General features: G+C 69.9%; 52 protein-coding genes (1 of these 52 cut by a window edge). 33 read left to right on the plus strand and 19 right to left on the minus strand.

Translation table 11 applies throughout. The features are described from left to right. The first annotated feature begins 830 nt into the window (after positions 1–830). The gene (locus tag ACH4SP_RS36590; RefSeq protein ID WP_398421722.1) at positions 831–1,817 is read left to right on the plus strand and encodes a ParB/RepB/Spo0J family partition protein; all 987 of its coding nucleotides are present in this window, start codon (positions 831–833) and stop codon (positions 1,815–1,817) included. A 1-nt stretch (position 1,818) separates the two neighbouring features. Here ACH4SP_RS36590 and ACH4SP_RS36595 read toward each other — a convergent pair whose 3' ends face one another. Continuing rightward, positions 1,819–2,673, minus strand: coding sequence for a MurR/RpiR family transcriptional regulator (locus tag ACH4SP_RS36595; protein WP_398421724.1), 855 nt, complete (start codon positions 2,671–2,673; stop codon positions 1,819–1,821). Positions 2,674–2,775: 102 nt separating this feature from the next. Between ACH4SP_RS36595 and thrC the strand changes: the two genes are divergently transcribed. The 21 genes from thrC (at position 2,776) to ACH4SP_RS36700 (ending at position 22,747) form a co-directional block, all read left to right on the plus strand. After that, on the plus strand, positions 2,776–3,864 hold the full coding sequence (thrC, locus tag ACH4SP_RS36600; protein WP_398422119.1) for a threonine synthase: 1,089 nt from the start codon (positions 2,776–2,778) through the stop codon (positions 3,862–3,864). A gap of 369 nt (positions 3,865–4,233) precedes the next feature. Further along, positions 4,234–5,487, plus strand: a complete 1,254-nt coding sequence (locus tag ACH4SP_RS36605) for an aspartate kinase (protein ID WP_398421725.1) — start codon at positions 4,234–4,236, stop codon at positions 5,485–5,487. Positions 5,488–5,489: 2 nt separating this feature from the next. Next, complete coding sequence (locus tag ACH4SP_RS36610; RefSeq protein ID WP_398421727.1) at positions 5,490–6,809, plus strand: APC family permease; 1,320 nt, start codon at positions 5,490–5,492, stop codon at positions 6,807–6,809. After that, complete coding sequence (locus ACH4SP_RS36615) at positions 6,806–8,122, plus strand: homoserine dehydrogenase (protein ID WP_398421729.1); 1,317 nt, start codon at positions 6,806–6,808, stop codon at positions 8,120–8,122. The genes ACH4SP_RS36610 and ACH4SP_RS36615 overlap by 4 nt, the downstream gene beginning before the upstream one ends. A gap of 83 nt (positions 8,123–8,205) precedes the next feature. Beyond that, entirely contained in the window at positions 8,206–8,661 is a 456-nt protein-coding gene (locus ACH4SP_RS36620) for a hypothetical protein (protein ID WP_398421730.1), read from the plus strand. A 250-nt stretch (positions 8,662–8,911) separates the two neighbouring features. Then, positions 8,912–9,379, plus strand: a complete 468-nt coding sequence (locus ACH4SP_RS36625) for a hypothetical protein (RefSeq protein ID WP_398421732.1) — start codon at positions 8,912–8,914, stop codon at positions 9,377–9,379. Positions 9,380–9,381: 2 nt separating this feature from the next. After that, a complete protein-coding gene (locus ACH4SP_RS36630; protein ID WP_398422121.1) occupies positions 9,382–9,939 on the plus strand; it encodes a thiamine pyrophosphate-dependent enzyme in 558 nt (185 codons plus the stop codon). An 11-nt stretch (positions 9,940–9,950) separates the two neighbouring features. Next, positions 9,951–10,958, plus strand: coding sequence for a hypothetical protein (locus tag ACH4SP_RS36635; protein ID WP_398421734.1), 1,008 nt, complete (start codon positions 9,951–9,953; stop codon positions 10,956–10,958). Further along, a complete protein-coding gene (locus tag ACH4SP_RS36640; protein WP_398421735.1) occupies positions 10,955–11,881 on the plus strand; it encodes an isocitrate lyase/phosphoenolpyruvate mutase family protein in 927 nt (308 codons plus the stop codon). Before ACH4SP_RS36635 ends, ACH4SP_RS36640 begins: the two co-directional genes overlap by 4 nt. Continuing rightward, on the plus strand, positions 11,878–13,002 hold the full coding sequence (locus tag ACH4SP_RS36645) for a hypothetical protein (RefSeq protein ID WP_398421736.1): 1,125 nt from the start codon (positions 11,878–11,880) through the stop codon (positions 13,000–13,002). The genes ACH4SP_RS36640 and ACH4SP_RS36645 overlap by 4 nt, the downstream gene beginning before the upstream one ends. After that, complete coding sequence (locus ACH4SP_RS36650) at positions 12,999–13,427, plus strand: YjbQ family protein (protein WP_398421738.1); 429 nt, start codon at positions 12,999–13,001, stop codon at positions 13,425–13,427. The genes ACH4SP_RS36645 and ACH4SP_RS36650 overlap by 4 nt, the downstream gene beginning before the upstream one ends. Continuing rightward, positions 13,424–14,566: a pyridoxal-phosphate-dependent aminotransferase family protein gene (locus ACH4SP_RS36655; RefSeq protein ID WP_398421739.1), complete on the plus strand. Its 1,143-nt coding sequence runs from the start codon at positions 13,424–13,426 to the stop codon at positions 14,564–14,566. Before ACH4SP_RS36650 ends, ACH4SP_RS36655 begins: the two co-directional genes overlap by 4 nt. Continuing rightward, positions 14,566–14,856 (plus strand): glutaredoxin domain-containing protein, encoded by a 291-nt coding sequence (locus ACH4SP_RS36660; protein WP_398421742.1) that lies wholly within the window; start codon positions 14,566–14,568, stop codon positions 14,854–14,856. The genes ACH4SP_RS36655 and ACH4SP_RS36660 overlap by 1 nt, the downstream gene beginning before the upstream one ends. Then, entirely contained in the window at positions 14,853–16,082 is a 1,230-nt protein-coding gene (locus ACH4SP_RS36665; protein WP_398421743.1) for an ATP-grasp domain-containing protein, read from the plus strand. Before ACH4SP_RS36660 ends, ACH4SP_RS36665 begins: the two co-directional genes overlap by 4 nt. 4 nt (positions 16,083–16,086) lie before the next feature. After that, positions 16,087–16,740 carry a metallophosphoesterase family protein gene (locus tag ACH4SP_RS36670; RefSeq protein ID WP_398421745.1) on the plus strand — a complete coding sequence of 218 codons (654 nt, stop codon included), beginning with the start codon at positions 16,087–16,089 and terminating at the stop codon, positions 16,738–16,740. Further along, on the plus strand, positions 16,737–17,885 hold the full coding sequence (locus tag ACH4SP_RS36675; RefSeq protein ID WP_398421747.1) for an acetyl-CoA carboxylase biotin carboxylase subunit family protein: 1,149 nt from the start codon (positions 16,737–16,739) through the stop codon (positions 17,883–17,885). Before ACH4SP_RS36670 ends, ACH4SP_RS36675 begins: the two co-directional genes overlap by 4 nt. Continuing rightward, a complete protein-coding gene (locus ACH4SP_RS36680; RefSeq protein ID WP_398421749.1) occupies positions 17,882–19,132 on the plus strand; it encodes an MFS transporter in 1,251 nt (416 codons plus the stop codon). Before ACH4SP_RS36675 ends, ACH4SP_RS36680 begins: the two co-directional genes overlap by 4 nt. 115 nt (positions 19,133–19,247) lie before the next feature. Next, a complete protein-coding gene (locus ACH4SP_RS36685) occupies positions 19,248–19,694 on the plus strand; it encodes a helix-turn-helix domain-containing protein (protein ID WP_398421750.1) in 447 nt (148 codons plus the stop codon). Between the two features lie 216 nt (positions 19,695–19,910). Beyond that, complete coding sequence (locus ACH4SP_RS36690) at positions 19,911–20,459, plus strand: toxin (RefSeq protein ID WP_398421751.1); 549 nt, start codon at positions 19,911–19,913, stop codon at positions 20,457–20,459. Positions 20,460–20,525: 66 nt separating this feature from the next. After that, positions 20,526–21,749 (plus strand): MAB_1171c family putative transporter, encoded by a 1,224-nt coding sequence (locus ACH4SP_RS36695; RefSeq protein WP_398421753.1) that lies wholly within the window; start codon positions 20,526–20,528, stop codon positions 21,747–21,749. Beyond that, on the plus strand, positions 21,746–22,747 hold the full coding sequence (locus tag ACH4SP_RS36700) for an aldo/keto reductase (RefSeq protein ID WP_398421755.1): 1,002 nt from the start codon (positions 21,746–21,748) through the stop codon (positions 22,745–22,747). The genes ACH4SP_RS36695 and ACH4SP_RS36700 overlap by 4 nt, the downstream gene beginning before the upstream one ends. Before the next feature lie 39 nt (positions 22,748–22,786). Here the strand turns inward: ACH4SP_RS36700 and ACH4SP_RS36705 are convergent, their stop codons facing one another. The 3 genes from ACH4SP_RS36705 to ACH4SP_RS36715 form a co-directional block, all read right to left on the minus strand. Next, positions 22,787–23,608 carry an IS5 family transposase gene (locus ACH4SP_RS36705; protein WP_398422123.1) on the minus strand — a complete coding sequence of 274 codons (822 nt, stop codon included), beginning with the start codon at positions 23,606–23,608 and terminating at the stop codon, positions 22,787–22,789. Positions 23,609–23,973: 365 nt separating this feature from the next. After that, positions 23,974–25,380 carry an NAD(P)/FAD-dependent oxidoreductase gene (locus ACH4SP_RS36710; RefSeq protein ID WP_398421757.1) on the minus strand — a complete coding sequence of 469 codons (1,407 nt, stop codon included), beginning with the start codon at positions 25,378–25,380 and terminating at the stop codon, positions 23,974–23,976. Between the two features lie 295 nt (positions 25,381–25,675). Next, on the minus strand, positions 25,676–26,038 hold the full coding sequence (locus ACH4SP_RS36715; protein WP_398421759.1) for a DUF6463 family protein: 363 nt from the start codon (positions 26,036–26,038) through the stop codon (positions 25,676–25,678). Positions 26,039–27,064: 1,026 nt separating this feature from the next. Here ACH4SP_RS36715 and ACH4SP_RS36720 point away from each other — a divergent pair. The 4 genes from ACH4SP_RS36720 (at position 27,065) to ACH4SP_RS36735 (ending at position 29,837) form a co-directional block, all read left to right on the plus strand. Further along, positions 27,065–27,481 (plus strand): hypothetical protein, encoded by a 417-nt coding sequence (locus ACH4SP_RS36720; RefSeq protein ID WP_398421761.1) that lies wholly within the window; start codon positions 27,065–27,067, stop codon positions 27,479–27,481. A gap of 102 nt (positions 27,482–27,583) precedes the next feature. Beyond that, positions 27,584–28,846: an MFS transporter gene (locus tag ACH4SP_RS36725; protein ID WP_398421763.1), complete on the plus strand. Its 1,263-nt coding sequence runs from the start codon at positions 27,584–27,586 to the stop codon at positions 28,844–28,846. 190 nt (positions 28,847–29,036) lie between these two features. After that, complete coding sequence (locus ACH4SP_RS36730) at positions 29,037–29,447, plus strand: RidA family protein (RefSeq protein WP_398421765.1); 411 nt, start codon at positions 29,037–29,039, stop codon at positions 29,445–29,447. A 150-nt stretch (positions 29,448–29,597) separates the two neighbouring features. Beyond that, positions 29,598–29,837, plus strand: coding sequence for a hypothetical protein (locus ACH4SP_RS36735; RefSeq protein ID WP_398421767.1), 240 nt, complete (start codon positions 29,598–29,600; stop codon positions 29,835–29,837). Between the two features lie 173 nt (positions 29,838–30,010). On the opposite strand, the gene hemC is transcribed toward ACH4SP_RS36735, so the two are convergent. After that, positions 30,011–30,958 carry a hydroxymethylbilane synthase gene (gene hemC / locus ACH4SP_RS36740; RefSeq protein ID WP_398421769.1) on the minus strand — a complete coding sequence of 316 codons (948 nt, stop codon included), beginning with the start codon at positions 30,956–30,958 and terminating at the stop codon, positions 30,011–30,013. Between the two features lie 205 nt (positions 30,959–31,163). Continuing rightward, positions 31,164–31,517: a hypothetical protein gene (locus ACH4SP_RS36745; protein WP_398421771.1), complete on the minus strand. Its 354-nt coding sequence runs from the start codon at positions 31,515–31,517 to the stop codon at positions 31,164–31,166. A gap of 333 nt (positions 31,518–31,850) precedes the next feature. On the opposite strand from ACH4SP_RS36745, the gene ACH4SP_RS36750 reads away from it, so the two are divergent. Further along, positions 31,851–35,648, plus strand: a complete 3,798-nt coding sequence (locus ACH4SP_RS36750) for a hypothetical protein (RefSeq protein ID WP_398421773.1) — start codon at positions 31,851–31,853, stop codon at positions 35,646–35,648. Positions 35,649–35,709: 61 nt separating this feature from the next. On the opposite strand, the gene ACH4SP_RS36755 is transcribed toward ACH4SP_RS36750, so the two are convergent. Then, positions 35,710–36,747, minus strand: a complete 1,038-nt coding sequence (locus ACH4SP_RS36755) for a LysR family transcriptional regulator (protein WP_398421775.1) — start codon at positions 36,745–36,747, stop codon at positions 35,710–35,712. Between the two features lie 149 nt (positions 36,748–36,896). Between ACH4SP_RS36755 and ACH4SP_RS36760 the strand changes: the two genes are divergently transcribed. Next, on the plus strand, positions 36,897–37,559 hold the full coding sequence (locus tag ACH4SP_RS36760; RefSeq protein ID WP_398421777.1) for a ScbR family autoregulator-binding transcription factor: 663 nt from the start codon (positions 36,897–36,899) through the stop codon (positions 37,557–37,559). Positions 37,560–37,637: 78 nt separating this feature from the next. Here the strand turns inward: ACH4SP_RS36760 and ACH4SP_RS36765 are convergent, their stop codons facing one another. Further along, entirely contained in the window at positions 37,638–39,071 is a 1,434-nt protein-coding gene (locus tag ACH4SP_RS36765) for an MFS transporter (RefSeq protein WP_398421779.1), read from the minus strand. Here ACH4SP_RS36765 and ACH4SP_RS36770 point away from each other — a divergent pair. Then, positions 39,057–39,437 (plus strand): ArsR/SmtB family transcription factor, encoded by a 381-nt coding sequence (locus ACH4SP_RS36770; protein WP_398421781.1) that lies wholly within the window; start codon positions 39,057–39,059, stop codon positions 39,435–39,437. The genes ACH4SP_RS36765 and ACH4SP_RS36770 overlap by 15 nt on opposite strands. An 18-nt stretch (positions 39,438–39,455) precedes the next feature. Here the strand turns inward: ACH4SP_RS36770 and ACH4SP_RS36775 are convergent, their stop codons facing one another. From ACH4SP_RS36775 to ACH4SP_RS36785, 3 genes are all read right to left on the minus strand, one after another. Further along, a complete protein-coding gene (locus ACH4SP_RS36775) occupies positions 39,456–40,727 on the minus strand; it encodes a cytochrome P450 (protein WP_398422125.1) in 1,272 nt (423 codons plus the stop codon). A gap of 213 nt (positions 40,728–40,940) precedes the next feature. Next, on the minus strand, positions 40,941–42,017 hold the full coding sequence (locus tag ACH4SP_RS36780; RefSeq protein WP_398421783.1) for a HEAT repeat domain-containing protein: 1,077 nt from the start codon (positions 42,015–42,017) through the stop codon (positions 40,941–40,943). Then, complete coding sequence (locus ACH4SP_RS36785) at positions 42,011–42,739, minus strand: HEAT repeat domain-containing protein (RefSeq protein ID WP_398422126.1); 729 nt, start codon at positions 42,737–42,739, stop codon at positions 42,011–42,013. Before ACH4SP_RS36785 ends, ACH4SP_RS36780 begins: the two co-directional genes overlap by 7 nt. A gap of 87 nt (positions 42,740–42,826) precedes the next feature. Here ACH4SP_RS36785 and dpgD point away from each other — a divergent pair, with 87 nt between their 5' ends. Next, the gene (dpgD, locus tag ACH4SP_RS36790) at positions 42,827–43,630 is read left to right on the plus strand and encodes an enoyl-CoA-hydratase DpgD (RefSeq protein ID WP_398421785.1); all 804 of its coding nucleotides are present in this window, start codon (positions 42,827–42,829) and stop codon (positions 43,628–43,630) included. Between the two features lie 260 nt (positions 43,631–43,890). On the opposite strand, the gene ACH4SP_RS36795 is transcribed toward dpgD, so the two are convergent. From ACH4SP_RS36795 to ACH4SP_RS36830, 8 genes are all read right to left on the minus strand, one after another. Beyond that, a complete protein-coding gene (locus ACH4SP_RS36795) occupies positions 43,891–45,039 on the minus strand; it encodes a glycine amidinotransferase (RefSeq protein ID WP_398421787.1) in 1,149 nt (382 codons plus the stop codon). Between the two features lie 110 nt (positions 45,040–45,149). After that, the gene (locus ACH4SP_RS36800) at positions 45,150–45,347 is read right to left on the minus strand and encodes a ferredoxin (protein ID WP_398422128.1); all 198 of its coding nucleotides are present in this window, start codon (positions 45,345–45,347) and stop codon (positions 45,150–45,152) included. 49 nt (positions 45,348–45,396) lie between these two features. Then, complete coding sequence (locus tag ACH4SP_RS36805) at positions 45,397–46,596, minus strand: cytochrome P450 (RefSeq protein ID WP_398421789.1); 1,200 nt, start codon at positions 46,594–46,596, stop codon at positions 45,397–45,399. Beyond that, positions 46,593–47,882 carry a PLP-dependent aminotransferase family protein gene (locus tag ACH4SP_RS36810; protein ID WP_398421791.1) on the minus strand — a complete coding sequence of 430 codons (1,290 nt, stop codon included), beginning with the start codon at positions 47,880–47,882 and terminating at the stop codon, positions 46,593–46,595. Before ACH4SP_RS36810 ends, ACH4SP_RS36805 begins: the two co-directional genes overlap by 4 nt. A 24-nt stretch (positions 47,883–47,906) precedes the next feature. Next, entirely contained in the window at positions 47,907–49,346 is a 1,440-nt protein-coding gene (dpgC, locus tag ACH4SP_RS36815; protein WP_398421793.1) for a (3,5-dihydroxyphenyl)acetyl-CoA 1,2-dioxygenase DpgC, read from the minus strand. Then, on the minus strand, positions 49,343–50,155 hold the full coding sequence (gene dpgB / locus ACH4SP_RS36820) for an enoyl-CoA-hydratase DpgB (RefSeq protein WP_398421795.1): 813 nt from the start codon (positions 50,153–50,155) through the stop codon (positions 49,343–49,345). Before dpgB ends, dpgC begins: the two co-directional genes overlap by 4 nt. Positions 50,156–50,172: 17 nt before the next feature. Next, the gene (dpgA, locus tag ACH4SP_RS36825) at positions 50,173–51,234 is read right to left on the minus strand and encodes a 3,5-dihydroxyphenylacetyl-CoA synthase DpgA (protein ID WP_398422130.1); all 1,062 of its coding nucleotides are present in this window, start codon (positions 51,232–51,234) and stop codon (positions 50,173–50,175) included. A 133-nt stretch (positions 51,235–51,367) separates the two neighbouring features. Further along, on the minus strand, positions 51,368–52,528 hold the full coding sequence (locus ACH4SP_RS36830; protein WP_398421797.1) for a glycine amidinotransferase: 1,161 nt from the start codon (positions 52,526–52,528) through the stop codon (positions 51,368–51,370). A 253-nt stretch (positions 52,529–52,781) separates the two neighbouring features. On the opposite strand from ACH4SP_RS36830, the gene ACH4SP_RS36835 reads away from it, so the two are divergent. The 3 genes from ACH4SP_RS36835 to ACH4SP_RS36845 form a co-directional block, all read left to right on the plus strand. Next, positions 52,782–53,822: a methyltransferase gene (locus ACH4SP_RS36835; RefSeq protein ID WP_398421799.1), complete on the plus strand. Its 1,041-nt coding sequence runs from the start codon at positions 52,782–52,784 to the stop codon at positions 53,820–53,822. A 78-nt stretch (positions 53,823–53,900) separates the two neighbouring features. Beyond that, entirely contained in the window at positions 53,901–54,116 is a 216-nt protein-coding gene (locus ACH4SP_RS36840; protein ID WP_398421801.1) for an MbtH family protein, read from the plus strand. Between the two features lie 164 nt (positions 54,117–54,280). Next, a protein-coding gene (locus tag ACH4SP_RS36845) for an amino acid adenylation domain-containing protein (protein ID WP_398421803.1) crosses the window boundary here: on the plus strand, positions 54,281–57,064 show its start. Its footprint extends 3,009 nt past the window's final position; 2,784 of the gene's 5,793 nt are visible here — the first part of the coding sequence; it begins with the start codon at positions 54,281–54,283; its stop codon lies beyond the right edge, outside the window.

Here is a 57,064-nt window from a genome sequence, read left to right on the forward strand (position 1 = left end):
GGGCGGCCTTTGGGCCGTGGCGGTAACCGGCCCGCTCCCCCACGGTCAGATCCCGGCGGATCGCGCGCAGGAACATCGCCAGCGACAACACCAGGTCCAGCAAGGGGACGGCGGCACACACGATCACCGGATTCTACGAAACTCGGGGCAGCTCAGTTCTGGCGTTTGGTCCGCACCCTGACGTGACGGGCAACTGCGGTACTCATTACGCCAGTTGACAGCGTGTACGTGCCAGAAGTAGCGTCTTGAATCCTTGGTCATCAACTGGTGTAAGACCACTTCCCTTCAGAACCCCTTGTGAGTCGATGCTTGCGGTACGTGCGCCCCGCGCCACCCCTGAGTCAAGAGCGATGACCCAGAGGCGAGTTGGCCGCAGTTCCCCTTGCCGCGCCGAGTACTGACTGCGGGGGCAGCCAGAAGTCATGGCGGAGGGAGCGCAGGGACGAGTCGAAATTCCGAAGGGGGCAGATACGTGATCGGCACCAGCCAAGCGATCTCTGCGGCAGGCAACGAGGGGCCGGCGATGAATCGCGTTACCCGTTCATGCCGCACAGTCGAGTGGGTGAGCCAACTGTGATGGGCCCGGCATTGTCCGCCAGCGCGATGGAAGGTCAACGAACCGGGCAGCGCATCCCGTGTCTCGTCGTTCCCTGCGTCTTCATGTTCGAGCGGGGATCCCGCACTCACCACGGCCGGACGGCTGGGGCGGGCGGCTCGGGGCCACGCGATGCTGGTGGTTGGCGATGAGGGGTGAGTCGGTGGATCTGTACACCGTTTCTGCAGCCGATACTTCGGAGAAGCCACCCAGAGGTGTGGGCCGAATTCACCCCATGAGCGACAAGCCGGACCTGTCAACACCGCAGATGCTTCCTCTTGACGCACTTCTGCCGTCGGACTCGCCCAGGGTGGAGGGGGAGGACGAGAAGCATGTGAAGGCGCTTGCTCAATCGGACGTCGTACTGCCACCCGTTATCGTGCACCGGTCAACAATGCGTATCGTTGATGGCATGCACCGCCTACGGGCTGCTGCACTGAGAGGTGAGAACCTCATTGCGGTTCAGTTCTTCGGAGGCGACGAGGCAGAGGCGTTCGTCTTGGCAGTGGAGCTCAATGCCGAACATGGACTGCCGCTCAGCCAAGCCGACCGGTCCTCCGCAGCGAAACGGATTATCTCAATTCGCCCACAGTGGTCGGATCGGCGCATCGGCGCCGTCACCGGTCTCGCAGCGAGCAGCGTCGCAGCCTTGCGAGCTCATTCGACTGATCAGATCGAGCAGTCGAAAAGGCGGGTGGGTCGGGACGGCCGCTCGCGGCCCCTCAATCCGGCCGAAGGGCGTAAACGTGCCAGCAGGCTTCTCGCAGTCAAGCCCAGCAGCACCCTCAAGGAAGTCGCTGAAGGGTCCGGACTCAGCATTGCGACGGCGAAGGACGTACGAGATCGCGTGCGTGCGGGGAAGGATCCGCTACCACCCAGGTTGCGCAACACCGAAGCCAAACGCGAACGAGCCAGCACCGAGCAGGCTTCCTCCGAGGGGCAGAGACATGCCCCTCCTCCGCAGCAGTCGTCGGCTGGTCTCGACTCGGCTCTGCAGAGGATGCTGAGAGACCCTGCGATGCGCACGGAAGCAGGCCGCGACGTGCTGCGGCTGTTGAGGTCTCACGTCATCGGAGATGAGAGCAAGTGGCGCCGGATGGCTGCTGGTGTGCCGGAGTACCGTGCTGCCGCAGTGGCCCAGGCCGCGCGGGTCTGTGCCGAGCGGTGGCTGCGCCTTGCGAAGGAGCTCGAAGCCGGTAACCGGCATATGCCGCAGCAGTGAGTCACTCTGGCCGCTGGAGTTCCTCGGTCAATGCGTCGAGTTCCGCCAACCGTTCCGTGGAGCCCGCGAGGTGGGGGACCGTGGCGACCAGAATGAGCTCGGTGACTGCCACGACATGGGTGAGTGGGGCGATCGGGCCGGTGGCTTCCCGGGGGAGCCGAAGGAGCACTTCGGCGTCCCCGGCCAGCGGTGATTCCCAGGCGTCGGTGATCAGTACGAGACGGGTCCCCCGCGTACGGGCGGCCCGGACGAAGCGCGCCACGCCGGGGGCATAGCGGCGGAAGTCGTAGGCGATGATCAGGTCGTGTCGGCCGAGGTCGACCAGGGACCTGGCCCGCGCGGCCGTCGCCTGCGGAACCTGGTGGACGTTCGGACGCAGACCGGAGAGCTGGCGGACGAGGTAGTCGGCGGCGAGTTCGTTGAGCGGGCCGCCGATGGCCCAGACGCTGCCCGCCTTTGCGAGCAGCGCGCCGATGCGCCCGAGGAGCGTTTCGCTCGCGGCGTCGATGGTGCTGCTGAGTCCGGCAAGCAGTTGCTCGGCGGCCTGGTTCGGTTCGGTGGGCGTGGTGCTGACGAACTGCCGCAGCCGGGACTGGTCCTGCTCCTTGACCTGGGTGCGTACGGCGTCCTGGAAGTCGGAGAAGCCGCTCCAGCCGAGCCGGGTGATGAGCCGGGAGGCGGTGGGCGGGCTGACCTTGGCGCGGTCCGCGAGGGACCGCAAGGAGCCCAGCGCCGCGAACGGGTAGTCGTCGAGCAGCACCCGCACGATCGCCTGCTCGCCGCGCGGCAGTTCGGGATAGATCTCGCTGAGCCGCGTCGTCACCAGGTCCGGGCGGCGGGTCGGGTCGTACGCCATGGTCTTGATCGTACGTCGCCGCGCACACGCCACATCATGAAACGATTGTTATGCCACAGCTTCAAGATCCGATGTACAGTAACGATTGTGACTCTCGATTCTGTGGACACGTTCGAGGCCGGACGGGGAGTACTACCCGCTTGGCAGGGTCTGATCAATGCCTACCGGGCATGGATGCCGGCAGTGACCGACCGCACGCCTGTCGTGACCCTGCACGAGGGCAACACCCCCTTGATCCGGGCGGACCATCTCTCCGATCTCACCGGCTGCGACGTGTGGCTGAAGGTCGAAGGAGCCAATCCCACCGGCTCGTTCAAGGACCGCGGCATGACGGTGGCTGTCAGCAAGGCGGTCGAGTCGGGTGCCGGCATGATCGTGTGCGCGTCGACCGGCAACACCAGTGCCTCCGCTGCCGCGTACGCCGCGCGGGCGGGGATCAAGGCCGTCGTACTGATCCCCAAGGGCGCCGTCGCGGTGGGCAAACTCGCGCAAGCGAGGAGGTACGGCGCCGAGACCGTCGAGGTGGCGGGGACGTTCGACGACTGTCTGCGGATCGCCCGCGAACTGGCCGCCGAGCATCCGGTGGCCTTGGTCAACTCGGTGAACGACCACCGCCTCGCGGGCCAGCAAACGGTGGCCTTCGAGATCGTGGACGTGCTGGGTGATGCCCCCGATCTGCACTGCCTGCCGGTCGGCAACGCGGGGAACATCACGGCGCTCTGGCGGGGATATTCGGCGTACGAGAAGGCGGCGCGCGCATCGCACCGACCTCGGATCTGGGGCTTCCAGGCTTCAGGCGCGGCCCCTCTGGTCCTCGGCCGCCCGGTCGAGACCCCCGAGACCGTGGCCAGTGCCATCCGCATCGGCAACCCGGCCTCCCGGGACGGTGCGCTGGCCGCCCGCGACGAGTCCGGCGGCCTGATCTCAGCCGTCAGCGACGAGCAGATCCTCACGGCTTACCGCCTGGTCGCCCGCCACGAGGGCATCTTCGTGGAACCCGCGTCGGCAACCGGCATCGCGGGCCTCCTTGCCGAACAATCGGCAGGCCGGGTGGCCCCCGACCAGCGCATCGTCATCACCGTCACCGGCAACGGCCTCAAGGACCCGGACGCGTCGATGTCGGGGAAGTACGACTCGGTGGAGACGACCACGGCCACGTCGGACGTGGCTCGGGCCCTCAAGCTGGCCTGAGTCGGCACGCCCGGGCAGGGCGACCGTGCCGACCCCCCGATCAGAGGGAGCCTGCCGCGCTCCTGCTTGCCGCCGCCCATTGTCGCGGCGCGCTTTCCTGTTTCATTTTCACCTCCCGTTTTGTTAGACAAAGGCAATGAACGCACATGGACTATCAAGCGGTTTCCCCTGTTGACGATTTTGTCGGCCGCTCGGTAAAGTTCCAAAACAGCACGGTCCTTATGTTCTGCACCTGACCAGAAGGTCCCTGAAATTCGCTGCTACGCCACGCACCGCAAAACCCCCTGCCTTTTCTCCGCTTTACGCATCCCATATGCGTAAAGCGGCCCTGGGGTCTCCGCATGCCCTTTGATTGAACGGAGTCAGTGAGTGCTGATCGTTCAGAAATACGGTGGTTCCTCCCTGCAGGACTCCGGCCGCATAAGACAGGTCGCCGACCGCATCCTGCAAGCACACAGAAGTGGCCATGAAGTAGCCGTCGTCTGCTCCGCCATGGGGGACACCAGCGATGACCTGATCGACCTGGCGGAGGAGGTCAGCGCCGAACTGCCGCCACGGGAAATGGACATGCTGCTCACCTCCGGCGAGCGCATCTCCAACGCCTTGATGGCCATGGCCATCCGTGAACTGGGGGGCGCGGCGCTGTCCCTCTCCGGGGAACAGGCCGGGATATTCACCGACGCTTCCCACGGCCGTGCCCGAATCGTGAAAGTGACGCCGAGCCGGGTCCGTCAAGTACTTGACCAAGGGATGATTGCGGTAGTCGCTGGATTCCAGGGAATCAGCGAGGAGACCGGTGACACGACAACCCTCGGTCGCGGTGGCTCCGATGTGACAGCTGTCGCCCTTGCCGCAGCCCTGAAGGCCGATGTCTGCGAGATATACACGGATGTCGACGGCGTATTCTCCGCCGACCCTCGAATCGTTGAAAGAGCGCGGCTCCTTGAAAGTGTGAGCTACGCGGAAATGCTGGAAATGTCGGCCGCCGGTGCGAAGGTCCTGATGTCTCGCTGCGTGGAGTACGCCCGTCGTCATGGCGTGGACGTTCGTGTGCGCTCTTCGTTCTCCGACCACCAGGGAACGCTCGTCTCAGATTCTGCGAAGGATGCTGCTGTGGAAGGAACTAGCGTCACGGGCGTGGCCGGCACCCGGTCGGTCGCCAAGATCACTGTGGAGAGCATTCCCGATGATCCGTCATTCCTGGTGGACATCTTCGACATGCTGGCGCACTCCGGCACAGCCATCGACATGCTGCAGAACATCGGATCCCCGGCGCGGCCCGAGTTCACCTTCACCGTCGCAGAGGAAGACGGCCGGCGGACCCTGGAGCTCCTGGAGGAGAACCGCACCCGCATCGGATACGGCGCAGTGCAGTGCGACGGCGGTGTCGGTCAGGTCTCCCTCGTCGGCGCCGGCATCCGCAGCGAACCCGGCGTCGTCGCGACCCTGTGCAGGACTCTGGACGGCATCGGCATCGGCGTTCAGCTGATCTCGGTCTCCGAGATCCGGGTCTCCGCGTTGTGCCGTGCCGATCAACTCGACGCGGCCGTACTGGCGTTACACCGGATCTTCGGTCTCGACAGTGCTGCCGCGGCGGTCGTCTACGCGGGGACGGGCCGCTGACCATGGCATCTGGCGGCACGCGACCCGACACGCTCATCCGCGCCAGCCCCTCGCCTGCACCACCCCGGCCGGGCATCGGCATCGGCGAGGGAACGGCCCTGTACGTCGGAGCGGTACTCGGCGGCGGGCTGTTGGCCCTTCCAGCGCTCGCGGCGCACGTCGCGGGGCCCGCTTCACTGATCGCGTGGGCAGTGATCGTCCTGCTGTGCGTCCCGGTGGCAGGCGCCTTCACCGCACTCGGTACGCGATACCCCGACGGAGGTGGCATCGCCACCTTCGTCACCAAGGCGTTCAGCAGGCGAGCGGCGACACCGGTCGGCTGGAGCTTCTACTTCACGGTGCCCGTGGCCAACTGCTGCGCCTCCATCATCGGCGGCGAGTACGTTGCGGGCGCCCTCGGCGGCGGCCGCGTCACGGCGATGGGGTCGGCTGCCGTGATCCTCGCGATGGCCTACGCCGGCAACTGGTTCGGACTGCGGATGTCCGGGCGGATGCAGCTGGCGATGGTCGGACTGCTCATGCTGGTCCTGCTGACGGCGGTCTTCACCGCACTGCCGCAGACCCACAGCGCGAACCTGGAGCCGTTCGCACCGCACGGCTGGCTGGCGGTGGGCAGCGCGGTGACCCTGTTGTTCTACTCGTTCGCAGGATGGGAGGCCGTCACCCACCTGTCCGGCGAGTTCTCCGATCCCAGGCGTCAACTGCCCAGGATCACCGTGCTGTCGGTCGTCGTGGTGGCGGTGGTGTACCTGGGGCTCGCCTTCGCCTGCATCGGCGTGCTGGGGCCCGCCATGAACGATTCGGCCGTGCCCCTGACGATGCTCATGGAGCGCGGGATCGGAGGCGCGGCGCAGTCCGTCACCGTCGCGGTGGCGATCCTCCTCTCCTTCGGCACGGTGAACGCCTTCGCGGCGAGCGGCGCCCGGCTCGGTGCCGCGCTGGGGCGTGACGGGAGCCTTCCCAGCTGGTTCGCCAAGGGCAGTGCCGGCGGCGAGGTACCCCGGCGCAGTCTCGCTGTGCTGGCCGTCATCGCCGCGCTGGTCATGCTGGTGCTCTCGGTCGTCCCGGTCGGCGTCGATTCCTTGATGAAGGCGGCGTCCGTCCTCTTCGTCACCGTCTACGTGGCGGGTCTCGCCGCAGCGGTGCGGCTGTTGCGCCGGATGTCCGCGGCCTGGTGCGGCGCCGTGATCGGGCTGATCGCGTTGGTCGGCTCCCTCTTCTTCTTCCGCCAATTCCTCCTCCTGCCGGTGCTGTTGGTCGTACTCGCCGAGGCGTTTCGGCTCTTTCAACGCCGTCGTGCCGTCGAAAGGACAACGTCATGAACGCCCGCCCCCTGAAAGTGGCCGTGCTCGGTTGCGGAGTCGTCGGCACGGAAGTCGTGAGACGGCTGCACGAATCCCGCTCGGCGCTGGCCGCCCGCGTCGGCGTGCCCGTCGAGATCGCCGGAGTGGCTGTACGGGACCGCAAGCGGCCCAGAGACATCGGTATCGCCCAGGAGCTGCTGACCGACGATCCGCTGGAGTTGGTCAAGCGTGATGACGTCGATCTCGTGGTCGAACTGCTCGGCGGCATCGAGCCGGCCCACTCGCTGCTGGTCGCCTCGATGGAACACGGCAAGTCCGTGGTGAGCGCCAACAAGACGCTCATCGCCGAACACGGGGCACAGCTCCACGAGACCGCCGCACAGCACGGCGTCAGCCTGCTCTACGAGGCGGCAGTGGCGGCGGCGATACCGCTGTTGGGGCCGCTGCGCGACTCGCTCGGCGGCGACGACGTCACCCGGGTCGTCGGCATCGTCAACGGAACCACCAACTACATCCTGGACCGCATGACCGAGACGGGGGGAGAGTTCGACGCCGCGTTGCGCGAGGCCGTCGAACGCGGCTACGCCGAGGCGGACCCCACCGCCGACGTCGAGGGAACCGACGCGGTGGCCAAGACAGTGATCCTGGCCTCGCTCGCCTTCCATACACGGCTGTCTCCGACGGACGTGTACCGCGAAGGCATCACCGGTGTGACGGCGCAGGACGTGGCAGACGCCCGCTCCCGCGGCTGCGTAGTCAAACTGCTCACCGTGCTGGAGCGGCCGGCCGGGCAGGGCGAGGTCCTGGCCCGGGTCCACCCCACGATGGTGCCGCTCACGCACCCCCTCGCCCAAGTGAAAGGTGCGGACAATGCCGTCGTCGTCGAGGCGGCCGGCGCGGGCGAACTGCTGTTCCGCGGCGCCGGTGCCGGAGGAGTCCCCACCGCCAGTTCGGTGGTCGGCGACGTGGTGACGGCGGCACGCAGAAGACTGCTCGGGCGCCCGGTGGGCGCCATGGCGCCCACCGTCGCGGGCCAGGTTCGTCCCATGCGCGAACTGCGCAGTCGGTACCACCTCGGCGTTCGTGTCACCGATGCCGCCGCGGCGCTGGACGACATCGCCACCGTGCTGCGCGTGAACGACGTCCGCGTCGACTCGCTGCATCGCAACCGGTCCGTGGGGCCCAACACGTGGGTCCTGGCCACCGAGGCCGTCCTGGAGTCGGATCTGTGCGCGGCCGTAGAGGCTCTTTCCGCTGTTCCGTCTGTGGCCGAGGTACCGAGGTTCATCCGCATGCTCGACCCGGTCGGCCAAGAGGCACTTGCCCGCTAGAACTGGTGAGGACTTCATGAGCGATCGCTGGAGCTCCGAGCCTCACGGGGGATCGATTGAGTAATCAGAAAAGTCATTCACGAGTGTCGGTCAGCCGTGCGGTGGTGGATTCTTTCGCGCTCTACCGAATCGTCGATGCGCACACTCCAGCCGCTGCCGATATTCGGGAAGCAACCTTCGAAGGACGACTCAAATTATTGGCTCCGGCGATGGTCATCGCCGTCACGGGAGCCATGCGTACATGCTGGGACGACGAATGCACGGAACGGCATGGCCTGCTCGGCAGAAAGCTTTCCGCATTCTGCGAGCGGAGCGGTATCGAGTCAGGGTGTCCGGAGCCGGATCTGGTGATCGAGGCCGGACGTCTCTATGCGGCGTCGACAGCCATGCGCATCGAAGGTCCCGAGGTCCTGGCGGCGTGTCATGCCAGCCGAATGGCATCGGAACACCACTGCGAGCTGCTCACCGCAAGCCGTGCGGCCTACTGCTACCGGGCCGCCGACTCGGCCGGGATCCGGGTTTCCATGCGCCCGATCTGAGCGACGTAAAGCCATAACGGCAGCCACCGAGCAGGCAATCACTCGATTGCCTGCTCGGCATGTCGTAAACAATTCAGGGATTCCATCTTCTGTTCAACTGGATACTCCCTTGTGGTAATGCTGGGTTCAGGTCATGCTGGAGATGCCCAAGAGGAAACAATCGATCTGCGGGCCGATCCTCGGAAGTAGATTCAAGACGGGGGTTTCATCTATGAATGAAACGTCGCAAGACAATTCTGCAGAAATCCTGATGAGATCGTTCCAGGAGCATGGATTCACGCATTTCACGGGTGTCCCGTGCTCCTTACTGAAGGGGCTGTTCAAGCTGCTCGAAGCTCCACGCTTCGCAGGGTGCTATCTGCCGGCCCCACGAGAGGACAGCGCGGTCGGCGTCGCCTCTGGGCTGACGCTGGCCGGTGCCAAGACGCTGGTCCTCATGCAGAACTCCGGCCTGGGCTACTCGCTCAACGTCATCACCTCGTTCACGCTCATCTACGACATGCACCTGCCCCTGGTGGTGAGCTGGCGAGGGCACGGCGGCAACGACGCGGTCGAACACGACGTCATCGGCCGGGAGTTGACGAACCTCCTCGATGTGTTCGACCTGCCGTGGACCGTCCTCGACCCCCAGGCGCCGAAGGACTCCGCCGACGCGTTCCTCAAGCAGTACGACGGTGGCCGGCGCACCGCGGTCCTCATCGTCAAGGAAGGCGTGTGACCATGCTCGACATCCGCGACGCGATCAAGGCCGTACGGGCCCGCGAACCGTCCGCGCTGTACGTGACGACGTGCGGATTCATCACCCGCGACACGTACAACATCGACGACCGGGAGAACAACTTCTACCTCGTGGGGTCCATGGGCATGGCCGGCCCGATCGGCCTCGGCGTCGCCCTGGCGAACGTCGGCCGACGGGTCGTGGTGCTCGACGGCGACGGTTCCTTTGCCATGAACCCCGGCTGCCTGCCCATGATCGCCGAGCACCGTCCCGATCTGGTGCACGTCGTCCTGGACAACGGGGCCCACGAGAGCACCGGCGGACAGCGGACGGCAGCGCTCGGCGATCCGGTGGGCCTGGCCCTCGCCGCCGGGTACGCCGCCGCGCACTCGGTGGACGGCGTCGAAGACATCGCGTCCCTCGACCTCACCGGCACCCCCACGCTCGTGCACATCCGGTGTCGTCCACGCACCCACCCCGCAGGACCCCGCGTGGCCCTGACCCCACAGGAGCTCGTCTCCCGCTTCCGAGCGGGTCTCGGCGTCCTGGCGCACGCCTGACGGAGGACAACGTGAAACCTGTACTACTCGACTGCACCCTGCGTGACGGGGGCAATCAGAACGACTGGCAGTTCACCCCCACCGATGTACAGACCATCGTCAGCACGCTCGACGTGGCACGCGTCGACGTCATCGAGGTGGGCTACCGCGGCGGCTCGGGCAGCCGGAACAGCGCAACCGCCGGGCCCACCGCGCGCTGCACCCCGGAGTTCCTCGCTGCCCTGCCGCCCACCAGCCACGCAGAGCTGGCCGTCATGGTCGTTCCCACGGTCTGCCCCCTCGACGCCATGGACGACCTGCCCGACAGCCCGGTCTCGATGGTCCGTGTCGCCGCGTACCCGTGGAACATCGACGGTGTGCCCGCGTACGTCCGGCGCGCACGGGAACTGGGGCTGCGTACCACGGTCAACCTCATGGCCGTGAGCTACGCCGACCTCGCGGAACTGTCCGGCGTCGCGGCGACGGTCGGCTCGGAGCTGCCCGACGTGATGTACGTGGCCGACTCCTTCGGCTCGCTGACCCCGGACGGCGTCCGGCAGCGCATTGAGCTCCTGGCCGGCCGGCTGGACTGCCCGATCGGCATCCACGCGCACAACAACCTCGGCCTCGCCGCCGCCAACGCGCTCGCCGCCATGGATTCCGGGGCCACCTGGCTGGACGCGTCGCTGTGTGCCATGGCCCGCGGCGCGGGCAACCTCGCCACGGAACAGGCGGCCGCCTTCCTGACGGCGTGGCCCGCCTACGAGACGCACACCGATCTGCCCGCGGTCTGCGACGCCGCCGAGTACGTGGCCGAGCAGGTGCTGCCCCGTCCGATGACCGTGCGTCGCGCCGAGATCGCGGCGGGCATCAACGACCACCACTTCTACTACCAAGACCGTCTCGAGAAGGCCGCGGCCCGGTTCGGCCTCGACCCGTGGGACGTGGGCAGCCTCATCGGCGCCCGCCGTCCGCGCAAGGTGCTCGACGACGTGATCGAGAACGTATGCCGAAAGATGACCGGAGGACTCCCCGCATGACCGTCAACGCCGTCACCCCACCCGCCACGCAGGCCGACGCCGCCCGGGCGCTGCGCGACGCCCTCGAATCCCCGCAGTTGGCCCGCGTCATGGGCGCCCACAACCCGCTGAGCGCCCGTCTCGCCGAGGAGGCCGGGTTCGACGTCATCTGGTCCAGCGGCCTGGAGATCTCCGCCGCAGCGGGCTTACCCGACGCCAACATCCTCGCGATGCCCCAGTGCCTGGACGCGGCGACCGCTCTGGCGGACGCCGTGGCGGCGCCGGTGCTCGCGGACTGCGACTCGGGATTCGGCAACGTCAACAACGTCATCCACATGGTGCGCAGCTACGAGGCGCGCGGGATCGCCGGAGTCTGCATCGAGGACAAGCAGTTCCCCAAGCTCAACAGCTTCATCGAGGGAAACCAGGACCTCGCGCCGTTGGACGACTTCGCGGGCAAGATCAGAGCCGCTTCGGAGGTGCGCGAGAACCTCGTTGTCGTCGCCCGTCTCGAAGCCCTGATATCCGGCAAGGGGATGGACGAGGCGCTGCGCCGGGCTGAGGTCTACGAACGCGCGGGCGCCGACGCGCTGTTGATCCACTCCAAGCGGTCCGAGCCGAACGAGGTCTTCGACTTCCGCGAGGCGTACCGCGGCGACCTCCCGGTGATCGTCGTACCGACCACGTACAACCAGGTCACCGTCGGCGAACTCGAAGAGCGCGGCTTCGCCATGGCCATCTACGCCAACCAGGCGCTGCGCAGCTCGCTGCGGGCCATGCGGGAGACCCTGATCAAGATCATGCAGGACGGGACCACGCGGAACGTGGAGGGCGACCTGGCCTCACTCAAGGAGATCTTCGACCTGCAGCAGGTACCGCAGATGCTGGAACGGCAGGCGCGGTACGAGGAGTTGGGCCGTGAGCTGGCCGAGGTCGGCCGATGACCGCGGAAAGCACCCCTGTCGCACGGAGCCTGTGGAGTCTCGACTACGAGGGCACCCGTCTGGAGGTGGAGGTGGAGGCCGGTGCCCACATCGGTGAGGCGCTGGATTTCCTCTCGACCCATCTGGCCGTCGAGCCGTCCCGTGGCGGCGAGCGGCAGAGCCCACCGCTTGCGACGGTACGCATCGCCGCCGAGGTGATGGGTCATCACATACCGCCAAGTGGCGTTCCGTCGGAGGACATCCACGTCCGCAAGAGCGCCAGCGAGTTCTTCACCGTCCCCGCACGCCGCGCCCGGGCATCCGGCCGCGAGTACCTGGAGTGCACCAAGACCGGTACCCGATTCGTCTTTGACCGTGCCGCGCGCACCGTCGACGTGGTGGTCGGCCCGGCCGGTGCCATGGACCTCGTGGAGCTGGTCCGCGACCTCGTGCTCAAGGACCGGGAGAACTCCGGGGCCGCAGTCCTGCACGCCACGGCCGCCTACCGGGACGGAACAGTGGTCCTGGTCACCGGGGCCAAGGGCGCGGGCAAGAGCACGATCCTCCTGGAACTGGTGGAGAGGTTCGGCTACCGGGTCATGAGCGGCGACAAGACCGTGCTGCACGAGCAGCCGGACGGCTCCGTGCTCGCCTCGGGCTGGCCCGACTACCCCCACCTCGGGTACGGCACCATCGCCAAGTACCCCGGTCTCAAGGAGATCGCGGGCATCCCGGACGGTTACGAGCCCACCGCCGACCACGCGTTCTCGCCACTGGGAAAGTTCGCGGTGGACCCCATCGGGTTCCGAGGCCGCTTCCCGAGCGCGCCCCGCGGAGCGCGCGTGCCCGTCGCCGCGATCGTCCACCCGACGATCGGTCCCGGCGACCGTACGGTCCTCGAGGGATGCCCGGCAGATCCGCGGGTACTCGCGCCCCTGCTCGACGCCAACGTGGAGTCGGCGTTCGACGGCGCCCACTCCGGATGGCACCACTATCTGACAGACGCCCGCGCCGCCCAGGCCGACCGGCGCAGCCGGATCACCGCCGCGCTGGCGAAGGTCCCAACGTGGCAGCTGACCGGCCCCGGCGACCTGACCGGCGGCGACTTCCCGCCGTCCCGGGTGGAGGTGACCGTCACGTGATCGAGCTGACGATCGCCAGCACCGGCTTGAACTCCCACTATGACCTCACCGACCGGCTGACCGAGCTGCTGCGCGAGGCGGACACGGGCGACGGCCTGGCCGGAGTCTTCGCCCACGGAAGCACGGTCGGGCTGACCGTCATGCGCTACGAACCCGGTGCCGTGCAGGACCTCCTGCGGGCCTTGGAGCGGCTGGCGCCGGACGACGGCAACCGCTATCTGCACGAGCTGACCACGGGCGATCCCAACGGCTTCTCGCACCTGAAGTCGTCCCTGCTCGGGACGAGCGTGCTCGTGCCCTTCCTCGACGGCGGACTCGGTATGTCTCCCGCCCACCGTGTCGTACTCGTCGACTTCGATCTGAAGCCGGCCACCCGAAGGATCCTGATCGACCCGCCGCGTCCGGCCAAGGAGGGAAACCGGTGAAACTGCGTCTCGCCACCCCGGGACCGACCGAGGTGCCCCAGCGACTTCTGCTGGCCGGTGCCCGGGAGATCATCCATCACCGTTCGGCGGAGATGGAGAACCTGATCCACGAGATCAACGAGGGGCTGCCGCCGCTCTTCGGCACCACCCACCCCGTCTACACCATCGCCACGTCCGGCACGGGCGCCATGGAAGCGGCCGTCGCCAACTGCTTCTCCGAAGAGGACGAGGTCCTCGTCGTGTCGAACGGCTACTTCGGGGAGCGCTTCCAGGCGATCTGCCGCAACTACGGGCTCACCGTGCACGTGGTGGAGAGCGACTGGGGCACCAGCGCCGACCCCCGGCAGGTCGCCGAGGCGTACACCCAACACCCCGACATCCGGGGAGTGTTCGTCGTCTACAGCGAGACCTCCACCGGCGCCCTCAACGACGTCCAAGCCATCGCGCAGATCTTCAAGGACACCGATGTCCTCGTCGTGGTCGATGCCATCAGCGGGCTCCTGGTGCACCCGCTGCCGATGGACGCGTGGGGCCTCGATGTGGTGCTCGCAGCCTCGCACAAGGGGTTCATGCTCCCGCCGGGTCTCGCCTTCATCGCGGTGTCGGACAAGGCTTGGCGGGCCGTGGACAGCTCCTCGGGTCCCACCTATTACTGGTCGTTCGAGCGGCTGCGCCACTTCTACCCCATGTCGTCCTCGTCCCCCGCCGTCTCCCTCCTCCTCGGCCTGCACGAGTCCTTGAAGATGCTGAACGAGGAGGGGCTGCCGGCCTTCCGGCAGCGGCACGCCGCTCTGGGCCGCGCGTCCGGACGGGCCCTGAATGAACTGGGGTTCACCACGTTCATCAAGGAACCGCACCGCCGCAGCCACGTGATCACCTCGGCGCTCGCCCCCGATGGCGTCGACACCTCTCAGCTCCTCAAGACCCTGTCGACCCGGCACGGGCTGACCATGACGGGCGGACAGGCCCACCTCAAGGGCAAGTTGATCCGGGTGGGACACGTGGGCGTGAGCGACGCCCTCGACCTGTGCGCGGTCTTCGGAGCCCTGGAGATGTCCCTGCTCTCCCTCGGCCACCGCTTCACCCCCGGCGCCGGCGTCGGGGAAATCGTCCGTGTCTTCCACGAAGAGGAGAAGTGATGCTCGTCCTGTTCCAGCGGGAAACCTGCCCCGACTGCAAGCCCGTGCGGGAGCTGCTGACCAAGCTGCAGATCTCGTACGTCAACATCAACGTGCCCAAGCCGCGTGAAGAGCGGCACGAACTGATCCGGGTGACCGGCAGCAAGTTCATCCCCGCCCTGGTCGACGGGGCGACCGTGATCCCGGGCAAGCTGCGGGACAACGCGGACGTCGTCGCCCATCTCAAGGAGCGGTTCGGCGAACCGCGCACGGACGCCACCGGGGAGCAACAGCCGGAGTCCGCAGCATGAGCAACAGCTCCGGACCGGTCGTCGCTGTCGTCGCAGGTACTCCTCAACTGACCGGAGCAGCACGCTCGTTGGGAGTGCGGACGGTCTTCGTCCATGCTCCGGACGGCCCCCGGCCCAAGGCGGCAGCGGCCGCCGATCACGTGGTGGCCGTGGACCTGGAGGACACCGGCGCGGTCCATGACGCGTTGGCGCCCTTCCACGCGCGGCACCCGCTGGCCCGCGTTCTGTCGCTGACCGAGCAGGGGCTGCTGCCCGCCGCCGCGGCGGCGCAGGCGCTCGGCGTACCCGGCAACTCTCTGCACACCGTGCGTCTGCTCCAGGACAAGCGGCGGATGCGGGAGCTGCTGGACGCCCAGGGCCTCAGCCCGGTCCGGAGCCGTTCTCTCACCTCACCCGCCGACCTCGCCGCCTTCTGCCGCGAGGTCGGCGGTTCGGTGATCCTCAAACCGGCGGCGGGAACCGCCAGCAGGGCCGTGACCCGCGTGGACGGTCCCGGGGAGGCGGACGCCGCCTGGGGCCGGTTCGTCCGCGCCGGCGGCACCGATGCTCTGACAGAGGAGTTCCTCGACGGTCCGGAGATCAGTGTGGAGGGCTTCACCCACCAGGGCCGACACTCCATTGTCGCGCTCACCGACAAGCAGGTGCTGCCCTCGCTCGTGGAGACCGGGCACACCATGCCCAGCACCCTGCCGCCCTCAGAGCTGCACGAGGCGGCAGAGCTGACCGTTGCGTTCCTCGACGCTGTCGGCCTGCGCGAAGGGCCCTCCCACACGGAGGTGAAGTTGACCGGGCGCGGCCCCCGAATCGTCGAGTCCCACAACCGCATCGGCGGAGACAAGATCCGCGAACTGGTGCACCGCACCTACGGCATCGACCTCGTCGCCCTCACCGTAGGCTGCCCCCTCGGGCTGCTTCCCGCACCGGCCGACCGGCCGCTCGCGGCCGGCGGCGCGGCCATCCGCTTCCTCACCCCCGCGCCCGGAAGGGTCCGGCACATCCGCACGCCGGACACCGACGGGCGGACGGCGGTGATCGAGCTCGACGTCGGTGTCGGCGACGTGATCGCCCCGGTGCGCCAGTCCCCAGACCGCGCGGGATACGTCCTGGCGAACGGCACGGACGCCGCCGACGCCGCGCGGCGTTGCGAACATCTCGCGCGACAGGTCCTGATCGACGTGGACACCGGCACGACCGGACTTCCGCCGACCCGACAGGTGAAGGGCTGAGTCGATGCGTTACGCCGTCGTCACCGACATCCACGGCGACGTCCTTGGGCTGCGCGCGGTGCTGGCCCGCGTGCGAGAGCAGCAGGTGCACCAAGTCGTCTGCCTGGGCGACGTCTTCGAGTGCCACGTCTCCAAGCGGAACATCGCAAACCATACGTACACGCGGATCGATGAGGTCTTCGACCAGAACCCCGAGCTAGTCACCCTGCTGAACGGCGCCCGGATCGTACGGGGCAATCAGGAAGAGCGCATCAAGGCCCTCGTGCCCGACAGCAGTGTGCCCGCGTGGGCGCGTGCCGTGCTGGACGCACCGCTCACGTTCGACTCGGACTTCGCCACGTACTGCCACGGCCATGCGCTGGAGTCCTGGCGGGAAGCCGAACCGGGGCTGTGGTGCCCCTTGGACGCCGAGTTCACCGGCCGCGCGCTCTTCCACGGCCACCACCACCGCAATGCCCTGCACCGTCTGCCCGACGGGCCCCGTACCTGGGCGGAGGTGGAGAGCGTCGCGCTGCGCTTCGGTGAAGCCGTGCACCTCGCCCCGGACAGCCAGTACCTGGTCAACGTCGGCCCGGCACGGGGCCCCCACCCGGCCTGGGCAGTGGTCGACGAAGCCGAGGCGACCGTGACCCCCTACCGAATCGAGACACCTGTATGACCCGGCAGGTCCTGCTGCTCAACTCCGACAAGCCCGATGTCCTGCGCACCCTGGCGCACCGCACCGACCTCCGAATCCGGGTGATCACTCGCAAGGCGTACGCCGGCCTCTACGCGGCACAGGAGACCGCCTTCGTCGACAGCTTCGAGGACCTCTCGCAGGTCGAGCGCGCCGCCTACGACCTGGTCCGCAGCGGGCCGTTCGGCCACGTCGTCGCCGCCACGGAGAAGAGCATCGTCGCTGCCGGGCTGGTCCGGTCCCTGCTGGGCCTGCCCGGGCCGACCTTCGACCAGTCGCTGTGGGCAGCGCACAAACATGCCATGAAGAGCAGGCTGCGGTCCGCGGGACTGCCGGTCGCCGATTTCGGCCAGGCCGCGACCGTCGACGCGATCCCGCAGGTCGCAAACCGGCTCGGCTGGCCGGTCGTGGTCAAACCGGTGTTCGGCTCCGGTTCGAGGTGCACCCACCGGCTGGACTCCCAGGAGGAGTTCGACGCCCGGCTGCGCGCGGGCGGCCTCCAGGACCTCGCCGCACGCCGCGTACCCGTCCAGGTCGAGCGCATGGTGCACTTCCGCAACGAGTACCACTGCGACGGAGTCGTACGGGGCGGCCGGGTGCGGGTGGCGGCGGTCTCCCGCTACGGCACCCCACCGCTGCACACGCCTTCGGCGTACAACAGCAGTCACCTCGTCGATCAGGACAGTCCCTTCGCCAAGGACGTCCTCGCCGTGCATGCCCGGACAGTCGAGGCACTGGAACTGTCCGACGGCGTCACACACTTGGAGGTCTTCGAGACCGACGCGGGGCCGGTGGTGGGCGAGGTCGCCGTCCGGCCGGGAGGCCTGGGCATCGCACGTACGTGGTGGCACGCGTTCGGCATCGATCTGTGGGAGGAGTTCACGCGAGCCGCCCTGGACGAACCCTCGCAGCTCTCGCTCCGGCCTCAGCAGCGGGCGGTCGGCCGCATCCAACTTCCGGACCACGACGGCCTGCTGGACCGTGTCCTTTCCCTGCACGGCGTCATCGAGGCCCTGCCCCCCGCACGGAGCGGGACCGGCCACATCGAGGTGCACTACGCAGCGGCCGACGCCGCGGCGGCGGCGCAGCTCAACCACCGGCTGTTCAGTCTCGGGGAGTCGTCGTGAGCCGCTCGCCCGTCGGAAGGCTGCTGCCGGATCCGGGCGCTCCGCGGCGCCTGGCGGCCTCATGGCTGATCAAGACGGTCGGCAGCGGCCTCTATCTGCCGACCAGCACGCTGTACTTCACCCGGGTCGTGGGCCTCTCGACCGGTCGGGTCGCCTTCGGCCTCACCCTCGCGGGGCTGGTCTCGCTGGCCGGAGCGGTTCCCCTCGGCGCCCTGGCGGACCGCTACGGCCCCCGCCGCACCTACACCGCGCTGCTCGTCGTCCAGTTCGCGACCCTGGCGGCACTGGCGCTGGTCCGCTCCTACGCGCTGTTCCTGGCGCTCATCACCGTCTTCACCCTGGCCGAGCAAGGCAGCAGCGCGGCTCGCGGAGCGTTGATCGCCGCAGTGGGTGAGGGAGCCGAGCGCGTACGGCTGCGGGCGTACCTGCGGGTCGTGACCAATGTGGGTGTGGCCGTCGGCGCGGGCCTTGCCGCCGTTGCCATCGGCCTGGGCACCGCCACCGCGTACACGGTCCTGCTGCTGGGGACGGCGCTGACGTTTCCAGCCGCCGCGCTGCCGTTGCGCGGGCTCGCGGCGGGCACCGTCGCGGTCCCCTCGAAGTCGCCTTCCGGGACGGCGCACTGGAGGGTGTTCCGCGATGTCCGATATCTCTGGGTCACGGTCATCTGCGGTGTGCTCAGCCTGCAGGCGCCGGTGCTGTCCTTCGTCGTACCGCTCTGGGTCGTCGACCGCACACAAGCGCCGGCGCTGGCCGTCTCCGCCATCGTCGTGGTCAACGCCGTCATGGTCGTACTGCTGCAGATACGTGCGAGCCGCGGGGCGGAAGACCACGAGCGGGCGGCCCGGCTGTGCCGCCGTGCCGGGCTGGCCCTGCTGGCCGCCTGCGCCGTGGTCGTCTTCACGCACCAGACCCCGCCGTGGTCGGCGATGACGCTGCTCATCGTTTTCGCGATCCTGCTGACGGCAGGTGAACTGTGGCTCTCCGCAGGGTCGTTCGGGCTGAGCTTCACCCTCGCACCGGAGGGCGCGCACGGCCAGTACCAGGGCTTCTTCTCGCTCGGCCGCAGCCTGGCCATGGCCGTCGCGCCCTGGCTCCTGTCGGCCCTGTGCCTCTCCGACGACAGCGCGCTCGGGTGGCTGGCGCTGGGCGCTTTGTTCGCCGTCGCCGGACTGCTCATGCCCGTCGCCGTCCGCCGTCGCCCCGGGACCCTAGCCGCGCAGCGCGATGTGCCGTCGGCGACGTGAATGCGGTGCTCGGCTTGTAAGATGCCCCCCGCAGACTGTCAACTGATGTGGACGGGGCAGCCCATCGACGGCTACAGGGGTGCCCCACTAGATTGACGCAGGACGGAGGTGCGCCTTGACCGATTCCGAGTCCGGAGGCGGGCGTACGCTCGCCTCCCAGCTGAACCACCTGTTTGAGACAGTCGTGCCGGCGGGGCGGGGCCCGTACGGCATGGAAGAAGTTGCCCGCGCGATCACTTCTGCCGGTGTGCCGATTTCCGGCAGTTACATCTGGCTGCTGCGCAAGGGACAGCGCGACAACCCCACCCTGAAACACCTTGAGGCGCTCGCCCGGTTCTTCGGCGTGCCTCCGGCCTACTTCTTCGACGACGAGGTGACGAGGAAGGTCGACGGCGAGCTGGAGTTGATGGTCGCGCTGAGGACGGCCGGGGTGCAGCACGTGGCGCTGCGAGCGGCCGGGTTGTCGCCCAAGAGTCTTCGGACAATCAAGGAGATCATCGAACGGGCTCGCGAGCTCGAAGGATTGCCTGGGGGAACAGACCCGGAGACCGCCGGCGACTAGTCGGCGACAGCGCGTAGGCAGTTGAATCCAGCCAGTTCGCCGGGCAGGTGGCGGGCGGGGGTGGATACCCTCTCGGGAGGGCGCCGGTCGTCGGTGCACGGCACAGAGGCGGAGGGGGGGGGAGGACTGCATGCCGCAGATCCTGCAGGCTCCCGAAGCGCCCCTCCTCAAGGCAATTCCGAGGCGCTGCCACCCGGGCAACAGCAGTCGGCTGTCGTGAAGTTGTTCACCTCCCCCCGCAGACGCGCGGCCCGGAGAAACTTCCAGCGCCTGCGGCGTACGTCCGAAACACTGCTGGAAAGCCTGGACCTGCCCGACGGCAGCAATATCGCGACCCTCGTCGAGCGGCTCAGCGTTGACCGGGGGCGACCCATCCAACTGGTCGCCATGGCCCTGGGTGTGGGCCATCCTTGTGGGATGTGGCTGGCGACGGAGACCTTTGACCTCATCGTCGTCGAGGCCGAGACCGGCCCTCTGCACCAGGACCACATCATCGCGCACGAGCTCGCGCACATGCTCTGCGGCCACTCCCATGCCTCGGGCCTCGACGCGGAAAGCGTCGGGCTGCTCCTGCCCAGCCTCGACCCGCGTCGAGTGCTCGACGTGCTGGGGCGGACCAGCTATTCGACCGAGGAGGAGCAAGCGGCGGAAATCGTTGCTTCGTTGATCCTCGAACGCGTCACGCGTCCTTCGAAGGAGCAGAGGTGGCCGGTACCGTCCGCCGATGCGGACGCTGTCGCACGGATCGACCAGTCCCTGAAGTAGTCACCGCGCTGAGCAGGTGAACCCGCCCGGTGGACCCCGCAGCAGCCATGATGACCCGGAGGAGCTTTGCTCGGCGTCAAGAGTGTGGTCTTTCCGGCGTGCGCCGCCCTTTGTGCGCTCGCCCTGCTCTACAAAGTGCGCGATGTACGCCATTCCCGGTGTGACCCCGCTCTTGTCGCGTTGCTCGTCGCGTTCTCCTGCAAGGGGGTGTCCTTCACCCTCTCCACGCCTCGTGTGTCAGCAGCCGTGGACAGCTTTACGGGAGTACCCAATCTGGGGGCTCTGGGCATCCATCTGCTCGGCGGAGTGGCATCGAGCGCCGCCATTCTCATTGCCGTCGCGTATTGGGTGTATCCGCCCGACGAGGCCCGTCGTAGGGCCCTTCGGCGGCTGGTCATCACCGCACTGTGCGCTGCCGCGATGCTGACGATGTGGGGGGTGGCGGGCTCGGGAACCGAAGGGCGGTCCCAGCACTACCTGCTGCAGAACACCCACCGGCCGGCAGTCGCGGTCTACCTGCTCATCTACGTCATCGCGTTCGGCAGCGGCATGGTGGAAATCATCAGGCTGTGCCGTCGGTACGGGCGGGTGGCCGGTCGGCAGTGGCTGCGCCGTGGTCTCTACGCCACGGGCGTCGGTGCGGCCGCATATGTCGTCTACTGCGTCCATCGTGCGTCGGCCGTCGTCGCGGTACAACTCGGGCTCGACCCCCTGCGATGGGAGCTCATGGCACCGCTGGCGAACGGCATCGGAATCTGCTTCCTGACGGCGGGCCTGACCATGCCGTCCTGGGGGCCGAAGGCAGCCGATCTGCACCAGAGGATGCGCAACTTCCTCAACTACCAGAGGCTGCAGCCTCTTTGGCGTGCCCTGCACAGGGCGAATCCGCACATCGTTCTGGAGCCGCGGCCCTCCACCCCCTTGGCCCGTATCCTTCCCGGTGACATCAACTACCGGCTCTATCGCGAGATCATCGAGATCCAGGACGGCCTGCTGGCTCTGCGGCCCTACATGGACCCGGCCGTCATGGCGAGCGCGACGCAGGCTGCCCGCCGGTCCGGCCTTTCGGGGCAGCAGCTGAACGCCGTGGTACAGGCGACCGCCCTCCGGAGTGCCCTGAGGGCGAAGTGCGACGATCGACGGACGGAAGGGACGGCTGCGGCCGTCGAGCCGCACACCGTCGAGCGCGGCGACTACGAGGCCGAGGTCGCCTGGCTGCTGAGCATCGCCAGGGCCTATTCCACCCTTTCGCCTTCATCGCCTTTGTCCAAGAAGAGGAGTCGCACGTGAAGTACCGCAAGTTGGGCGCCGACGGCCCACTGGTGTCCGCCGTGGGCCTGGGGTGCATGGGCATGTCGATCGCTTACGGGACCCCGGACGATACCGAGTCCGGGCGCACGCTCGACCGCGCGCTCGACCTGGGCGTCACTCTGCTCGACACGGCGGATGCGTACGGGCGCGGAGCCAACGAGGAGTTCCTCGGGCGCTGGCTCCGGCGGCGTGGACCGGACCGGGAGCGGTTGGTCGTCGCCACCAAGTTCGGTCTGCGCCACGATGCGGAGTCGGGGCGGGTGGACGGGGTGGACACTTCGGCGCAGTACGCCCGCACCGCCTGTCACGCGTCGCTGCGCCGTCTCGGCGTCGAACACATCGATCTCTACTGCGTCCACCGGCGCGATCCCGCGGTCCCCATCGAGGAGACAGTGGGAGCCATGGCCGAGCTGGTGACCGAGGGCAAGGTCGGCCACCTGGCCCTCAGTGAGGTCAACGCCGACACACTGCGCAGGGCACACGCCGAACATCCCATCAGCGCCGTCCAGTTGGAGTATTCGCTGTTCACACGCGATGTCGTCGAGGGGGCGATGCGGGAGACCTGTCACGAGCTCGGGGTCTCCGTCGTGGCGTACAGCCCACTCGGGCGAGGCATGCTGACCGGCAGCATCACCTCCACCGCGGACCTCGTCGGCACGGACAATCGCAAGCGCTGGCCGCGCTTCGCCGAGGAGAACATCCAGCACAACCTCACGCTGGTGGACGCCGTGCGCGAAGTCGCGGCGCAGATCGGCTGCACGCCCGCGCAGGCGGCCCTGGCCTGGCTGCTCGCCCAGGGCCAGGACATCGTCCCGATTCCCGGCACCAAGAAGCAGCGCTACCTGGAGGAGAACGCCGCGGCCGCGGAACTGACCCTGAGCCCGGAGCAACTCGCCCTGCTGCGGGCGGCGGTGCCCGACGGAGCGGTAGCCGGCGGACGCTATCCGGAGCAGGCACTCGCCCGACTGGGGAACTGACTGAGCGTTTCGCCCTGTGAGGTGTGTTTGGTCCCGGGTTTAGGTTCCGTGCCAGTTGGGGGTGGCCTCGCCGGTGAGGCGGCGGGTCATGAGGTCGGTCGTCGCGAGGTGGATCGTGGCTTCGGAGCGGTGGGGGTGGGTTTCGTAGTCGCGGGCGAGGCGTCGGTGGTGCATGAGCCGGCCGATGCTGCGTTCGATGGTCCAGCGTCTCGGGATGATTTTGAATCCCCTGGTGCCTGGCGGGCGTTGGACGGGGTGGACGTCAATGCCCAGGCGGGCGCCGTGGTTGAGGGCCGTGGTGCGGTGGCCGGCGTCGGCCCAGGCCTTGGTGACGTGCGGGTGGGCGGCGGCGATGCGGGTCGGCAGGGTGACCCCGGCCGCGGTGTCGGAGACGCTGGCGGCGGTGTCGGAGACCCCGGCCGCGGTGTCGGAGACGCTGGCGGCGGTGACCAGGACGGTCAGCAGCAGGCCGAGGGTGTCGCAGCCGAGGTGGCGCTTGCGGCCGATGATGCGTTTCCCGGCGTCGGTGCCCTGGTCCGTGAGGTGCACGTTGGCGGAGGTCTTGACGGTCCGGGAGTCCAGCACGCAGGCCGGCGGTTCGCCGTCGCGTCCTTCGCTCTCCCGGACCGGGCGCCGCAGCAGGCCGGTGAGTTCTTCGGACACGCCGTCCTGCTGCCACTTCGCGAAGTAGCCGTACACCGTGGCCCACGGGGCGAAGTCGTGCGGCAGGTAGCGCCAGGGGATGCCGGTGCGGTCCACGTAGAGCACCGCGTTCATCAGGGAGCGCAGATCGTGTTCGCCGTGCCGGACGTCCAGGCCGTCCCGGCGCCCCTCCTCGATCGTCGCGTGCGATGCCTCAATCCCTACGTAGGTGCCCACGAGGGGGGCGACATTGCGTCCTTCTCTGCCGGTGCCGATGCCCAGTTCCAGTGCCCACGCTGGTTGGCGTCGAACCGGCGGGCGCACTCCAGCACCGCGCGCACCGTCATGCGATCGTGCCGCGCGTGCTCCGCCGGCTCCGTGGGCAGACCGCGGAAGGCAAGGGTGCAGCCGTCAGCCCCACCCCGCAGCCGCACATACTCGCACGCACCGATCAGCGTCGCCGTCTCGTCCGCGGTGAGGAGGTCATCCGGCCAGCCGACGGCCGAGTGGCACGCCAGAATTTCGGCCGCCTGGGGCAGGATCTCCTCGGCCAGGGCGGGACGTGGGTGTGGACTTGGGAAGTCTCATGAGTCGGCTCCTGTTGTCTCACCTGTCCGGTTTTCGACTCCGTCCGGCACCAGCGCCGGCCGGTTCGTCAGCTCCCGGAGTTGATCGGGGCTCAGGTATCCGTCCGTACGCTCGAAGTCGTCGAGTGAGGCCTCCCGTCCTGCTTGCAGTCCGATCCGTACATAGTCGTCCCCGGCCAGTGCGTTGAGCAGCCATCCGCCGACGGCCCGGTAGCGGGCGGTCAGTGTCCGCAGTGCCATCAGGTGGTATGCGCTCGTCACCGTCTGCGCGGCGATTCCGCTCAGGGGGATGCCCAGTGGTTTGGCGACCGCCTGTGGGCCTCCCAGATCGACCACGAGACCGAGGTCCTTGTGCCGGTAGTCGGAGGCCGGGAACCCCCTCATCTCGGCGATCAGGTTCATTGCCGCGGCCTTGCCCTGCCGTGTGGCGTGCTGGGCGGTGGGCGCGCAGACGGCGCTGCTGCCAGAGGCCAGATCGGGTACGGACGCGGCGTCGCCCAGGGCGTACACCCTGTCGAGTCCGGAGACGGACAGGTTCGCGCCGGTCACCAGTCGGCCCTGTTCCGTTTCCGCGTCCAGGGTGGCGATCAGCGGGCTGGGTGCAACCCCGGCGGTCCACACCAGCGTCCGGCACGGCAGCGTGCGCCCGTCGGTCAGGGTGACGGAATCGCGGGTCGCCGCGGCGACCGAGACGCCCAGGGAGATCTCCACCCCGCGCCGCTCCAGGACGCGCAGTGCCTTCGCACCCAGCTTCTCCCCGAGTTCGGGCATCAGCTTCGGCGCCAGGTCCACCAGGTGGCAGCGGATCTCCCTGGCGTCCAGACCCGGATAGCGCTTGGCCGCGCGTGTGGTGAGCCGGTGCAGGTAGGCGACGGTCTCGGTGCCGGCGTATCCGCCGCCTACCACCACGAACTGCAGCCGGGCGGCCCGCTCCTCGGGGTTGTCGCCTGCCGCGGCGGCCAGGTCGAGTTGGGCGATGACGTGGTCACGGAGGTAGGCCGCCTCGGCGAGGGTCTTCATGCCGATCGCGTGCTCGGCCACGCCGGGTATGTCGAACTTCCGGGTCACGCTGCCGGGCGCGAGCACCAGGTAGTCGTAGTGCAGGGTGCGCAGCTGCTCGTCGATGGTGCGTACCACAACGGCCTTGGCACCGGCGTCCACGCCTATGGCCGAGCCGGGCACCAGCGTGGTGCGGCGCAGCATCCGTCGCAGTGGCACGGCGATGGACTGTGCGGTCAGCTTGCCGGCCGCGACCTGCGGCAGCAGCGGCAGGTAGAGCTGGTGATTCTGATCGCTGACCATCGTGATCTCGGCCTCCCCCGCGGTGAGCCTGCGCTCCAGCCGGTGCGCGCACTCCAGTCCGGCGAATCCTCCACCGACGATCAGGATCCTCGTTGTGGACATGACACTCCCCTTGGTTGGGTTCGACAGCTTTCGGCGATGCTGGTTCCACCGGAGGGACGCCTCGTCAGATCACGCACCGACAGGACGCGTTCCATAATGAACATCGCAGGTAGGAGAGTGTCGGGCATCGTCCGCGAGCCGGACTCGGCTGCGCCGCACGGGCGATGGAGCGGTACGACCACGGGATGACGGATGACGGCTGGAGCACTGCGGCCAGGGCGAGTCACCGGGGCCGCCTTGGAGCGGGCGGACCATGTTCAGCCTCCAACTCAGTGTGCTTGTCGGTGCGCCCGGTTCAATGGTCCCGGGCGTCGCTCGCGCGGGGGCCACGTGCGGCCAGTACGAGCAGCACCCCGACCAACAGCAAGGCCCAGGCGGGTGAGGCGGGAAGCAGGGCGGCCAGAACCGCGCCCCAGGCGGTCACGGCCCAGCCGAACGGGGCGGGCACCCGCCCACCCTGCTTCGCCGTCCACAGCACGAAGGCGCCGAGCAGCAGTACCGGCACCCCGAAGCTGGCCGGTGCGACCCAGAAGGCCTCGGAGTAGGCCAGGTTCTCGGGGGTGACGTCCAGCAGGATGGTCTGCCACGGCCCCTGGCTGAATATGTCCGACCAAGGGACTGACTTCGGGAGGGCCGATCGGCCCTCCCGCCAGGACATGTGACGAACGTCGATCCTGATCGTGAAACGATCACGCGCTGGGGCGCGTGGAGATCTGACGACGACGTGGGCGTCGAGACGGCGGCCGCCGGCCGCCTTCGGCGTGACCGAGGCAGCGGGGCGAGGCAGCGGGGCGAGGCAGAATACCGCCGGAGCGGGGAGGCATGGCCGCCGGGACGACGACCACCTTCCGGCAACTGGGGCAGACACTGGGAGTCGCCGTCTTCGGCGTACTGTTCCAGCCGTGTCCGGGTCCCGAACCGGGTCCTCACCGCCGCTGCGGTGGTCGGGCTCATCGGCTCCGTATCCGCCTGGGGCGTAGCCGCTCAAGGGGTGGCCAGATCTCTGAACCGTCCTCGTCCATGGGACGTCCCCGGCCTCCTCTCCGCCTGATGCTGCCTCTGCCTCTTCAGCTCAACGCCGGCTATCGGGAACAGCGCGACCGCGATGCTGATCGCGGCAACAGTGTTCATGACATCGGTGGCCGTCAGGAACCCGATCACGACGAGCGCCGCAGCGGCTTCTGCCGCCGGGCGACCCTGCTGGCCCGTTGTGAAGAGGGACCAGATCTCGGTCGAAGGAAACGAATGCATGGCTGTCCACGTCATCACCGCCCTGCCCCGGACAACTCGGACACCACCCACTCCCCACCAGCCTGAACGACCGGCGATCAGTAGTTGCATGCCCCTCCCCGTGACACCAGAAGCCGAACATCGGGCACAGGGCGGAGTTCCTGCTTCCGGCCATCGCTCCTGATGCGTACGTTCCCACCGCCCGGCCCCCGGAGCAGGGTCGCACGCGCGTGCGGACGGTCGGGCGGGCTCTCTCCTGTCACCCGAGTGCACACCGGTGCCGGGGACAACGACGTATTTTGGGCTGCCGTTTCGGGTGGGGTTGGACCAGCATGGGCTAGCGCGCACTGCCCACTCGGTGCCGGTCCACGGCACCTCTCGATTGGAGCATGTCTTGACCCCCACGGTGCAAGCTGCAGCGCAAACCACCAAGACCGAAACCGCCCTCGGCTGCGTGACGTTCTCCTGGACGCCCGAGGTCCACGACTTCTACGGCGACCCCGAGGCCATCCTCGGCAAGATGGACGGCTTCGACATGGAGCTCCCGAGCCGCCGCATCTTCGTGCTCCTCACGGAGAGCGCGGAGGGCGCCGACGTCCGCTTCTTCGAGCAGTCCGATGGCGGCTACACGGTGTCGACCTGGTCCGGCAGCAAGCTCGACGGGCTCGGCGGACGGATCGCCGACACCATCCTGTCCAACAAGGGCGTGCACTGCGTCGGCGAGCAGACGCGCGCCGTCCTCGCACCCCTCGGCATGACGTCACAGGGGACCGTGCCGGCCCCCGCCAACCCGCGGGCCGCGTTCGCGCACACCGTACGGGCGCACGGCAAGGAGACGTTCGTACGCGCCACGTGCGCGCTGCTGTGTTGACCATGTCTCCGGCACACTCATGACGGCCGCCCCCGCACACCGGGGGGCGGCCGTCCCCGCGTCGGGACGGCGCTCCACACTCAGCGGCGAGGAGAAGACCGGGTGGGCACAGAGGCACGACGAGCGGGCCGGCGCGACTTCGCGGGTCTGTGGGCGTCCTACGGTCTGAGCAATCTCGGGGACGGCCTGGTGGTGATCATGCTGCCGCTGACAGCCCTCACCCTCACCTCGTCCCCCGGTCTCGTCGCCGGTGTCCGGTGGGCCCAGACGATGCCGTACGTACTGTGCACGCTGGCGATCGGCGTGCTCATCGACCGGGTCGAGCGGAGCCGGCTGATCCGGTGGGCCCATCTGGCCCGGGTCGTCGCGCTGGTGCTGTTCGCGCTCGCTCTCTCGGGCGAGGTCGCCCCGCTGGTCGCTCTGTACACGGTGGCGTTCCTGCTGGGCACGGCCGAGCTCGTCGCGGACCTCGGGACCACTTCCGTACTGCCCATGATGGTGGAGAGGAACCGTCTCGACGGGGCCAACTCCCGTCTGGAGAGCACCCGTTCCTCGCTGAACGAGTTCGTGGGCCCGCCGCTGGGGGGCTTCCTCGTCGCCGTCGGCACCGTCTTCGCGACGCTGAGCACCGCGGGTCTCTACCTGGTGGCGGCCGGTGCGCTGCTTCTCCTCGGGCGTCGGTACGATCCGCGGCCGGCCGGGGAGAGCGCCCCGGCCGCCAAGCCGCGCATCCGGGACGAACTCACCGAAGGGCTGCGCTACTTGCGCGGGCACCGCCTGCTGCGCAACCTCGCCCTCATGGTGTGCGTCATGGCGGCCGCCTGGAGCGGCTGGAGCGCGGTGCTCGTGCTGTACGCGGTCTCCCCCGGGCCGATGGGCCTGAGCGGCACCACGTACGGCATCCTGCTGACCGCGCTCGCGCTCGGCGGCGTACTCGGCTCCCTCGTGGCAGGGCCGGTCCGGCGTCTGCTCGGCACCCGCAACCTGCTCGCCGTCGACGTGATCACCGGGGTGATCATGCTGGCCACCCCGGTGTTCACCGCCCAGCCCTGGCCGGTCGGCGCCGCCACCTTCCTCGGCGGGGTCGGCAGCGGGCTGTGGAACGTCACCGTGGTCACCCTGCGGCAGCAGCTGATCCCCGACGAGCTGCTCGGCCGGGTGTCCAGCGCCAGCAGGCTGATCGGCTGGGGCGGGATGCCGCTGGGGGCCGCAGTGGCCGGTGTCCTCGCCCAGACCGTCGGGCCCCGCCCGGTCTTCGCCCTGGGAGCGGTGGCCTGCGCGGCCCTCCTGATCCCCTTCCTGCGGGTGATCCGCGAGGACACCATCCGTGCCGCGGTCGCGTCCCGGGACACCCGCGGCGAATGATCCGCCTCCGGGTGCGGTCGTCCGGCCGAGCGCCGGGAAGCGGGTGGACGTCACCCGGGCCGTGCCGAGGCGGACTTGCGGGGCCTCGGGAATGATTCGCGGGATCCCGTAGCTGTTGATCATGCCGGGGTGATCACAGCTGCCCGGCCCGTGTGCAGTTCTGGTGCAGTTCTGAGGGAGTGTCAGCAGTATGTCCGTTGCACAGCCTGCCGCCGAGCGCGTGCGCGTCTCCGCGGATCCCGACTGGTACGAGTCCGCCGGCATATCGCTCGGCGTCCGGGTCGGGAACCTGGTCTTCACGTCGGGCCAGGCGCCGATCGACGCCCAGGGGGCCACGGTCGGCGCGGGGGACTTCGAGACGCAGGCCCGTCAGGCGCTCGCGAATCTGTCGACGGTCCTCACCAACGCGGGCTCCGGCCTCGCCGAGGTGGTCAAGGCGACGGTGTTCGTCACGGACATCACGCAGCAGGACGTCTTCGCCAGGCTGCGCGCGGAACACTTCCCGGACAAGCCTCACCTCGCGGAGTCGTTCGTGGAGGTCTCCTCGCTCGCCGACCCCGAATGGATGATCGAGATCGAGGCCATCGGACTCGTCCGGTGATGCCGGGTGCTTGCGGGCTCTTCGGCGGGTTCGAGAGCTGAGCCATGAGTGGATCACCTTGTCGAAGGCGGCGGACCGGCCGCACCCGCTGCCAGGGTGGTTGGCGGCCGACGGCCCGCAACCTGAAGGCTGCCTGATCGTTGGCGGTGCATGAAAAAGATCATCCTCGCAGCGATTCCCGTCCTGGCACTGTCCTTCGGGGCGCCCGCGGCCCACGCGGACGACAACCCGTTCGAAGGCCCGGTGAGCGCGGCGGACAACTGGAACTTCTCCGCGGGCGTCGTGGCCATTCAGGAGGCCGCCGTGGTCCCGGTCCTCGGCGGCTTTCCGGGCTACGTCGGCGACCACGACAACAACGCCTCGAACGGCAATGTGATCGACCACTCCTGACATCGGAGCAAGCGTCCGGCCCGCAGCCGAGGCTGCGGGCCGGCGTACGAAGGGACGGTCCGCCCGCGTCACCGGTCGGCCTCGGCCGTGTACCGAATCCCGGATGGCACCGTCGGAACGTTGCCGACCGCGTCATCGCCCACGGCACACCGCACGGGACGTCGCCCGCGGTCTCAGGGTGTCCTGATCGTCGCGAGGATGTCTGCCGCGCCCTGGTCCAGGAGGTCGGCGGCGAGGCACTCGCCGAGCTTCTGGGGGGCGTCGGCCGGGCCGGTCCCGGACGCGGTGACCTGGGTCCTGCCGTCCAGGGAGGTGACGGCGGCGGACAGGTGCAGGAGGCCGTCGTCGCCGATCCTTCCCCATGCCCCGACCGGGACGGAGCAGCCGCCGTGGAGTTCGGCGAGCACGGCGCGCTCGGCGCGCACGCACGCGTCGACCTGCGGGTCCCCGGTTCCGGCGAGGAGGCGGGCGGCGGGCGAACCGGTGCGGACCTGGATGCCGAGCGCGCCCTGTCCTGGGGACGGGGGGAACTCGGCGGGGTCGAGGACCTGGTGGACGTCCGGGACGAGGCCGAGCCGGTTCAGTCCGGCGGCGGCCAGGACCACGGCGTCGAGACCGTTGCGGCCGTTGCGGCCGTCGATCCTGGCGAGCCGTCCGGGTACGTTGCCCCGGATCGGCAGGACCTCCAGGTCCGGGCGCAGGGCCAGGAGTTGTGCGATGCGGCGGGGGGCCCCGGTGCCGACCCGGGCGCCCTGCGGGAGGCCGTCGAGGGTGGCCCCGCACAGTACGTCCCGGACGTCCTCGCGCGGGCCCGGGGTGACCAGCAGGACCGTGCCCTCGGCCACGGTGGTGGGGAGGTCCTTCAGCGAGTGCACGATCACGTCGACGCGGCCGGAGACCAGGGCCTCCTCCTGCTGGGTGGAGAACGCCGACCCGCCGGACGTCTTCGCGACCTCGGCGAGGGTCGGCGTGACGCGGTCCTGGTCGCCGCCTTCGAGGATGACCTCCCGCCTGAACCGCACGCCGGGCAGGTGCGCGGCGACGGGGCCGAGCCACTCCGCGACCTGGGTCCGCGCGAGCTTGCTCGCCCTCGAACCGATACGCACCACGGCGTCGCTCATCCCGGTCAACTCCTCGTCCCCACAGGCATGTTGACTCTCGACCCTACTTGCACCACAACGATGCGGTTTCCGACAGGTTGTCACCAACGGAGGGCCCTGGTGGACCCTGCGTATCGGCGCACGCGCCGCCCCGTCTGTGCGGCGGCGATCCTCACCACCGCACAGACACGTCCCAGGACTGCCGCGCGTACGCCCGCCGTACCGCCTACGCCGGGTAGCGGCAGATGTGCGTCTCGTACTGGGCGCCCTTGACCGAGGACGAGTGGCGCCAGCTGGTGGTGGCGCCTGCCGCGACGTACCGGCAGCTGTTGACCCGAACGGTCTGGCCGTCCTTCCGGTAGCCGGTGGCCACGCTGATGGCCTTGGGGTTGCAGTTCCGGTACGTGTGGGTGAAGGGGCCGCCCTGCGGGTTGCCCGGATTGAACGTTGTCCAGCAGTCCGCACTGACGCCGATCTCGCTGGGGGCGGCGCCCGCACTCGCGGTGGACCCGGTGGCGAACAGCCCGCCGACCGCGAGGGCACTTCCGGCGGCCACGGCCGCAAGCTTCTTCATCCGCATGGTCCCTGTCTCCTTCATGGTGTGGTGAACGTCCGCATGGTGCGGAACGTCCGCGTGGTGTGCAGCGCCCGACCGCAGCCGGGGCATGGATCACATTTGCTGGCCGTCCGTTGTCTGGCAGGCCCCTTTCGCCGCGTCGGACAAAGCCGAACAGCCGGCGAAGAGGGCGGCGCGCGTCGGAGGCGGGGGTGCCGGAGCGGCGGGGCGGCGGCGCGGCGGGGCACGCCCGTGCCGCGGACCCTTATGCCGCGCTGTGTCGTGGCCGCGTAACGTGCCGCCTTGTCATGACCGCGGAGACGAGCGGGGGCTGTGATGGGACGTCAGGAACGGCCGTTGGACCCGACGGATGGCCCCGTTGCCCAATTCGCGTACGAACTCCGCAAGTTGCGCCAGGAAGCGGGCGGTCCCACGTACCGGGCGATGGCGGCGATGACGTCCTACTCCACGGCAACACTCGCGCAGGCGGCCACGGGCGAACGCCTCCCCTCGCTCCCGGTCGTGCTCGCGTACGTGGTGGTGTGCGGAGGTGACCCGGTGCGGTGGGAGGAGCGCTGGCGCGAGGCCGATGCCCTGACGGCCGAGCAGACCATGGCCGACAGCGATCTTGAGCAGGCGCCGTATCTGGGTCTGGCGCGCTACGAACCGGACGACCAGGACCGCTTCTTCGGCCGTGACGACCTCGTCCGGCAACTGGCCTCCATGGTGTGCGAGCGGTCCCTGACGGTGCTGGTCGGCCCGTCCGGCAGCGGCAAGTCCTCGCTGCTGCGCGCGGGCCTGATCCCGCGCCTGCGCAACAGCCCTGACCACGAGGAGCGGCCCTCGTACATCCGGATCCTCACCCCGGGCCCGCACCCGGCCCGTACGCATGCCGCGCTCCTCGACCCCGGCTCCGAAGCCGTCCGGCCCGGCGGGGTGCTGATCGTGGACCAGTTCGAAGAGATCTACACCGTCTGTACCCACGCGGCGGACCGGTCCCGCTTCATCGAACTGCTGCTGGCCGCCGCCCGGTCCGGCCACGGCACCCATGTGGTCCTCGCGATCCGCGCCGACTTCTACGGTCACTGCGCCCAGCACCGCGCCCTTGCCGAGGCGATCAAGGACAGCGCTCTTCTCGTACCGGCGATGAACGCCGACGAGCTGCGCGATGCGGTCGTGAAACCGGCCGCGGGCGCCGGGCTCATCGTGGAACGCACCCTGACCGCCCGCGTCGTCGCCGAGGTCACCGACGAGCCCGGCGGCCTTCCCCTGATGTCCCACGCCCTGCTGGAGACCTGGCGACGACGGCGCGGCCGCACCCTGACCGAGGCCGCGTACGATGCGGCCGGCGGCATCCACGGCGCGATCGCCCGCACCGCCGACGCGGCCTTCGACGCCCTCGCCCCCGAACAGCAGCAGGTGGCCCGCCGTCTTCTGCTGCGCCTGGTCACCCCCGGCCAGGGCGCCCAGGACACCCGCCGCCCCACCGAGCGCGGCGAACTCACCGCCACCCACCCCGGCCAGGCGCCCTCCGTTCTCGAACACCTCGCCCGCGCCCGTCTGATCACCCTCGACGAGAACTCCGTCGAACTCGCCCACGAAGCCCTCCTCCACGCCTGGCCGAGGCTGCGTGCCTGGATCGACGAGGACCGCGAGCGGCTGCGCCAGCAACGCCTGCTCACCGAGGCCGCCGCGGACTGGGCCGCACTCGGCCGGGATGCGGGCGCCCTGTACCGGGGGATGCGCCTTTCCACCGCCGAAGAGCACTTCCCCCACAGCGGTGCGCAGTGCGGTCTGACTCCTCCGGAGCGGGAGTTCCTCACCGTGAGCCTGGCCGCCAGGGCGAGCGCGAAACGCAGCGGCCGGGCCCGTACGGGTGCGCTGGTACTGCTGCTGGTCCTGGCCCTGGTGGCCGGCCTGACTGTCTGGCAGCAGAACCGGGAGGGCGAGCGGCGCCGCGTCGAGGACGAGGCCCGCCGTATCGCCGGGGTCGCGGAGAGTCTGCGCCAGTCGGACCCGGTCACCGCCATGCGGCTCGGACTCGCGGCCTGGCGCATCGCCGACCTGCCCCAGACCCGCTCGGCGCTGCTCGGCGCCATGGCGCAACCGGAACAGGGCGCCTTCACCGACCCGGACACACGTTCCGACACGATGCGCCATCTCAGCCGTGACGGGCGCGTGCTCACCAGCATCGGGGCGGGGCAGGTCGTCGAGTGGGACGTGGGAGCACAGCGCCGCGTACGCACGATGCCCGGCCTCGGTGCCCGGTTGCCCGAGGCGGCGACGATGCGTGCGGACTCGCGTTTCCTGCCCGTGTTCACAGGCAAGGGCAGGCAGTGGCGGGTGGGCGTCCGCGACCTTGTCTCGGGGCGCGAGATCGGCCCGCCGGTGTCCCTCGCCGCCGGGGCCGAGATGAGTTCCAGCGGCCGGAGCATGGTGACGTACGAGGCGAAGCGCTCGGGCGCGAACGTCGAACAGCGCCCAGTAGTACGGGAGATGGGCTCAGGGCGGGTGCTGTTGGCGCTGCCCCGGCGCACGGTCCCCGCACCGAAGACGAAGCCATACCCTTTGGCCTCGTCGCCCTTGCTGCGGCAGCAACAGCACAAAGAACGGCGCGACTTGGCCTCGGTTCAAGACGTAGCGCTCACGGCCGACGACCGGCTGCTGGCACTGTGCCTGCCGGGCGAGCAGCTCCAGCTCTGGGACGTGCCACGGCAGCGACGTATCAGCACGCCCTGGGCCCCGGCTGTCTCCCGGCAGCAATGCATCGACGAGGCTGTCCAGTTCACCCCGGACGGCCGGACCCTGGCACTGACCGGCCAGGCGGGAGTACGTACCTGGGACATCGCCTCCGGCAAGGCGGGCACGACGATCGGCCATGAGGGAACACGCGAGACCCGATTCAGCGACGACGGACGCTTCCTCGCGACGGCGAACCGCTCCGAGCTGTCGCTGTGGCGCCTGGCGAGCCCGTTTCAACCGGTGTTCAACTACCCGCTCAAGGGGGAGGCAGCCAGCCAGCTGCGGTTCGACCCGGCGAGCGGCCGGCTGCACTATCTCGGCGGACCGGAACACGCTTGGGGAACCACTGTCCGCACGCTCGACATACGCCGGGCTCTGTCACCGGACTGGAAAGCGCAGTCGGCAGAGGCGACCGCGTTCAGCCCTGACGGATCGATGCTCGCCGTGGCGTACACCGACGGGCGCAGTATCCGCGTGCGCGTGCGCGATGTGCGCCAGGGCGGCGACTGGGTCGAGCTGCCGAGCCAGTCATGCCGTCCACGGCCACTGGACGACAAGTGCCCTGCCCTCGTCGCATTCAGTGCCGACGGCCGGTTCCTCGTCCATGGAACCGACTACACCAGCGCCCAGGTCCCGGCCTGGAAGCTGTCCCTCTGGGATGTCGCCCGGCGCCGGGACTCACCGCTCACCGGTCTGCCACCGGCGGAGCGGTCACCCGTGTCCACTGTCACCTTCACCAAGGACGGCCGCTCGCTGCTGTTCATGGAGGTACCGATGTTTGGTTCCACGTACTTGTGGGACCTGCGGCGCCGCGAGGTGATCCGGACGTGGCGCCACACGAATGGACAGAATGTAGCCCTGCGACCCGGCGGGGGCAGGTTCGTCACCTCAGAGGGCCATGTGCGCAGCCTGCCCGGGGCCGGTCCGCCGACCGGGGCAGGCAACGTCGGCGTGGTTTCGACGCTGGACTTCAGCCCGGACGGCGCCTACCTGGCAACGGGCGACAGCTCCGGCCGGGTCACTCTCTGGGACGGGACGTCGCACCGACGGCTGGGCGAGCTGACGCGGACCGGGCCCGGCGCGACCGGGCAGATCTTCGCTCTGGCCTTCTCCCCGGACTCCCGGCACCTGGCCGTGTCGTCGGGCGACGGCTCTCTGCGGATCTGGGACACCCGATCCCACCAGCCCGTGGGAGTGCCCCTGCTCACCTCGGGCGATCCCGCGACGGCGCTGCGATTCGACGACGACGGCAACACGCTGCACTCCACAGCCCCGAACGTCCCTCTCCAGTCCTACGAGATCGGCACGGAAGCGGCGGCACGGACCGTGTGCCGACGGACGGCGGGTGGTCTGTCGCACGGCGACTGGGCGACGCACATCGTGGACATCCCGTACCGGAAGACCTGCCCGTGAGCAGAACCGCCGGCTCCGGGCCGCCGTGTCGGAACCGCAGGCGGGTCCGGAAGGTCACCGGTCACCTCCCCGCACGGGGCGCGCCGGTGCTGATGGCGGCAGCCTGTCCGTGCAGGTCGGCCGCAGTGAAGCCGAGCAGGGCCTCGTCGGCGATCCGGTGCAGCACCGCGCTCTGCGGTGTGCCCGCGGCCGCGACGAGGGCGAGACGCTCGTGCGGGGCGGTGTCGGCCGCCAGTGGGCGCCAGGCGAGCCGGGGCAGGTCCCGGACCGCGGACCGCGGGCGCAGTGCGACGAGGTCGGGGGTGGAGCGCAGTGCGTGGGCGAACAGTGCCTGCTGGCCGTCGGCCGGCGTATACAGCTCAGGCCGCCACCCCATGGCCGCCAACTCCTTGAGTACTGTGCTGGTTTGGCCGGGCGCGCAGCCGGTGTCGTACCAGAGCAGTCGCTGTGTGCGCAGGTCGTGCGCCGTCAGGGAGAACTTGGCGACGAGCGGGTGACGGCTCTGCAGGACCACGCCGAGCGGCTCGTCCCGGAGCACCGCCATGGCCAGTGCCGGGCCGGCGGTGGCCTCGGTCGGCAGCCGTACGATCCCGAGGTCGAGCTCGCCGTTCTCCAGCAGTTGCCGCTGCTGTGCGGATGTCACCTGGCGCAGCCGCAGTCCGTGCCACGGGCTGTCGGGGTCGCGGCCGTACGCGTGGTCGCGGAGGCCCTGTTCGATCCCGTCGAGCACTTCTGCGGGCACCCCTTCGCACACGCCGACGGACCAGGTGGCGGGTACGGGCGCCGCGGCGGCGATGGCGGAGCGCAACTGGCCGGGGATGGACCGCACTCCCTCCAGGAACACCCGGCCGCCCGCGGTGAGTTCGACGCCGCGCGAGCTGCGGCTGAACAGCGGGACGCCGATCCGTTGTTCGAGGCGGCGGATCTGCTGGCTCAGGCTCGGCTGGGCGATGTGCAGTTCCAGCGCGGCGGCCGAGACGGTGCCCGCCCGTACGACGGCCAGGAAGTACCGGAGGTGCCTCATGTCGATGTCGTCGACGTCGTCCGACAGCGGGGGTACGTCGTGCGGGGCGGCGGTCGGCGCATCGGTGACGGTCATGCTTGCTCCCCTGCCTCGGTTCTGCCTCAGTTCTGCCTTGATGCAGAAATATACCTGCGGGAAGGTATCTTGCCATGGACAGTGATCCGTGATCCGTGATCCGTGATCCGTGATCCGTGATCGGTGATCGGAGAGAGAGGTGGGGGTCGATGACGGATCGTCTGGCTGTGTCCCAGGCCGGCGACTCGGCGTTCGCGGCGAGGCAGTTCGGCGGGCGGCGGGGGCCGGCGCCCAAGCAGGACCGTGCCGCCCGTACCAAGTCCCTGGTGCTGACCGCCGCCGCCGAGCTCTTCGCCGCCCGGGGCTTTCGCCACACGTCCGTGAAGGACGTGGCCGACCGGGTCGAAATGACCAAGGGAGCCGTCTACTTCCACTACCCCACCAAGGAGGCACTGGCCCTCGCCGTCGTCGAGCACCTCTATGCCAAGTGGCCGACGCTCCTGGAAGAGACCCGGGCCCGGAAGCTGTCCCCGCTGGACACCGCCGCCGAGATGCTCGACCGCGCCGCGCTCGCCTTCCGCGACGACGTCGTCGTCCAGGCCGGGGCCAGGCTCCAGTTGGAGCGCCCGCACATCGACGCGGAACTTCCGCCGCCGTACGTCGACTGGACCGAGCTGCTCACCGGACTCCTGTCCGCCGCCCTCGACGAGGGGCAGATCAAGGCGGGCACCGACCCGGCGGCCGCGGCGCGCGCCCTGGTGGCGGGCTTCTTCGGCATGCAGCACATCTCGGACGTACTGGAGCAGCGGGCCGACATCGTCGAACGCTGGGCGGAGGTACGGGACTTCCTCTTCGGCGCCCTTCGCACCTGAGCCGGGGCGGGGAGGCCAGGAGGCGGAGAGGCCAGGAGGTGGAGAAGCCAGGAGGTGGAAGTGGTGGGGAGGCTGGGGCTACGCGGGCTCGGGGGTCTGCCCGCGGCGGGCCAGTACGACCAGGCCGCCGCAGGTCGCCAGGACCGCCAGGACCGCGCCGAAGACCGTCGCGCCGGTGGTCAGGCCGGCCGCGTCGCTCAGGAAGCCGGCCACGACCGGGAAGATTCCGGCCGGTACGTAACCCCCCACGTTGAGCGCCGCGTTGGCCTCGGCCAGGCGGCCGGAGGGGACCGCGGCGTTGAGCAGCGAGAGCCCGCCGAGCTGGCCGAGGCCCTGGCCGGCCCCCGCGAGTACCGCGGCGGCGATCAGCAGGACGACCGACGAGGTGTGCACGGCTGCCGTCAGGGCGGCCATGCTCAGTGTCGTACCCACCGCACCCGCGACGAGGATGCTGCGCACCTGCAGCCGCTGCACCGCGAACTGCACCCCGGTGGCCGTCAGGAACATCGCGAAGGCCATCGCTCCCGCGACGGCGCGGCTGGTGGTGCCGAGCAGGCCGGAGAGCAGCGACGGGCCGAGGGAGAGCACGAAGGACGTCGCGGTGATGCCCGGCGCGAACACGGCGACGCCGAGCAGGAGTTGGCCGCCGTTGCCCCGCGGCACGCCCGGCACCCGTACCCAGGAGGCCTTCCGGGCGGGCTCGACGCCCTTGCCCGCGAGGGACTTCACGGGGGACTTCGGCGGCAGGGGCATGCGCAGGACCACCGTGAACGCGGCGGCGAGCAGGACGATCTCCACCATGAAGACCGTGCCGGTCGGTGCGGGCGCCGTCTCCGAGAGCACCCCGGCGAGCAGCGGGCCGAGGCCCGCGCCCAGGACCATCGCGCACGAGGCCAGCAGGGCTCCGAGCCGCTTGCGGGCCGGGCCCGCCACGTCCGAGACCGCGGCCATGCCCGCCGAGACCGCCGCTCCGACCGCGATGCCGGTGAGCAGCCTGGCGACGACCAGCGCGAGCACCGACGACGCGGTCGCGAAGATCAGGCAGGCCACCGCGGCGAGCACCAGGGCGGGCAGCAGCACGGGCTTGCGGCCGACCCGGTCGGAGAGCACGCCCGACACCAGCAGCGAGCCGATCAGCCCCACGATGTAGAAGGCGAAGATCACGGTGAGCGTGCCCTTGGAGAATCCGATGTCCCGCTGCCAGAGCACGTACAGGGGCGTCGCCGCGTTGGACAGCACGAAGACCGCCGTCACCGGCCAGGCCGCCAGCCAGATCCACCAACGGGGCGCCACCACCTGCCCCTTGGCGGCCTGCCCTGTTCCCTTGGCGGCCCGTCCCGTGCCCTTGGCGGCCTGCTCCGTGCGCTTCGACCGCTGTGGTGCGGTGTGTACGTCCGTCACTGCGTCTCCCCTGCTCATCTCCTGTACGACTTCAATCGAACTTAGCCGTAGTACGATCCAACTCGTACATAGGAGAAGCGTTATAGGGAGCCGCAGATGGCCACGTTCCACATCCCGCCCGCCGCCGGTGAGCCGCCGGCCCCGCTCCCCGAACCCCCGGTCGGCGAGCTGCGGCTGGAGATCGTGATGGCCGCGCTGAGCGATCCGCTGCGCCTGGGGATCGTCCGCAGGCTCCTGCTCGAATCCGAGGAATTCGACCACTCCTGCGGCTGGTTCGGCCTGGACCGGCCGAAGTCGTCCCTCACCCACCACTTCCGTACGCTGCGGGACGCGGGGCTCACCCGGCAGCGGCAGTACGGTCTTGAGCGCCGCAGCCAAGTGCGGATCGACGACCTCACCGCGCGCTTCCCCGGGCTGCTGGAACTGGTGGCGGCCTGGCAGCCGGAGGGGCAGCCGGTGGGCGGCCGGAGCAGGTGACGCGCTCGGGGAGCTGATTCAGCTCGGCTGCTGCGTCCAGGTGACCGGCAGTTCGTGGACGCCGTAGATGTTCATCCTGGTCCTGAGCCTCACCTCGTCGGCGGGGACGGCCAGTTGGAGGGTCGGGAAGCGGCGGAACAGGGACTCGAAGCCGGCGCGCATCTCGATACGGGCCAACTGCTGGCCGAGGCACTGGTGGACGCCGTGGCCGAAGGAGAGGTGACCGCGGGCGTTGCGGTGGATGTCGAGGGTGTCGGGGTCCTCGAAGCGCTCGGGGTCGCGGTTGGCGGCCAGCAGGGAGACGAGGACGGTCGAGCCCTCGGGGATGGTCTCGCCGCCGAGTTCGAGGTCCTCCGTGGCGTAGCGGAAGTTGATGTCGACGACGGACAGGTAGCGCATGAGCTCCTCGACCGCACCGGGCAACAGGTCCGGGGCGACGCGGAGTTGGTCGAGCTGCTCGGGGTGTTCCAGGAGTGCGAAGGTGCCCAGGCCCAGCATGTTCGCGGTGGTCTCGTGGCCGGCGAGCAGGAGCAGGAAGGCCATGCCGGTCAGTTCCTCGATGGAGAGGTCTTCGTCGCGGGCCAGGTCGGAGAGTATGTCCTCGCCGGGCGCGGCACGTTTGCCCGTGACCAGTTCGGCCAGGTAGGCGCTCAGTTCGCCGAAGGCGGCCATCTGCTCGTCGAACGGCAGATCCTTGTTCAGGACCTTGGCCGAGTTGACCTGGAAGTTGTCCCGGTCCGTGTAGGGGACCCCGAGCATTTCGCAGATCACCAGGGACGGCACCGGCAGCGCGAACTCCTTGACCAGGTCGACCGGCGGGGTCAGGCGCGCCATCTCGTCCAGTTGCCGTTCGGCGATGGCGATGATGCTCTCTTCGAGCTGCTTCATGCGCCTGACGGTGAAGGAGCCGGTGAGCTTACGCCGCAGCCGGGTCTGGTCCGGCGGGTCCATGGCGATGAACAGGCCCGGCGCCTGCGGGGACGGTTCGGTGATCTCGGGCATGCCGGGGATTTCGTACGGCAGGTGGAGGATGCCGATGTCCTGGCGGGAGCTGAAGCGGGTGTCGGCCATGAGCTGCCGTACCGCTTCGTAGCCGGTGACGATCCAGCCCTCGTGGCCGTCGGGAAAGACCATGCGGCTTACGGGGCGGGCCCCGCGCAGCCGGGTGATCTCGCGGGGCGGGTCGAAGGGGCCGGCGTCGCGGTCCAGGGGGAGGCCGTGCGGGACGGGTACCGGTTCGCTGGTCTGGCTCGGTTCGCTGGTCTGGCTCGGCTGGCTCGGCTGGCTCATCGGGCACGTCTGGCTCATCGGAAGTCCTTTCGTGGCGGCTGACAGCCGACCACCGGGGCCAAGTGGATGGCGCCACGATGGCACATGCTTGGCGCCATGACAAGCCATTGCGGGGCAGGGTCAGGTGCCACGTGGCGCCATTGGGTGCTGTTGGGTGCTGTTGGGTGCTGTTGGAGTGGGGCGCCGGGCGGGGGCGGACCCTCCCGCCCGAGGTCAGCGGTCCTGCCGTTCGGTGCGTACCCCGATGACGTAGGTCGCGGTCAGCGCGACGGCGCGGTCCTCGTCGTGGGACAGGTCCGCGAGGGCGCGTGCCGCCGTGCTGCCCGGGATGTCCGCGAGTGCCTGGGTCAGCCGTCGGCGGGCGGACGGATCCGTGGTGTCGCGGGCAAGCCGGTCGACGAGTCCGGTGGCGATCCTGTCCGCCTGCCCGGGGCGGCTCGCCAGGGCGGCCAGGGCATCGGCCGCATCGACGTCGTTCGCCTGCCCCGCGTTCGACCGCCCGGCGACCATGTCGATGAGCGTCGGGACCGCTTCGGTCACGCCACGCGGCCCGAGCGCCAGCGCCGCGTACCGGCGGACCACGACGTCGGGGTGGGCGAGGGCGTCCCGCAGCAGTGCGGTCGCCGCGCCGTCCGGGATCTCCGCCAGGGACCGGACGGCACGCTTGCGCACCTCGGCCTCCGGTGAGCCGAGGCCGTCGGCCAGCAGCGCCGCTCCGTCGCCGCCCGATTGCGCCAGAGCCCAGCGGAGGGCTCCGGCGACGTTCGGGTCCGTCTCGCTCAGGGCCGCCTCGACCAGCGCTTCCACCGGCATCGGAGGCCCTTCCGCAGACGAGACCGAGGACGGCGAAGACGCCGAGGGCGGCACCGAGGGCACCGAGGACAGGGCCGCGCGCTGGCGCTTCCCCGCGCTCGGTGACCCCAGTCCCTGGAGGAGGGCGACGATCTGGAGGACGTCCTCCCAGCCGACGGGTTCCGCGGCGCCGATCCTGCGCAGCCGGGTGAGCAACTGCGTCTCGCTCGCGATGCGTTCCCGCGTCTGGCGGACCAGGTCGTCGACGAGTTCGGCGGGCGTGAAGCCGGGGTCGTCGAGCGCGCGCCCGACCTCGGTCAGCGAAAGACCCAGCGACCGCAGGCTCTCGATGTGGAAGATCCGCCGGATGTCCTCGCCGGAGTACTCCCGGTAGCCGCCGACGGTACGCCCCGTGGGGCGCACCAGGCCGAGCGATTCGTAGTGCCTGAGCATGCGGGCGCTGACCCCGGACTTCCGCGCCACCTCACCGATCAGCACGTCCCCGCCCCCGGGGCCCCTGGGCCGAGCGCCACGACGCGCTTCGCCTCCTCGATCGCGAACTCGAACCCGGCGTCCGGGTCGCGCAGCAGCCGCTGCGTGGCGATCGCGTGCGCGCGCACCCGGGGGTCGGCATCCGTCGTCGCCGCGTGCAGGGCCGGCCCGATCGCTTCGCCGAGCGCGATCAGCGCCCGGCTGAGGCTCAGCTGCACCTCCCGTACGCCGCGCCCGAGTTGGGCCGACAGCGCCGCGGCCAGTGCGGGCTCCTCGCCCTCTGGTACGAGTACGACCGCGGCCCGCCACGCGCTCCGCGCCACCTCGTCGTCGGCGTCGGACAGCAGCTCCCTGGTGATCGCCGGCCACGCCCGCCGGTCCCCGATCTTGGACAGCGTGTGCAACGCCTGGCTGCGCGCCTGCGCACCCTCCGAGCGGACTTCCCCGAGCAGCCCGGCGAGGAGCTCCGGCGGGGCCGACCCCGCCGCCGCGTGCCGGGTGAGCGCCCACGTCAGGATTTCCCGTACGGAGAAGTCCGGTTCGACCCCGCAGCGCTCGATGAGCTTGCCGACGAACCGGGGGTCGGGGGCCGTGCCCACCGCCAGCGCCGCTCGCAGCCGTACCGACGGGCGCCCGTCCTCCAGGCCCTGGAGAGCCCGCAGCGCCGTCGTGCCCATGCCCGTGTCCGTACCCGTACCCGTACCCGTACCCGTGTCCTGATCTGCCATGGTCATCCGGACCACCTCCTCAGCACAGTGAAAACCTTGTCACTGTGTCAAGGTCAAGCGCCGACCGGCGCGCATAGAGTCCGTGCCATGTCGAAACCAACCAGAGTTCGTTACGAGAAGACGCAGCACGTGGCCCGGATAACGCTCGACCGGCCCGAGGTCCTCAATGCGATGGATTTGCGCATGCACAAGGAACTCGGGGAAATTTGGGATGCTTTCGAAGCCGATGACGACATGTGGGTGGCGGTCCTCTCCGGCGCCGGTGACCGGGCCTTCTCCGTCGGGCAGGACCTGAAGGAGCTGGCCGGCCGGATCCGGGAGGACAGTGCGGGCACGGCCACCTTCGGCAGCCGCGGCAAGCCCGGCTGGCCCCGGCTCACCGAGCGGTTCGAGCTGACCAAGCCGGTGGTCGCGCAGGTACGGGGATATGCGCTGGGCGGGGGTTTCGAGCTGGCCCTGGCCTGCGACATCGTCATCGCCTCCACGGACGCGACCTTCGCCCTTCCGGAGGCACGGCTCGGACTCATGGCGGGGGCGGGCGGGGTGTTCCGGCTGACCCGTCAGCTGCCGTCGAAAACGGCCATGGGCTATCTGCTGACGGGGCGCCGCATGGACGCGCAACGCGCTTATGAGCTCGGTCTGGTCAATGAGGTCGTACCGGCCGGGGGGCTCGACGAGTGCGTGGCGGGCTGGGTGGCCGATCTGGTGCGCAGTGCGCCGTTGTCGGTACGGGCGATCAAGGAGGCGGCCGCGAAGTCGGCCGCGCTGCCGCTGGAGGAGGCGTTCACGGCGCACTATCCGGCGGAGGAGCGGCGGATGCACAGCAGGGACGCCACCGAGGGGCCGCTGGCCTTCGCCGAGAAGCGCGAGCCGAAGTGGGAGGCGCGCTGAGGCCGGCGGGCTGAGGCCGCCGAGCCGGGGCCGAGGACGCCGGGCCGACGCCGAGCCGACGCCGGGCCGACCGGACTGAACTGCCGGACCGAGACCGCCGGACCGAGACCACCGGACCAAGACCACCGGGGCCGAGGACGCCGAGCCGGCGCCGGGCCGACCGGGCTGAGCTGCCGGGCCGAGGCTGTGACGAGCAGGCGGTGGACGCTCCGGGTCTCGAAGGGCCGGAGCGTCCGCCGCCGTGTCGGCGTCGCCGTGCGTCAGTCGAGGTAGTTCTCGGCGCCGCCGGCCCGCACCGTGTCGAGGGTGAAGCAGTGGAAGCCGCCGCCGAAGAGCCTGCGGTGGCGGTGGCGGATCGGGACGACCGTGAATTTGCGGTCCTCCAGCGTGCGGATGAGCGTCTTGCAGGCGTCGTTGACCAGGACCGTCTGCTCGTCGACCGAGATCACGTTGAGGTCGATGTACGGGCTGGCCGGGATCGGGTCGTCGTTCTCGTACTGCGGGTAGTCGTCCACCGAGGGGCTGGGCGAGACGATGGTGTCCCAGCCGCGCAGGCTCTGCGGCAGGTAGTCGAGCACGCGCTCGTTGCGGATCAGCAGGGTGCCGGGGCGCAACGGGATGACCACGCTGTCGATGTGACTCTGCGTCAGCTTGTGCATGCGGTGCACCCGGAAGCGGCCTTCGAGGTGGCGCTCCAGCCAGTCGCAGGCCAGTGCGTGGTTGGCGTTGGAGATGTTGACGATCAGGTCCCGGCCGAGCCGCAGGCAGTTCGCCCCGTCGATCATGAGCTCCAGGCCGACGTCGTACGGCGAGGCCTGCGGGTCGAGCGGCACCTCGATGTTGGGTGCGGCGCTCGTCAGGTTGGCCGGGTCGAACGACGCGTCCGTCATCATCGGGCGCGGCATGGTCGTCCAGCGGGCCCCCTGGCGGAAGTACTCCATGAAGACCGGCTTGAGGAACTGGGTCTCGAAGTAGCGGTCGCGCAGCGTCGGCGGCGTCTCGATGATCTCGTCGCCGAGGATGAGGGTGTTGTCGCGGCAGTTGAGCGGCGGGGTGATCGAGGCCGACCAGGCCGGGGTGGTGACGTCGGTGGCGGCCGGGTCGAGGGCCAGCGGGCGGTGCACCGTCACGCCGAGCTCGCGGAAGGAGTCCGCGATGCCCTCCACGTCCTCGATGAGCTCTTCCAGGAAGCGCTTCTTGAGGGCGAGGCGGTGCGGTTCGTTCCGGTCGTCGCGCTCCTGGCTCGGCCGCCACTCGGAGATGCTCGGGTAGTAGCCCTTGGCGCCCGAGAGGTTGTCGCTGATGAACATGTCGAAGGACAGGTCGTGGATGCGGTCGGCGTAGCCGTCCGCCGAGCCGAGCACGACCTCCTTGAGCGCGGTGAAGTCGTCGAAGCTGTTGAGACGCATCGGTGAGGGCCTTTCTCAAGTCCCGCCCGGGGAGGGCTGGTTGGGCAAAGCAAGGTGGTCTGGGAGGGCGCGGGCGTGCGGGCGAAGGCGTGCGGGCGTGGGCGCGGGCGTCAGTGCTCCGTCGCAGTGATGGCCCGTACCGGGCAGCGGCCCACCGCCTCGTCCACCTCCCGGTGGAACTCCTCGGCGGGGCTGGCCTCCAGCAGGACGACCGTGCCGTCCGTCTCGTCCTGGTCGAAGACGTCGGGGACGGCCAGTGCGCACTGGCCCGAGCCCACGCAGACCTCGGCGTCGACGGTGATCTGCATCTGCACGTTCTTCCTCCTTCACGGGCTGTACGGCTTCAGGTCTGCGAGGTCACCAGGTGACCGGCAGGCGGTGCACTCCGTAGACGCTCATGTCCGTGGACAGCGGCACCTCCTCGCTCGGTACGGCCAGCGAAAGCCGCGGGAAGCGCCGGAACAGGGCGGGCAGGGCGGCGCGCATCTCCATCCGGACCAGGTTCTGGCCGAGGCACTGGTGGATGCCGTAGCCGAACGCCATGTGGCCGGAGGTCTTGCGGGTGATGTCGAGCCGGTCGGGGCCGTCCGCGAACCAGTCGGGGTCGCGGTTGGCCGCGGGCAGCGACACGGTCACCGACTCGCCCGCCCTCAGCAGCTGCCCGCCGAACTCCACGTCCTCCAACGGCGTGCGCGGCACTCCGAAGTGAAAGACCGTCAGATAGCGCAGCAGTTCCTCGACGGCGTTGTCCACCAGTGACGGGTCGGCCGTCAGCAGGGCCAGCTGGTCGGGGTGGGAGAGCAGGGTGAAGGTGCTCAGCGCGAGGGAGCTCGACGTCGACTCGTGCCCCGCGGTCAGCAGCAGCACTCCGACCCCGGCTATCTCCTCGGCGTCCAGCGTGCCGTCCTCGCGGAGCATGTTCAGCAGGCCGTCGTTGAGGCCACCGCCGGCGCCCTTGGCGAGCTCGCGCAGGAACCCGTACAGCCGGTCCATGGCCGCCGACGCCTCGTCGGCGGTCGCGTTGAGGCTGAACAGGGTCTCGCTGTTGCGCTGGAACTCGGCGCGCTCGCTGTAGGGCACGCCGAGCAGCTCGCAGATCATCAGCGACGGCACCGGCAGGGCGAACGCCTCGACCAGGTCCACCGGCGGGCCGGTCTCCGCCATGTCGTCGAGCAGCCCCTCGATGATCGCGTCGATCTGGGGCCGCATCTCCTTCATGCGGCGGGCGGTGAACTTGCCCGCCAGCTTCTGGCGCAGCCGGGTGTGCTGGGGCGCGTCCATGTCGACGAGCCAGCCCGGCAGTGCGGGGGCGCCGTAGAAGGGGTCGGCGCCCGGCCGGGAGACCGGCGGCCGCTTGAACTCCGAACGGGCGCTGAAGCGCGGGTCGGAGAGCATGCTGCGGGCCAGGCTGTGGCTGGTCACCAGCCAGCCCGTGTGGCCGTCCGGGTAGCTCATGCGGCGGATCGGCTCGCTCTCGCGGTACTGGCCGAGTTCGACGGGCGGGTCGAAGGGGGTGGCGCGGACGACGGGGTGCGGCAGGATGCCCTGCGGGTTCATGACCTGATCTCCTTCGTGAGAAATGTGGCCAGCCGCCGCACTCCGGTCTCGATCTGTTCCGGATCGAGATAGCTGCACGCGAGGCGCAGTTGGCGGTCGCCGGCTCCGTCGAGGTAGAACTGCGCCATCGGGGTCCACAGGACCCCGTACTTCGACGCGGAGGTCTCCAGCAGGGCGGTGTCCGCCGGGACCGGCAGGTGCATCCGGACGAAGAATCCGCCCTGCGGCCGGTTCCAGTGGATACCGGGCGCCACCCCGTCCAGGTGCCGGTCGAGCGCGTCCATGAGGCAGCCGAGGTTGCGCCGGTACAGCTCGGCCTTGCGGTGGGTCAGGGCGTGCAGGGAACCGCCGTTCTCCAGCAGCATCCCGGCGATGACGGCCTGGCTGAGCGGGGACGTGTTGACCGTCACCATCGTCTTGAGCGCGGTGAGTTCGTCGGCGAGGAGCCGGGCGCCCCCGGGGTCGTCGACCGGCTGGTCGGCGACGACGTAGCCGACGCGGGCGCCGGGGAAGCAGACCTTGGCGAACGTACCGATGTGGATCACGCGCCGGCCGGGGTCGAGTGCCTTGAGCACGGGCAGGGCGTCGCCGGACAGTGCGGTGAAGCCGTACACGTTGTCCTCGATGAGCAGCAGGTCCTCGCGCTCGGCGAGGTCGAGGAGCCGGGTGCGGAGTTGCGGCGACATGCGGTTGCCGCCGGGGTTGGAGAAGTCCGGTGCGACGTAGCAGGCGCGTACCCGGCGGCCTTCGCGCCTGGCCGTCGCGCAGGCCGCGGCGAGCGCGTCGACGTCGATGCCGTCGTCGTTCTCGTCGACGGGGACGATGTCGATGTCGAGCAGCCGTGCCGCGCCGGTGATCCCGACGAAGCACGGGTTGGCGACCGCGAGCACGTCGTCCCGGGTGCGGAACAGTGCGCGCAGCACCAGCAGCATGGCCTCCTGGGCGCCGACGGTGACGACGATCGAGGAGGGCGGGACGTCGATGCCCTGGTCGCGCCGGAGCGCGTCGGCCACGATCTTGTTGATGAGGCCCCGGCTCGGCCCGTACTCGAAGAGCAGTCTGCGGGCCCTGGCGGGGGTGTGGCCCTCCTCGTGCACCAGGTGCTCCAGGAACCGCTCGGTGTACCGGTGCGGGTCCAGGTCGGTGAGGAAGTCGGGGTGGGGGGCGCCGGGGGCGAAGGAGATCGCCTCCGGGTAGCGGCCCATCACCTCGTTGAGGAAGCCGAGGGAGCCGAGCACCGGGTCCCGGAGCGACCCGTGCAGGGCGAGGGCGTTCAGGTGCACCATGGCCGGTTCCCTTCCCTTTTCCCCTCAGTCCCGCGACGGGGATCGCGGTGAACGGGGGTTCTGCGACGCGGAGTTCTGCGATGCGGAGTTCTGCGGCTGGGTCTTCTGCGGTTGGGTCTTCTGCGGCTGGGTCTTCTGCGCCTGGGAGTGCTGCCAGCGGCGTTCGACCTTGGCGAGTACGTCGGCGCTGTAGGCGCGCTCCGACTGGGCCACGGCGAACTCCGCCAGGTAGCCGCGGTACAGGTCGACCGGCTCCTCGGCGAGCATGAGCATGGCCCGGTTGGGGGCCACCGCGGGGGCAGAGAGTTCCTGTACGGCGCGTTCGACGGCGGCGTCCATGTCCGCGGCCGGGACGACCTCGTCGCAGATCAGGTGGGCCTCCGGGTCGCTCGCCAGGATCCGGTGGCCGCCCAGGATCACCCGGCGGGCGAGCCGGCCGCCGGTCTGCCGGGTGAGCCGGAGGTTGCCGAGGCCGGGGACGATGCCCTCCTCGGCGGCGGGCAGGCTGAAGTACGAGCCCTGCTCGGCGATCACCCGGTCGAGGACGAGCAGCAGCTGCATGCCGCCGCCGATGGCGAACGTGTCGACGGCGCCGATCCACGGCTTCTGGACGGCCCGGTCGGTCCACGCGCCGGGGGCCGGGTCGAGGAGGAGGCCGCGGGCCATCTTGTGGAGGCAGCCGAGTTCGCGGCCGAGCAGGAAGCGGGTGAGGGAGATCGCCCCGTTGCGCAGGTCCTTGAGGTTGATGCCGGCGCTGAAGACGCGGCGTCCGGCGTAGCGGGGGTGCTGGACCTCGCCGCCGCGCAGCACTCCCACCCGTACCCGGTCGTCGAGGAGCGCCAGGTCGACGGCAGTCTCCAGGTTGGCGACGAGCCGGTTGTCCTCGGCGTTGAGACAGTGGGTGTTGAGGAAGGTGAGGTGGGCGGCGTGGCCTCGGCGTTCGAGCAGGACCGAGTCCAGCTCGATGCGTCCCGTGGAGCGGAACGCGTCGAGCAGTTCCAGGGCGCGGGCCGTGGGCCGCAGCATCGCCTCGATGAGGTGGAGGCCCGCCCGCGGGGAGCGCAGCACGGCGCCGCAGAAGATGCCCTGGTCGATCTCGCGCCCTTCCTTGTGGGCCTGTACGAGCGCGAGTTCGGCGTCCATGAGGGCTGCGGTGGGGACCAGGCCGGGGAAGCGTTCGGCGGCCGCTTCGACCAGTTCGGGCAGCCGTACGTGGCGGGTGCGGCCCTCCGTGAGCAGGTCGTACACGGCGTCGGTGTGCACGGCGAGGAAGGCGCGCCGTGCGGAGCGGGCCGAGGCGTGGATCTGCTCGGCGTGCTGCTGCTGGGCGGCGCTGCGGTCGGGCCTGGGCGGCAGCGCGGCGAGTTCTTCCTCGGCGCGGGCGGTGCGCTCGGCCAGGGTGCGGGCGTCGCGGGCCAGGTCGCCGGTGTCCGGTGCGGCCCGGTCGAGGAGCGCGGTGGTCATGCGGCCGGGCTCCCCACTGGTTTCGCCGGGGCGGCGGCGGGGGTACCGGCGGCGGGCCCGCCCGCCGCCTGACCGGCGGCGGCCCGCTCGCCCGTCGTCCGCGCGTCGACGGCCCGCTCGCCAGCGCCGAGCAGGCGCAACTCCCGGTCGCAGGCGGCCAGATGGACCCCGAGGGCGTCGTCGTACTCCACCGACGCGGCTTCCAGGAGGAGTTGGCGGCGCAGCGCCAGCTCGCGGTCGGAGGCCCGTCCCATGAGGACGGTCGCGGTGTGCACCGCCTGTTCCAGGTCCTCGCTGACCTGGTCGATCAGGCCGAGTTCGGTGGCCTCGTCGAGCGGCAGGTCGATGCCCCACAGGACGAACCGGCGCGCGCGTGCCACGCCGATGTGCTGGACGAGGCGGAAGACGGCCATGCCGGGCCAGAAGCGGCCGTCGTTGACCGGGAACATCAGGACGAGGCCGGGCGAGGCGATCCTGAAGTCGGCGACGAGCAGCAGGTCGAGGGCCGGGCCGCCGCAGGTGCCGCTCGCCACGGCGAGGGTGGCGGACGGCAGCTTCTCCAGGCGTCGTACGGCGCGTTCCCAGCGGTTGACGTCGCTGATGCCGACGGCGGTGGGCCAGGCCCGCGACTCCGGGGAGACGGCGGCCAGTTCGAGTACCACGACGCTCTTCTCGGTGCGGCTCTCCGCCTGCTCGCACAGGGCGTTCACCGCGGCGGTGAGCTCGGCCAGCGGCCGGGTGCCGTCGACGGTCAGCCGCAGCCCGAGGTCGTCGGGCAGCAGGGTCGTGTCGGTTGTCGCGTTCATCATGTGCGCGCTTCCTTTCGTCACCAGCCCACCAAGGCCATTTCGATGGTCGAGCCGGGCCCCATGGTCATGAGGACCCCGTGGTCGCCCGGCTCGGTGCATGCGTCGTTGCGCAGCCGTTCGTACGAGAACAGGAAGGAGCCGCTGGACATGTTTCCGTGGTCCTTCAGCACTCCTGTGGTGTGCCGCACGTCGTGGCGGGTCAGCCCGAGGTTCGCGCGGACGGAGTCGATGACCTTCTTGCCGCCGGAGTGCACCACCCAGTGGGAGATGTCGGAGCGCTGCAGTCCGGTGCCGTCGAGGAGCCGGTCGAGGGCGATCTCGGCGTGCGCCCCCACCACGTAGGGGACTTCGGGGTCGAGGTAGAAGCTGAACTTGCCCTGGTCGTCGTCCCAGTCGTAGCGCATGGCGCCGACGGCCTCGGGGATGATGCAGCTGGAGAAGCGCAGCAGTCCGGGTCCTGGGTCGATGTTCTCGCCATGCTCGGTGACCGCCTTGTCCGCCTCCCCGTGCTGCCCGAGCTGCCCGAGCTGCCCCTGCTGCCCCTGCTGCCCCTGGGAGAGGACCGCGACGGCTCCCGAGCCGTCCCCGAAGAGGCTGTTGACGACGGAGGAGCGCATCGTCCCGTCGAAGACGTACGCCGCCGAGCAGGCCTCGATGCAGACCATCACGGCGAGTTCGCCGGGGTGGTCGTGGGCCCAGCCGGCCACCGCGGTGAGTCCGTTGAGGCCCGCGTTGCAGCCCATGCCGACGACGTCGAGCCGGGAGCAGTGCCGGTCGATGCCGAGCTCTTTGATGAGCAGTGCGGAGAACCCGGGGGTGAGCAGTCCCGTCGTGGTGACGCAGCACAGGTAGCGGACGTCCGCGAGGGTCGCGCCGGCGTCCTTGAGGCAGGCCTCGACCGCTTCGCGGCCCATCTCGATACCGGTGGTCACGTGCTTGCGCAGCAGGTCGCCCTGGGTCTCGTCGGCCCGGGTGCCGTCGTCCGCGAGCGGCGGGAGGGTGAGGTTGCGGCGCTCGATCGCGCTGTTGAGGAACACCGACCGCACGCGCGGGTCGGTGATGCCGAAGACGTCCAGCATCTCCTGCTGGGTGTACGAGGATGCCGGGACCGCTGTGCCGACACCGGTGATCCGCGGTGCGCTTTCCAGGAGTTTCACGTGTACCTTCCGAACCTTCCGAAGGGAGGCGGCAAGCGGGGACGCGCAGGGCCGGTCAGCCGAGGTAGTCCTCGGGTCCGCCTTCGCGGACGGTGTCGAGCGTGAAGCAGTGGAACCCTCCGCCGAACAGCCGCCGGTGCCGGTGGCGGACCGGCACGACCGTGAAGCCGTGCTGTTCCAGCTTCCGCATCAGCTCCGGGCACGCCTCGTTGACCAGCACCGTCCGCGGGTCCACGGAGAACACGTTGAGGTCGATGAAGGGGCTGGTCAGGATGAGGTCGTCGTCGTCGTAGCGGGGGAAGTTGTCGCTCTCCGGCTCGGGCGGCACGATCAGATCCCAGCCGCGCAGCGCCTCGGGCAGCTTCTCGGCCACCTTCTCGGAGCGCACCAGCAGCGTGCCGGGGCGCAGGGCGAGCACCATCGAGTCGATGTGGCTGTCGCTGAGCTTGTGGACGCGGTGGATCCGGAAGCGGCCTTCGAGGTGGCGCTCCAGCCAGTCGACGGCCAGCGCGTGGTGCGCGGTGGAGAGGTTGACCACGATGTCCCGGCCGAGCCGCAGGCACTGTGCGCCGTCGAACATCATCTCGATGCCCACGTCGTACGGGGAGGCCTGCGGGTCCACGATGGGCTCGGTCGGTCCGCCGGCGGTGCCTTCGCGCACGTAGGAGAGGTCGAAGGACGCGTCGGTCATCATCGGCCGGGGCATCACGGTCCAGCGTGCGCCGGCCTGGAAGTACCGCTGGAAGACCGGCTTGAGGAGCTGGGTCTCGAAGTAGCGGGAGCGGACCATCGGCGAGGTCTCGATGATCTCGTCGCCGACGATCAGGGTGTTGTCCCGGACGTTGAGCGGCGGGACGACCGAGGCGGGCCAGGCGGGCGTACGGATCTCGGAGGTCGTCGGGTGCACGTCGAGCGGGCGCAGGACGTTCGCGCCCAGGCCGCGCAGTGCGTCGGCGATCCCTTCGAGGTCCTCGCACAGTTCGGCGACGTACCGGTCCTTGATGGGGACCCGGCGGCCGTTGGTGTGCGCGGCGCTGGTGGCGCGGGAGTTGAGCCGGGGGTAGTACCACTCGGACCGTGACGCGTTGTCGTTCGCGATGTTGTCGTGAAAGAAGAGATCGAACGAAAGCTCGCGTTCATGTGAAATATAGTTCTCGGCGGAACCGACGATCACCTCTTTGAGAGGTGACCACTCGTCGAAGCTGTTCAGTTTCATCGGCGCCCCGTTCGTCTCGGGTCTGGTCCGGAGGCCCGGACAGACATCGGGCTCGGAACAAGATGGCAGCCACCGTGGCTGAACTCCACCCTTCCCCTTCGGAATTCAAGCTTTTCTGGATCCTTGAGCTTCCCTTGAGCGGCTCTGGATTGCCGTGGGTTGCCACCGTGTCGGCACGAGCTCTAGCGTGCTTTCTCGTTGCACTGCGGCCATCCCAGAACCGGGCCATCGATCCCGAACAGAGGAATGCAGAATGAGCACCTCGCACGAAGGCGACCCCGTATTCGACCGTTTCCAGTTCCTCATGAACGCTCCCGCGCTTTACAACGCGGTGACCACGGCGGTCGAACTGGGAATATTCAAGCACCTCGCCGGCAGCCCGCGGGCCGATTTCGATCAGCTTCGGGAGGCCGCCGGAATTCCGGCCCACCAGCTGCGGGTCCTGCTGCAGGCCGTCTGCTCGACCGGTCTGCTGCGCCGCGAGGACGGCCGGTACCTCAACTCCGCCGTCGCCGACGACCTGCTGGCCACGGACGCCGAGGACAGCTGGGGCCACATCATGGTGGGCTGGAAGGAGGTGTACTACCCGGCCTTCGCGCAGATGACGACCGCTCTGCGGGCCGGTACGAACACCGCCCTCGCCGACTACCCGGGCGACGAACCCACGCTCTACCAGCGGCTTTCGCGCAACCCCGAGCTGGAGGCGGTCTTCCACAAGGCGATGAGCGCCTTCACGCTCCGCTCGGTGGACGGCCTGGTCGAGCGCGAGGAGTTCGCGTCCGTACGGCGGCTGCTGGACGTCGGCGGCGGCGACGGCACCACCTCCGCCCGGCTCGTCGCCCGCTGGCCCGAGCTGCGCTCCACGGTCTTCGACATGCCGAGCGTGTCCCGGCTCGCCGACGACAAGACCGCGTCGGACACCTCGGGCCGCCTCGCCCTGCACCCCGGCGACATCTTCACCGATGTGTTTCCGCGCGGCGCCGATTCCATTCTCTTCAGCCACGTTCTGGAGATCTTCTCGGAGGAGCAGATCCTCGGTCTCCTGACGAAGGCGTACGACGCACTGCCCGAGGGCGGAAAGATCTTCCTGTACGGCTACAACGTGTCCGACGACGAGACCGAGGGAATCTTCGGCGCCCGTCTCGGTCTGTACTTCAACGTCCTTGCCAGCGGCCAGGGAATGGCATATCCCGCACGCGACTACGAGGCCTGGCTGACGAAGGCCGGATTCCGCGAGGCGCGGACGGTCACCGGCCTTCCGTATGAGCACGGACTGACCCTGGGCGTCAAGTAAAAACACGGTCAAGCAAACCCGGGACCAGGTAGAACCGGGCGCCGGGAAATCCGCACCGATCACCGAGGGAGAAGATCAATGCCCAACCCTTTCGAAGATCCGGACGGAACTTTCCTCGTCCTCGTCAACGATGAGGGCCAGCATTCCCTGTGGCCCGAATTTGCAGCTGTTCCGGAGGGTTGGGCCGTCGTGCTCGGTGCGTCCGACCGGCCGGCCTGCGTCGCGTACGTCGAGGAGAACTGGCAGGACCTGCGGCCGAGGAGTCTGGCCGCCCTGCTGGACCCGGCGGCCTGACGGACGTCCGGCCGCCGGGTCCGCCGGGCCGCAGCTCGGCGGGCGACCACCGCCTCCGGCGGCCGGGTCGGGGCGTCCGGGCCGGGGCCACCCGCCCGGACCCCCCGACCGCCCCCGGCGGACGACCAGTTCCAGCAGACACACGACTCCAGGAGCGGACGACGATGATCGCGGGTTCGGTGCACGAGTCCTTCCGGGCGCAGGCGATGCGCACCCCGGATGCGGAAGCCGTGCGGTGTGCGGGACGCAGCCTCACCTACCGGGAGCTGGAGGAGCGGTCGAACCGGCTGGCCCACCGGCTCGTCGCCGAGGGCGCGGGGCCCGAGCGCCCGGTGCTGGTCCTCACCGACCGCTCGGTCGAGCTGGTGGTGGGCCTGCTGGCGATCCTCAAGTCCGGCTCCTTCTACCTGCCGCTGCACACCGCCTTCCCGCAGGACCGCATGCAGTGGATGGCCGGGGAGAGCCGGGCCCCCGTCCTGCTCGCCGACACCACGATGCAAGGCCGCTGGCTGCCGGAGGTCCCGGCGACGGTCCTGGTCGACCGGCCCGAGGAGTTCGCGCACCACCCGGCCACCGCCCCCGAAGTACCGGCGGCGCCCGACCAGTTGGCGTACGTGATGTACACCTCGGGCTCCACCGGGCTGCCCAAGGGCGTGGCCATCAGCCACCAGGGCATCCTCGACCTCGTCGCCGACTCGATGTTCACGGTCCCCGGCGCGCACGACCGGGTGCTCCTGGTGGCCTCGTACGCCTTCGACCCCTCCACGTACTCCTTCTGGTACCCCCTGCTGCACGGCGGCACGGTGGTCGTCGCCGCCGAGGACGAGCTGACCGTCGACCGGCTGGCCCGGCTCTTCGGGCAGGAGCGCATCACCGGCGTGGACATCACCGCCGGGCTGTTCCGCGTCATCGCCGAGGAGCGGCCCGAGTGCTTCCGGGGCGTACGGGAGATCATCACCGGCGGGGACGTCAACTCGCCCACCGCCGTGCGCAGGGCCCTCGACGCCTGCCCGGGCCTGACGGTCCGCTGCGCGTACGGGCCCACCGAGACCACGCTGTTCGCCACCCAGGCCCCCTGGCGGGAGTCCGCCGCGGTGCCCGAGCCCGTGCCGATCGGCCGGCCGCTCGACGGGATGGGCGGGTACGTGCTCGACGACCGGCTCCGCAAGGCGGCGACCGGGGAGACCGGCGAGCTCTACATGGCGGGACCCGGCCTGGCCCGGGGCTACTTCAACCGTCCCGCGCTGTCCGCCGAGCGCTTCGTCGCGGACCCCTTCGGGCCGCCAGGCACCCGGATGTACCGCACCGGCGACCTGGCCCGCTGGAACGCGGACGGGCTGATCGAGTTCGCCGGACGGGTGGACAACCAGGTCAAGATCCGCGGCTTCCGCATCGAGCCCGGCGAGGTCGAGGCCACCCTGGCCGCCTTCCCCGGCCTGCGCCAGGCCGCCGTCGCCGTCCGCGAGGACCGGCCGGGTGACAAGCGTCTGGTCGGCTACGTCGTCCCGGACGAGGGCGTCGCGGTCGACCTCGGCGCGGTGCGCGCCCACCTGTCGGAGCGGCTGCCCGCCTACATGGTGCCCTCGGCCGTCGTCGTCATCGACGAGCTGCCGCTGACCCCCAACCACAAGGTCGACCACCGTGCGCTGCCCGCGCCGCCCACCGAGCGGCAGGACGGCAGGGGCCCGCGCGACGAGCGGGAGCGGCTGCTGTGCGGCCTGGTCGCGGACGTCCTGGACGCCCCCGGCACCGGCATCGACGACGACTTCTTCGCACTCGGCGGGCACTCGCTGCACGCGACCCGGCTGATCAGCCGCATCCGTGCGGCCTTCGACATCGACCTCGGGGTGGCCGCCGTCTTCGCCCACCCCACCGTCGCCGCACTCGCCGAGGCCGTCGGGCGGGCGCCCGCGGCCCGGCCCGCGCTGCGCGCCCTGCCGCGGCCCGACCGGGTCCCGCTGTCCGCCGCCCAGTACCGGCTGTGGTTCCTCGGCCAGTTGGAGGGCCGGTCGGCGACGTACAGCCTGCCGATCGCGATCCGGCTGCGCGGCCCGCTCGACACCGGGGCGCTGGAGGCGGCCCTGGGCGATGTGCTGGCCCGGCACGAGGGGCTGCGGACCGTGTTCCCCGAGGTCGACGGCGAGCCCTGCCAGGTGGTCCTCTCCCCCGAGCGGGCCCACCCCGCGCTGCCGGTCGAGCAGGTGGCCGACCTCGCGGCGACCCTGCGCGCGGCGGGCCGCGAGCCCTTCGACCCGACCACCGAACTGCCGCTGCGGGCACGCCTGTTCGCGGAGGGCGACGACGCGCACACACTGCTGCTGACGATGAATCACATCGGCAGCGACGGCTGGTCGATGGAGCCGCTCACCCGCGACCTGCGCGAGGCCTACACCGCGCGCCTCGACGGCGCGGCCCCCGACCGGTCGCCGCTGCCCGTCCAGTACGCCGACTACGCCCTGTGGCAGCGCGAACTCCTCGGCGCCGAGGACGACCCGGAGAGCCTTTCCTCCCGTCAACTCGCCTACTGGCGCACCGCGTTGGAGGGCGTGCCCGAGGAGCTGGAGCTCCCCCTCGACCGGCCCAGGCCGACGGTGTCGGGGCACGAGGGCGGCGTCGTCCCGGTCCGGATCGGCGCCGCGCTCCACGACGCCATCGTGAAACTCACCCGCACCACCCGCACCACCGTCTTCATGGTGCTGCAGGCGGCCGTGGCCGGGCTGCTGACCCGGCTGGGCGCGGGCACCGACATCCCCGTCGGCTCCACCATCGCCGGGCGCACCGACGCCGCCCTCGACGACCTGGTCGGCTTCTTCGTCAACACCCTGGTGCTGCGCACCGACACCTCGGGCGACCCGGCCTTCACCGAGCTCCTTGAGCGGGTGCGGGAGACGGACCTGGCCGCGTACGAGCACCAGGACGTGCCGTTCGAGCGGGTCGTCGAGGCCCTC

Origin of the sequence: Streptomyces sp. NPDC021093, assembly GCF_044333135.1 — a bacterium.
Classification (GTDB): domain Bacteria; phylum Actinomycetota; class Actinomycetes; order Streptomycetales; family Streptomycetaceae; genus Streptomyces.

What these genes read in the sequence shown, in the direction of transcription:
- ACH4SP_RS36595 (WP_398421724.1), bottom strand. Translation starts at nt 2,673, where the DNA reads ATGGCGTACGACCCGACCCGCCGCCCGGACCTGGTGACGACGCGGCTC.
- ACH4SP_RS36745 (WP_398421771.1), bottom strand. Translation starts at nt 31,517, where the DNA reads ATGCGGATGAAGAAGCTTGCGGCCGTGGCCGCCGGAAGTGCCCTCGCG.
- ACH4SP_RS36770 (WP_398421781.1), top strand. Translation starts at nt 39,057, where the DNA reads ATGGCCACGTTCCACATCCCGCCCGCCGCCGGTGAGCCGCCGGCCCCG.
- ACH4SP_RS36675 (WP_398421747.1), top strand. Translation starts at nt 16,737, where the DNA reads ATGACCCGGCAGGTCCTGCTGCTCAACTCCGACAAGCCCGATGTCCTG.
- ACH4SP_RS36810 (WP_398421791.1), bottom strand. Translation starts at nt 47,882, where the DNA reads ATGGTGCACCTGAACGCCCTCGCCCTGCACGGGTCGCTCCGGGACCCG.
- ACH4SP_RS36610 (WP_398421727.1), top strand. Translation starts at nt 5,490, where the DNA reads ATGGCATCTGGCGGCACGCGACCCGACACGCTCATCCGCGCCAGCCCC.
- ACH4SP_RS36775 (WP_398422125.1), bottom strand. Translation starts at nt 40,727, where the DNA reads ATGAGCCAGCCGAGCCAGCCGAGCCAGACCAGCGAACCGAGCCAGACC.
- ACH4SP_RS36735 (WP_398421767.1), top strand. Translation starts at nt 29,598, where the DNA reads ATGAAAAAGATCATCCTCGCAGCGATTCCCGTCCTGGCACTGTCCTTC.
- ACH4SP_RS36755 (WP_398421775.1), bottom strand. Translation starts at nt 36,747, where the DNA reads ATGACCGTCACCGATGCGCCGACCGCCGCCCCGCACGACGTACCCCCG.
- ACH4SP_RS36715 (WP_398421759.1), bottom strand. Translation starts at nt 26,038, where the DNA reads ATGTCCTGGCGGGAGGGCCGATCGGCCCTCCCGAAGTCAGTCCCTTGG.
- ACH4SP_RS36835 (WP_398421799.1), top strand. Translation starts at nt 52,782, where the DNA reads ATGAGCACCTCGCACGAAGGCGACCCCGTATTCGACCGTTTCCAGTTC.
- dpgB (WP_398421795.1), bottom strand. Translation starts at nt 50,155, where the DNA reads ATGATGAACGCGACAACCGACACGACCCTGCTGCCCGACGACCTCGGG.
- ACH4SP_RS36630 (WP_398422121.1), top strand. Translation starts at nt 9,382, where the DNA reads ATGCTCGACATCCGCGACGCGATCAAGGCCGTACGGGCCCGCGAACCG.
- ACH4SP_RS36670 (WP_398421745.1), top strand. Translation starts at nt 16,087, where the DNA reads ATGCGTTACGCCGTCGTCACCGACATCCACGGCGACGTCCTTGGGCTG.
- ACH4SP_RS36665 (WP_398421743.1), top strand. Translation starts at nt 14,853, where the DNA reads ATGAGCAACAGCTCCGGACCGGTCGTCGCTGTCGTCGCAGGTACTCCT.
- dpgA (WP_398422130.1), bottom strand. Translation starts at nt 51,234, where the DNA reads ATGCTGGACGTCTTCGGCATCACCGACCCGCGCGTGCGGTCGGTGTTC.
- ACH4SP_RS36615 (WP_398421729.1), top strand. Translation starts at nt 6,806, where the DNA reads ATGAACGCCCGCCCCCTGAAAGTGGCCGTGCTCGGTTGCGGAGTCGTC.
- ACH4SP_RS36805 (WP_398421789.1), bottom strand. Translation starts at nt 46,596, where the DNA reads ATGAACCCGCAGGGCATCCTGCCGCACCCCGTCGTCCGCGCCACCCCC.
- hemC (WP_398421769.1), bottom strand. Translation starts at nt 30,958, where the DNA reads ATGAGCGACGCCGTGGTGCGTATCGGTTCGAGGGCGAGCAAGCTCGCG.
- ACH4SP_RS36800 (WP_398422128.1), bottom strand. Translation starts at nt 45,347, where the DNA reads ATGCAGATCACCGTCGACGCCGAGGTCTGCGTGGGCTCGGGCCAGTGC.
- ACH4SP_RS36760 (WP_398421777.1), top strand. Translation starts at nt 36,897, where the DNA reads ATGACGGATCGTCTGGCTGTGTCCCAGGCCGGCGACTCGGCGTTCGCG.
- ACH4SP_RS36660 (WP_398421742.1), top strand. Translation starts at nt 14,566, where the DNA reads ATGCTCGTCCTGTTCCAGCGGGAAACCTGCCCCGACTGCAAGCCCGTG.
- dpgD (WP_398421785.1), top strand. Translation starts at nt 42,827, where the DNA reads ATGTCGAAACCAACCAGAGTTCGTTACGAGAAGACGCAGCACGTGGCC.
- ACH4SP_RS36640 (WP_398421735.1), top strand. Translation starts at nt 10,955, where the DNA reads ATGACCGTCAACGCCGTCACCCCACCCGCCACGCAGGCCGACGCCGCC.
- ACH4SP_RS36625 (WP_398421732.1), top strand. Translation starts at nt 8,912, where the DNA reads ATGAGATCGTTCCAGGAGCATGGATTCACGCATTTCACGGGTGTCCCG.
- dpgC (WP_398421793.1), bottom strand. Translation starts at nt 49,346, where the DNA reads ATGACCACCGCGCTCCTCGACCGGGCCGCACCGGACACCGGCGACCTG.
- ACH4SP_RS36840 (WP_398421801.1), top strand. Translation starts at nt 53,901, where the DNA reads ATGCCCAACCCTTTCGAAGATCCGGACGGAACTTTCCTCGTCCTCGTC.
- ACH4SP_RS36795 (WP_398421787.1), bottom strand. Translation starts at nt 45,039, where the DNA reads ATGCGTCTCAACAGCTTCGACGACTTCACCGCGCTCAAGGAGGTCGTG.
- ACH4SP_RS36785 (WP_398422126.1), bottom strand. Translation starts at nt 42,739, where the DNA reads ATGGCAGATCAGGACACGGGTACGGGTACGGGTACGGGTACGGACACG.
- ACH4SP_RS36590 (WP_398421722.1), top strand. Translation starts at nt 831, where the DNA reads ATGAGCGACAAGCCGGACCTGTCAACACCGCAGATGCTTCCTCTTGAC.
- ACH4SP_RS36710 (WP_398421757.1), bottom strand. Translation starts at nt 25,380, where the DNA reads ATGTCCACAACGAGGATCCTGATCGTCGGTGGAGGATTCGCCGGACTG.
- ACH4SP_RS36730 (WP_398421765.1), top strand. Translation starts at nt 29,037, where the DNA reads ATGTCCGTTGCACAGCCTGCCGCCGAGCGCGTGCGCGTCTCCGCGGAT.
- ACH4SP_RS36645 (WP_398421736.1), top strand. Translation starts at nt 11,878, where the DNA reads ATGACCGCGGAAAGCACCCCTGTCGCACGGAGCCTGTGGAGTCTCGAC.
- ACH4SP_RS36830 (WP_398421797.1), bottom strand. Translation starts at nt 52,528, where the DNA reads ATGAAACTGAACAGCTTCGACGAGTGGTCACCTCTCAAAGAGGTGATC.